Source organism: Micromonospora eburnea, assembly GCF_900090225.1.
GTDB classification, from domain to species: Bacteria; Actinomycetota; Actinomycetes; order Mycobacteriales; family Micromonosporaceae; genus Micromonospora; species Micromonospora eburnea.
In genome coordinates, this window is sequence record NZ_FMHY01000002.1 from 5,088,534 (window position 1) to 5,145,426 (window position 56,893).

At 72.2% G+C, this 56,893-nt stretch carries 53 protein-coding genes (2 of these 53 only partly in view); 20 read left to right on the forward strand and 33 right to left on the reverse strand.

What is annotated here, in order from left to right; all coding sequences use genetic code 11:
• On the reverse strand, positions 1 to 599 hold the 5' portion of the coding sequence (locus tag GA0070604_RS21865) for a hypothetical protein (protein WP_091121661.1). 49 nt of this gene lie to the left of the window's left edge; the window shows 599 of its 648 coding nt (coding positions 1-599); the start codon lies at positions 597 to 599; its stop codon lies beyond the left edge, outside the window.
• Between the two features lie 19 nt (positions 600 to 618).
• On the opposite strand from GA0070604_RS21865, the gene GA0070604_RS21870 reads away from it, so the two are divergent.
• Positions 619 to 804 (forward strand): hypothetical protein, encoded by a 186-nt coding sequence (locus GA0070604_RS21870; protein ID WP_091121664.1) that lies wholly within the window; start codon positions 619 to 621, stop codon positions 802 to 804.
• Positions 805 to 816: 12 nt separating this feature from the next.
• Here GA0070604_RS21870 and GA0070604_RS21875 read toward each other — a convergent pair whose 3' ends face one another.
• Positions 817 to 1,185, reverse strand: a complete 369-nt coding sequence (locus GA0070604_RS21875) for an ArsC/Spx/MgsR family protein (RefSeq protein WP_091121667.1) — start codon at positions 1,183 to 1,185, stop codon at positions 817 to 819.
• A gap of 541 nt (positions 1,186 to 1,726) precedes the next feature.
• Between GA0070604_RS21875 and GA0070604_RS21880 the strand changes: the two genes are divergently transcribed.
• On the forward strand, positions 1,727 to 2,362 hold the full coding sequence (locus tag GA0070604_RS21880; protein WP_091121670.1) for a C39 family peptidase: 636 nt from the start codon (positions 1,727 to 1,729) through the stop codon (positions 2,360 to 2,362).
• A gap of 71 nt (positions 2,363 to 2,433) precedes the next feature.
• Here GA0070604_RS21880 and GA0070604_RS21885 read toward each other — a convergent pair whose 3' ends face one another.
• A complete protein-coding gene (locus GA0070604_RS21885; RefSeq protein ID WP_091121671.1) occupies positions 2,434 to 3,090 on the reverse strand; it encodes a DedA family protein in 657 nt (218 codons plus the stop codon).
• 60 nt (positions 3,091 to 3,150) lie between these two features.
• Entirely contained in the window at positions 3,151 to 3,513 is a 363-nt protein-coding gene (locus tag GA0070604_RS21890) for a VOC family protein (RefSeq protein WP_091121675.1), read from the reverse strand.
• A gap of 161 nt (positions 3,514 to 3,674) precedes the next feature.
• Here GA0070604_RS21890 and GA0070604_RS21895 point away from each other — a divergent pair, with 161 nt between their 5' ends.
• Positions 3,675 to 6,530: an aconitate hydratase gene (locus tag GA0070604_RS21895; protein WP_091121679.1), complete on the forward strand. Its 2,856-nt coding sequence runs from the start codon at positions 3,675 to 3,677 to the stop codon at positions 6,528 to 6,530.
• Between the two features lie 101 nt (positions 6,531 to 6,631).
• On the opposite strand, the gene GA0070604_RS21900 is transcribed toward GA0070604_RS21895, so the two are convergent.
• The 7 genes from GA0070604_RS21900 to GA0070604_RS21930 all read right to left on the reverse strand — a co-directional run bounded on the left by GA0070604_RS21900 (position 6,632) and on the right by GA0070604_RS21930 (position 14,567).
• Entirely contained in the window at positions 6,632 to 7,237 is a 606-nt protein-coding gene (locus GA0070604_RS21900) for a GTP-binding protein (RefSeq protein ID WP_091121683.1), read from the reverse strand.
• On the reverse strand, positions 7,218 to 7,607 hold the full coding sequence (locus GA0070604_RS21905) for a DUF742 domain-containing protein (protein ID WP_091121686.1): 390 nt from the start codon (positions 7,605 to 7,607) through the stop codon (positions 7,218 to 7,220). The genes GA0070604_RS21900 and GA0070604_RS21905 overlap by 20 nt, the downstream gene beginning before the upstream one ends.
• A complete protein-coding gene (locus GA0070604_RS21910) occupies positions 7,604 to 8,029 on the reverse strand; it encodes a roadblock/LC7 domain-containing protein (protein WP_091121688.1) in 426 nt (141 codons plus the stop codon). The genes GA0070604_RS21905 and GA0070604_RS21910 overlap by 4 nt, the downstream gene beginning before the upstream one ends.
• Positions 8,030 to 8,096: 67 nt before the next feature.
• Positions 8,097 to 10,580, reverse strand: a complete 2,484-nt coding sequence (locus GA0070604_RS21915) for a sensor histidine kinase (RefSeq protein WP_091121691.1) — start codon at positions 10,578 to 10,580, stop codon at positions 8,097 to 8,099.
• Positions 10,581 to 10,717: 137 nt separating this feature from the next.
• Positions 10,718 to 12,244 carry a prenyltransferase/squalene oxidase repeat-containing protein gene (locus GA0070604_RS21920; RefSeq protein ID WP_377592215.1) on the reverse strand — a complete coding sequence of 509 codons (1,527 nt, stop codon included), beginning with the start codon at positions 12,242 to 12,244 and terminating at the stop codon, positions 10,718 to 10,720.
• Between the two features lie 92 nt (positions 12,245 to 12,336).
• Positions 12,337 to 13,230, reverse strand: coding sequence for a terpene synthase family protein (locus GA0070604_RS21925; RefSeq protein WP_091121695.1), 894 nt, complete (start codon positions 13,228 to 13,230; stop codon positions 12,337 to 12,339).
• Positions 13,227 to 14,567, reverse strand: coding sequence for a cytochrome P450 (locus GA0070604_RS21930; protein WP_208602330.1), 1,341 nt, complete (start codon positions 14,565 to 14,567; stop codon positions 13,227 to 13,229). The genes GA0070604_RS21925 and GA0070604_RS21930 overlap by 4 nt, the downstream gene beginning before the upstream one ends.
• A gap of 594 nt (positions 14,568 to 15,161) precedes the next feature.
• On the opposite strand from GA0070604_RS21930, the gene GA0070604_RS21935 reads away from it, so the two are divergent.
• Entirely contained in the window at positions 15,162 to 15,410 is a 249-nt protein-coding gene (locus tag GA0070604_RS21935) for a DUF2630 family protein (RefSeq protein WP_091121701.1), read from the forward strand.
• 59 nt (positions 15,411 to 15,469) lie between these two features.
• Here GA0070604_RS21935 and GA0070604_RS21940 read toward each other — a convergent pair whose 3' ends face one another.
• The 3 genes from GA0070604_RS21940 to GA0070604_RS21950 all read right to left on the reverse strand — a co-directional run bounded on the left by GA0070604_RS21940 (position 15,470) and on the right by GA0070604_RS21950 (position 18,103).
• The gene (locus GA0070604_RS21940; protein WP_091121705.1) at positions 15,470 to 16,405 is read right to left on the reverse strand and encodes a serine protein kinase RIO; all 936 of its coding nucleotides are present in this window, start codon (positions 16,403 to 16,405) and stop codon (positions 15,470 to 15,472) included.
• A gap of 156 nt (positions 16,406 to 16,561) precedes the next feature.
• Positions 16,562 to 17,206: an HAD family hydrolase gene (locus tag GA0070604_RS21945; protein ID WP_091121708.1), complete on the reverse strand. Its 645-nt coding sequence runs from the start codon at positions 17,204 to 17,206 to the stop codon at positions 16,562 to 16,564.
• 57 nt (positions 17,207 to 17,263) lie between these two features.
• Entirely contained in the window at positions 17,264 to 18,103 is an 840-nt protein-coding gene (locus GA0070604_RS21950; protein ID WP_091121711.1) for a carbon-nitrogen hydrolase family protein, read from the reverse strand.
• A gap of 105 nt (positions 18,104 to 18,208) precedes the next feature.
• On the opposite strand from GA0070604_RS21950, the gene GA0070604_RS21955 reads away from it, so the two are divergent.
• The 8 genes from GA0070604_RS21955 to ygiD all read left to right on the forward strand — a co-directional run bounded on the left by GA0070604_RS21955 (position 18,209) and on the right by ygiD (position 24,437).
• Positions 18,209 to 18,781: a TetR/AcrR family transcriptional regulator gene (locus GA0070604_RS21955; RefSeq protein WP_091121715.1), complete on the forward strand. Its 573-nt coding sequence runs from the start codon at positions 18,209 to 18,211 to the stop codon at positions 18,779 to 18,781.
• 96 nt (positions 18,782 to 18,877) lie between these two features.
• Positions 18,878 to 19,795 (forward strand): TIGR04222 domain-containing membrane protein, encoded by a 918-nt coding sequence (locus tag GA0070604_RS21960; RefSeq protein WP_091121720.1) that lies wholly within the window; start codon positions 18,878 to 18,880, stop codon positions 19,793 to 19,795.
• Entirely contained in the window at positions 19,792 to 20,628 is an 837-nt protein-coding gene (locus GA0070604_RS21965; protein WP_091127317.1) for an MbnB/TglH/ChrH family RiPP precursor modification enzyme, read from the forward strand. Before GA0070604_RS21960 ends, GA0070604_RS21965 begins: the two co-directional genes overlap by 4 nt.
• An 83-nt stretch (positions 20,629 to 20,711) precedes the next feature.
• A complete protein-coding gene (locus tag GA0070604_RS21970; RefSeq protein ID WP_091127318.1) occupies positions 20,712 to 21,146 on the forward strand; it encodes an SCO6045 C-terminal-like domain-containing protein in 435 nt (144 codons plus the stop codon).
• Between the two features lie 159 nt (positions 21,147 to 21,305).
• The gene (locus tag GA0070604_RS21975; RefSeq protein ID WP_091121724.1) at positions 21,306 to 22,067 is read left to right on the forward strand and encodes an SDR family oxidoreductase; all 762 of its coding nucleotides are present in this window, start codon (positions 21,306 to 21,308) and stop codon (positions 22,065 to 22,067) included.
• 10 nt (positions 22,068 to 22,077) lie between these two features.
• Positions 22,078 to 22,656 carry a G/U mismatch-specific DNA glycosylase gene (gene mug, locus GA0070604_RS21980; RefSeq protein WP_091121728.1) on the forward strand — a complete coding sequence of 193 codons (579 nt, stop codon included), beginning with the start codon at positions 22,078 to 22,080 and terminating at the stop codon, positions 22,654 to 22,656.
• A gap of 378 nt (positions 22,657 to 23,034) precedes the next feature.
• Positions 23,035 to 23,385, forward strand: coding sequence for a nuclear transport factor 2 family protein (locus tag GA0070604_RS21985; protein WP_091121731.1), 351 nt, complete (start codon positions 23,035 to 23,037; stop codon positions 23,383 to 23,385).
• A gap of 170 nt (positions 23,386 to 23,555) precedes the next feature.
• Complete coding sequence (gene ygiD / locus GA0070604_RS21990; RefSeq protein WP_244162042.1) at positions 23,556 to 24,437, forward strand: 4,5-DOPA-extradiol-dioxygenase; 882 nt, start codon at positions 23,556 to 23,558, stop codon at positions 24,435 to 24,437.
• Between the two features lie 6 nt (positions 24,438 to 24,443).
• On the opposite strand, the gene GA0070604_RS21995 is transcribed toward ygiD, so the two are convergent.
• From GA0070604_RS21995 to GA0070604_RS22010, 4 genes are all read right to left on the reverse strand, one after another.
• Positions 24,444 to 26,426, reverse strand: a complete 1,983-nt coding sequence (locus GA0070604_RS21995) for an ABC transporter ATP-binding protein (protein ID WP_091121735.1) — start codon at positions 26,424 to 26,426, stop codon at positions 24,444 to 24,446.
• Positions 26,427 to 26,544: 118 nt separating this feature from the next.
• Complete coding sequence (locus tag GA0070604_RS22000) at positions 26,545 to 27,312, reverse strand: enoyl-CoA hydratase/isomerase family protein (RefSeq protein WP_091121736.1); 768 nt, start codon at positions 27,310 to 27,312, stop codon at positions 26,545 to 26,547.
• A 46-nt stretch (positions 27,313 to 27,358) separates the two neighbouring features.
• Positions 27,359 to 27,586, reverse strand: a complete 228-nt coding sequence (locus tag GA0070604_RS22005; protein WP_007462679.1) for a helix-turn-helix domain-containing protein — start codon at positions 27,584 to 27,586, stop codon at positions 27,359 to 27,361.
• A gap of 290 nt (positions 27,587 to 27,876) precedes the next feature.
• Positions 27,877 to 29,484 carry an ABC-F family ATP-binding cassette domain-containing protein gene (locus tag GA0070604_RS22010; protein ID WP_091121741.1) on the reverse strand — a complete coding sequence of 536 codons (1,608 nt, stop codon included), beginning with the start codon at positions 29,482 to 29,484 and terminating at the stop codon, positions 27,877 to 27,879.
• A gap of 246 nt (positions 29,485 to 29,730) precedes the next feature.
• On the opposite strand from GA0070604_RS22010, the gene ypfJ reads away from it, so the two are divergent.
• On the forward strand, positions 29,731 to 30,636 hold the full coding sequence (gene ypfJ / locus GA0070604_RS22015; RefSeq protein WP_091127320.1) for a KPN_02809 family neutral zinc metallopeptidase: 906 nt from the start codon (positions 29,731 to 29,733) through the stop codon (positions 30,634 to 30,636).
• An 85-nt stretch (positions 30,637 to 30,721) separates the two neighbouring features.
• Here the strand turns inward: ypfJ and GA0070604_RS22020 are convergent, their stop codons facing one another.
• The 12 genes from GA0070604_RS22020 to GA0070604_RS22075 all read right to left on the reverse strand — a co-directional run bounded on the left by GA0070604_RS22020 (position 30,722) and on the right by GA0070604_RS22075 (position 44,184).
• Positions 30,722 to 31,387, reverse strand: coding sequence for an acVLRF1 family peptidyl-tRNA hydrolase (locus GA0070604_RS22020; RefSeq protein WP_091127321.1), 666 nt, complete (start codon positions 31,385 to 31,387; stop codon positions 30,722 to 30,724).
• 99 nt (positions 31,388 to 31,486) lie between these two features.
• Positions 31,487 to 35,179: a reprolysin-like metallopeptidase gene (locus GA0070604_RS22025; protein ID WP_244162043.1), complete on the reverse strand. Its 3,693-nt coding sequence runs from the start codon at positions 35,177 to 35,179 to the stop codon at positions 31,487 to 31,489.
• Positions 35,180 to 35,571: 392 nt separating this feature from the next.
• On the reverse strand, positions 35,572 to 36,195 hold the full coding sequence (locus GA0070604_RS22030; RefSeq protein ID WP_091121743.1) for a LysE family transporter: 624 nt from the start codon (positions 36,193 to 36,195) through the stop codon (positions 35,572 to 35,574).
• Between the two features lie 194 nt (positions 36,196 to 36,389).
• Positions 36,390 to 37,238: a DUF4262 domain-containing protein gene (locus GA0070604_RS22035; protein WP_091121746.1), complete on the reverse strand. Its 849-nt coding sequence runs from the start codon at positions 37,236 to 37,238 to the stop codon at positions 36,390 to 36,392.
• Positions 37,239 to 37,415: 177 nt separating this feature from the next.
• Positions 37,416 to 37,835 (reverse strand): metal-sulfur cluster assembly factor, encoded by a 420-nt coding sequence (locus tag GA0070604_RS22040; protein WP_091121749.1) that lies wholly within the window; start codon positions 37,833 to 37,835, stop codon positions 37,416 to 37,418.
• Positions 37,832 to 38,308 carry a Fe-S cluster assembly sulfur transfer protein SufU gene (gene sufU, locus GA0070604_RS22045; RefSeq protein WP_091121752.1) on the reverse strand — a complete coding sequence of 159 codons (477 nt, stop codon included), beginning with the start codon at positions 38,306 to 38,308 and terminating at the stop codon, positions 37,832 to 37,834. The genes GA0070604_RS22040 and sufU overlap by 4 nt, the downstream gene beginning before the upstream one ends.
• A complete protein-coding gene (locus GA0070604_RS22050; protein WP_091121756.1) occupies positions 38,308 to 39,630 on the reverse strand; it encodes a cysteine desulfurase in 1,323 nt (440 codons plus the stop codon). Before GA0070604_RS22050 ends, sufU begins: the two co-directional genes overlap by 1 nt.
• Before the next feature lie 23 nt (positions 39,631 to 39,653).
• Complete coding sequence (gene sufC / locus GA0070604_RS22055; protein ID WP_091121759.1) at positions 39,654 to 40,427, reverse strand: Fe-S cluster assembly ATPase SufC; 774 nt, start codon at positions 40,425 to 40,427, stop codon at positions 39,654 to 39,656.
• Positions 40,427 to 40,753, reverse strand: coding sequence for a non-heme iron oxygenase ferredoxin subunit (locus GA0070604_RS22060; protein ID WP_091121762.1), 327 nt, complete (start codon positions 40,751 to 40,753; stop codon positions 40,427 to 40,429). The genes sufC and GA0070604_RS22060 overlap by 1 nt, the downstream gene beginning before the upstream one ends.
• On the reverse strand, positions 40,753 to 41,895 hold the full coding sequence (sufD, locus tag GA0070604_RS22065; RefSeq protein WP_091121766.1) for a Fe-S cluster assembly protein SufD: 1,143 nt from the start codon (positions 41,893 to 41,895) through the stop codon (positions 40,753 to 40,755). Before sufD ends, GA0070604_RS22060 begins: the two co-directional genes overlap by 1 nt.
• 76 nt (positions 41,896 to 41,971) lie before the next feature.
• Positions 41,972 to 43,402 carry a Fe-S cluster assembly protein SufB gene (sufB, locus tag GA0070604_RS22070; RefSeq protein WP_091121769.1) on the reverse strand — a complete coding sequence of 477 codons (1,431 nt, stop codon included), beginning with the start codon at positions 43,400 to 43,402 and terminating at the stop codon, positions 41,972 to 41,974.
• Positions 43,399 to 44,184: a helix-turn-helix transcriptional regulator gene (locus tag GA0070604_RS22075; protein WP_377592128.1), complete on the reverse strand. Its 786-nt coding sequence runs from the start codon at positions 44,182 to 44,184 to the stop codon at positions 43,399 to 43,401. Before GA0070604_RS22075 ends, sufB begins: the two co-directional genes overlap by 4 nt.
• Positions 44,185 to 44,299: 115 nt before the next feature.
• On the opposite strand from GA0070604_RS22075, the gene GA0070604_RS22080 reads away from it, so the two are divergent.
• Positions 44,300 to 45,280 (forward strand): COX15/CtaA family protein, encoded by a 981-nt coding sequence (locus tag GA0070604_RS22080; protein ID WP_244162044.1) that lies wholly within the window; start codon positions 44,300 to 44,302, stop codon positions 45,278 to 45,280.
• 154 nt (positions 45,281 to 45,434) lie between these two features.
• Entirely contained in the window at positions 45,435 to 47,102 is a 1,668-nt protein-coding gene (locus GA0070604_RS22085) for a right-handed parallel beta-helix repeat-containing protein (RefSeq protein WP_091121773.1), read from the forward strand.
• Positions 47,103 to 47,138: 36 nt separating this feature from the next.
• On the opposite strand, the gene GA0070604_RS22090 is transcribed toward GA0070604_RS22085, so the two are convergent.
• From GA0070604_RS22090 to GA0070604_RS22100, 3 genes are all read right to left on the reverse strand, one after another.
• A complete protein-coding gene (locus tag GA0070604_RS22090) occupies positions 47,139 to 48,056 on the reverse strand; it encodes an ATP-grasp domain-containing protein (RefSeq protein WP_091121777.1) in 918 nt (305 codons plus the stop codon).
• Between the two features lie 6 nt (positions 48,057 to 48,062).
• The gene (locus GA0070604_RS22095; protein WP_091121781.1) at positions 48,063 to 48,395 is read right to left on the reverse strand and encodes a hypothetical protein; all 333 of its coding nucleotides are present in this window, start codon (positions 48,393 to 48,395) and stop codon (positions 48,063 to 48,065) included.
• Positions 48,396 to 48,646: 251 nt separating this feature from the next.
• Positions 48,647 to 49,606, reverse strand: coding sequence for a heme o synthase (locus GA0070604_RS22100; protein WP_091121784.1), 960 nt, complete (start codon positions 49,604 to 49,606; stop codon positions 48,647 to 48,649).
• A 263-nt stretch (positions 49,607 to 49,869) separates the two neighbouring features.
• On the opposite strand from GA0070604_RS22100, the gene tkt reads away from it, so the two are divergent.
• The 5 genes from tkt to GA0070604_RS22125 form a co-directional block, all read left to right on the forward strand.
• Entirely contained in the window at positions 49,870 to 52,008 is a 2,139-nt protein-coding gene (tkt, locus tag GA0070604_RS22105) for a transketolase (RefSeq protein WP_091121787.1), read from the forward strand.
• A gap of 16 nt (positions 52,009 to 52,024) precedes the next feature.
• Positions 52,025 to 53,203, forward strand: a complete 1,179-nt coding sequence (tal, locus tag GA0070604_RS22110; protein ID WP_091127325.1) for a transaldolase — start codon at positions 52,025 to 52,027, stop codon at positions 53,201 to 53,203.
• A gap of 89 nt (positions 53,204 to 53,292) precedes the next feature.
• Entirely contained in the window at positions 53,293 to 54,912 is a 1,620-nt protein-coding gene (locus tag GA0070604_RS22115; protein ID WP_091127326.1) for a glucose-6-phosphate isomerase, read from the forward strand.
• Between the two features lie 44 nt (positions 54,913 to 54,956).
• Positions 54,957 to 56,471, forward strand: coding sequence for a glucose-6-phosphate dehydrogenase (zwf, locus tag GA0070604_RS22120; protein WP_091121791.1), 1,515 nt, complete (start codon positions 54,957 to 54,959; stop codon positions 56,469 to 56,471).
• Positions 56,472 to 56,493: 22 nt separating this feature from the next.
• On the forward strand, positions 56,494 to 56,893 hold the beginning of the coding sequence (locus tag GA0070604_RS22125; protein WP_091121796.1) for a glucose-6-phosphate dehydrogenase assembly protein OpcA. It continues 617 nt past the right edge of the window; only the first 400 of its 1,017 coding nucleotides appear in the window; it begins with the start codon at positions 56,494 to 56,496; the stop codon falls past the right edge of the window.

The window sequence follows — 56,893 nt, forward strand, 5'->3', positions numbered from 1 at the left end:
CCGGCGAGTTCGAGATTGTCGCCGCTCCAGAACCGTCCCGGGTCGTACCAGTTGGGCCGGCGACCGGCCGGCAGCAGCCCCATGGCCTCATAGGTCACCGCCACCACCTCGGCGCAGTACGCGGTCTCCAGCGCCCCATCGCGCACCGGCACGGTGGACGGCTGCCGACGACGCAGGTTGGGCACCCGACCGCGCGCCCAGCGCCAGGCGAGTTGGGTGGTGGACGGGAACGGGGTGCCGTCGAGGCGCGCCACGGTCCGCAGCACCGCCTCCTCCATCGCGGTGTCGGCCGGCGGTTCGAGCTGGCGCAGCCAGGCCCGCTGGCCGTACCGGTTGGCCCAGACGCGGACCGCGTCCCGCAGGTCGTGCAGCTGCACGCCGCGCTGATGGGCGCCGGTCCACATGTCCGGCAGCGACCGGCCCAGCTCGGCGTGCCACATCAGCGGCGGCATGTCGTCGAGCACCACCGCCATGCCGACATGGTTGACCGGGCTGTTGGTGGTGAGCTGGATGGCGCGGTCGGGCACGCTGCGCCCGCGGAACACCCACACGTCTCCGGTCCGGGTCAGCTCCACGGCCTCGCCCAGGCTGATGCTCACAAAGGACTACCCTAAGCCGATGCGGCGACGGATGCGGTGGTGGAAGGTGCTCGGGCTGGCTGGCCTCGCCGGCGTCGCGGCGACCGGGGTGGTCGTGGCCCGGGCGGAGCGGCGCCGCCGGGCGTACACCCCGGAGGAGATCCGCGACCGCCTGCGCGAGCGGCACGCCCGCGCCGTCGGGCCCGGCGCCGGCGACCAGCCCTGACCGACCCGCGGCTCACCGGTCCGCGCGGCGCACCGCCTCGTCCAGGGCCTCCGGGGTACGACCGACCAGCGCGCCGCCGTCGTCCAACAGCAGGATCGGACGCTGGATCAGCTCCGGGTGCTCGACCATCGTGGTGATCCAGCGCGGCTCGGCCGCGTCGTCGCGCGGCCAGTCCGCCATGCCCAGGGCCACCGCGGCCGGTTCGCCGGTGCGGCAGATGTCCCAGGCCCTGGCCTCCAGCCGGCGCAGCACGTCGGTCAGCTCGGCCGCGCTCGGCGGCTCCGCCAGATACGCCCGCAGCCGGTAGGGCACCCGCGCCTCGTCCAGCGTCGCACGTGCGCCGGCGCACTTCGAGCAGGACGGGTTGTGCCAGATCTCCATTCGCACCATGGTGGCACACCGTCTCGGCCCTCTCCTGTGGACGGCGTCCGGTCCGTCACCGCCCCCGACCGGCAGTTCCCCAGGCTCTCTTCCGGCAGCGGGCTGCTGCCGACTTCCGCATCGATCAACTCCATGTGCGGCATGTGATGGTCTCCGGCCTCCGGAAGACCACCACATGCCGCATCCTGCGTGACCCCCAACGGACTGCGGCACCCCGCCCGCGCCGAATGTCCGGTCTGCGCGGGATGGGTGGTTCGCGGGGTGGGGTGTCCCGTGGTCGGGGCCACCCGTGGGCCGGAATCATCCGGGGGGTCGGGGCGTTGTACATGACTGACCGCGCCGCACCCCCCGCGCCGGTCACCCCGCCCGACGAAATCGGGCCGCCGGCCCGGCGGAATGACCCGCCACCGCCGGTCGTTACACCACCCGGGCCACCCGAGCAGGCCACGCCGCCGGACCCCCGAAGACTTCCCCCCCCCTGCGTGACACCCGCACCCCCCTGTCGCGGGCCTGTCGCGAACCCCAACGAAAGGCTTTTGTCATGCGTACCGACATCCTGCGCAAGACCACCCTGACCGTCGCCGGTATCGCCGCCACCACCGGTGGGATCGCCGGCCCCGCCATCGCCGCGCACGCCGCCGACAAGCCCGCCCCCAAGCCGGCCGCCGAGCGGGAACTCCACGTCCGCTACCAGGCCCAGCCCAACTTCTACTACTGCGGCCCCGCCGCCGCCCGTAACGCCCTCTCCGTCCAGGACAAGAACATCGACGTCGACACCATGGCCAAGGAGATGGGCACCACCGAGAACGGCACCAACAGCATCAACGACATCACCCCGGTCCTGAACAAGGAGACCGGCAAGACCGACGCCTACCACTCGGTCGAGATCCGTGACAGCAAGGCCGACGACAAGCAGACCGACAAGCTGCGCACCGACATCGTCCGCACCGTCGACGGCGGCCGCGCCGTGGTCGCCAACATCGCCGGCACCGCCACCGACACCGACGGCAACACCCACTCCTTCGAAGGCGGCCACTACATCAGCGTCGTCGGCTACCACGACAACGGCAAGACCGTCACCATCGCCGACTCCGCCAACCCGAACACCGCCTCCTACCGGATGAGCGTCGACAACCTCGCCGACTGGATCGCCACCCGCGGCTACAGCACCTCCTGACCCACCACACGAACCACGAAGGGCCGGCCCCACCACGGGGCCGGCCCTTCGTGATCTTCGGTGGCGCGGGTTCAGTGGTCGCTGCCGGCCCGCACCGGCTCGGCCTCGACGGGCGCCTCGGCCGAGGCCAGCCGGTGGGCCCGGCGGCGCAGCCACCAGGTGCTGCCGAGGCCGGCGAGAATCGCGACGACCAGCCCGGCCCAGGACAGGTCCTTGAGCCAGTGCTCAGCCGCCCGGCCCACGCTGAACAGCAGGTACGTGGTGCCGAAGGCCCAGACCAGGCCGCCGGCCGCGTTCGCCAGCAGGAACCGCCGGTACGGCACGTGCAGCGCGCCCGCCAGGGGCCCGGCCAGGATCCGCAGCAGCGCCACGAACCGGCCGAAGAAGACCGCCCAGACGCCGTACCGGGCGAAGCTCTCCTCGGCGCGGGCGATCTGCGCCGGGCCGAGGTGCCGGGGGAAGCGCCGGCCCAGCCGGGCGAGCAGCGGACGACCGCCGCGTCGGCCGACGGCGTACCCGATGGAGTCGCCGACGATGGCGCCGAACGCCGCGGCGGCGGCCACCCACTCCGGCTCGACCACGCCGCCGGCGGCGAGTAGCGCGGAACTGACCAGGACGATCTCGCCGGGCAGCGGAACTCCCATGCTCTCCACGCCGATCACCCCGGCGACGATCAGGTAGACCACGCCCGGGGGAAGCGCGGAGAGCCAGTGCTGTACGTCGAGCACCGCCCACCCCTTCCGGTCCGACCTCGAACCCTACCCGGCAACGGGCGATGCGGGGTCCGGTCAGGGGGTGGTTACCGGGGCGAGGAACTCCAGACGGTTGCCGTGCGGGTCGTGGGTGTGGAAGCGACGCATACCCGGAATCTCCTCGTCGCCCCAGATCACGGGATAGCCGGCAGCGGCGAGCCGGGTGGCGAGCGCGTCGAGGTCGGAGCGGAGCAGCGCCGGGTGCGCCTTGCGGGCCGGCCTGAAGTCGTCCTCGACCCCGAGGTGCAGTTCGGTGTCGTACCCGGTGAACCAGCAACCACCGCGGGCGGCGAGGGCCGGTGGCTTGGGCTTCTCGGTCATCCCGAGCAGGTCTAGGTAGAAGGAGCGGGATCGGTCCTCGGAGCCGCGTGGGCAGGCGAGCAGGACGTGATGGATCATGGTGGGCACCTCCTCGTCCCGAACCCTGGCACAAGGTTGCGCGAGATAGCAAGACGGACGTACGGTTTTGTAGACGGGAGAATCGGCGGTAAGTGTTGCCTAACCTGGGCGGCCCCCCGACCGGTGCGACAAACTGCTCAGGACTACTCACGGTCGCTGGTGTGAAGGAGTACGACGTGGCGAGCCTCGACACCTTCGGTGCGAAGACCCAGCTACGCGTCGGTGACGCGAGCTACGAGATTTTCAAGATCGACAAGGTGGAGGGCCACGACCGGCTGCCCTACAGCTTGAAGATCCTGCTGGAGAACCTGCTGCGGACCGAGGACGGCGCGAACATCACCGCCGACCACATCCAGCAGCTCGGCGCGTGGGACCCCACCGCCGACCCGAGCGTGGAGATCCAGTTCACCCCGGCCCGGGTGCTGATGCAGGACTTCACCGGTGTGCCCTGCGTCGTCGACCTGGCCACCATGCGCGAGGCGGTGCGCGAGCTCGGCGGCGACGCCACCAGGGTGAACCCGCTCGCCCCGGCCGAGCTGGTCATCGACCACTCCGTCATCGCCGACCTGTTCGGCCGCGAGGACGCCTTCCAGCGCAACGTCGAGCTGGAGTACGAGCGCAACAAGGAGCGCTACCAGTTCCTGCGCTGGGGCCAGACCGCGTTCAACGAGTTCAAGGTCGTCCCGCCGGGCACCGGCATCGTGCACCAGGTCAACATCGAGTACCTGGCCCGCACGATCATGGAGCGCAACGGCCAGGCGTACCCGGACACCGTGGTCGGCACCGACTCGCACACCACGATGGTCAACGGCCTGGGCGTGCTGGGCTGGGGCGTCGGCGGCATCGAGGCCGAGGCCGCGATGCTCGGCCAGCCGGTCAGCATGCTGATCCCGCGGGTCGTCGGCTTCAAGCTCTCCGGCGAGATGCCGGCCGGCACCACCGCCACCGACCTGGTGCTCACCATCACCGAGATGCTGCGCAAGCACGGCGTCGTCGGCAAGTTCGTCGAGTTCTACGGTCCCGGCGTGAGCGCGGTGCCGCTGGCCAACCGGGCCACCATCGGCAACATGTCCCCGGAGTACGGCTCCACTGTCGCGATCTTCCCGATCGACGCCGAGACCGTCCGCTACCTGGAGCTGACCGGCCGCGACCCGCAGCAGGTCGCGCTCGTCGAGGCGTACGCCAAGGAGCAGGGCCTCTGGCACGACCCGGCCCGCGAGCCGGAGTACTCCGAGCGTCTCGAACTCGACCTGAGCACGATCGAGCCGTCCCTGGCCGGCCCGAAGCGCCCGCAGGACCGGGTGCCGCTGGGCGCCGCCAAGACGCTCTTCCGTTCGGCGCTGACGGACTACGTGGCCGCCGACGAGACCGGCGGTGACCCGAGCCGCACGCCGGGCGTGCCGCAGCAGGAGAAGCCGTTCGGCGCCGAGGGCCCGGCCGACGAGGCCAGCGCCGAGTCCTTCCCGGCCAGCGACTCCCCGGCCAACGCCGTCAACGACCCGGCCGACGCCCCGCGCGACCTGGGGACCGCGGCGGTCGGCGCCGGCGGCCGGGCCACCAACCCGGTCCGGGTGACCGGCGCCGACGGCGTCGAGTACGACCTGGACCACGGTGCCGTGGTGATCGCCGCGATCACCTCCTGCACCAACACCTCGAACCCGCAGGTCATGATCGGCGCCGCGCTGCTGGCCCGAAACGCGGTGGAGAAGGGCCTGTCCCGCAAGCCGTGGGTGAAGACCACCCTGGCCCCGGGCTCCAAGGTCGTCATGGACTACTACGACCGGTCCGGCCTGACGCCCTACCTGGAGAAGCTCGGCTTCAACCTGGTCGGCTACGGCTGCACCACCTGCATCGGCAACTCGGGCCCGCTGCCCGAGGAGGTCTCCGCCGCGGTCAACGAGGGTGACCTCGCCGTCGTGTCGGTGCTGTCCGGCAACCGGAACTTCGAGGGCCGGATCAACCCCGACGTCAAGATGAACTACCTGGCGTCCCCGCCGCTGGTGGTCGCGTACGCGCTCGCCGGCACCATGGACATCGACCTGGCCAACGAGCCGATCGGCGAGGACAGCCAGGGCAACCCGGTGTTCCTGCGGGAGATCTGGCCGAACAGCGCCGAGATCCAGGACGTCATCGCCTCGGCGATCGGCGCCACCGGCTTCAGCTCCGCGTACGCCGACGTCTTCGCCGGTGACGAGCGCTGGCAGTCGCTGCCCACCCCGACCGGCGACACCTTCGCCTGGGACGCCGACTCCACCTACGTCCGCAAGCCCCCGTACTTCGAGGGCATGCAGCACGACCCGCAGCCGGTGCAGGACATCGCCGGCGCGCGGGTGCTGGCCAAGCTGGGCGACTCGGTGACCACCGACCACATCTCCCCGGCCGGCTCGATCAAGGCGGACTCCCCCGCCGGCAGGTACCTCGCCGAGCACGGCGTGCCGCGGCACGAGTTCAACTCGTACGGCTCGCGCCGGGGCAACCACGAGGTGATGATCCGGGGCACCTTCGCCAACATCCGGCTGCGCAACCAGCTCGTACCGGGTGTGGAGGGCGGCTTCACGGTCAACCACCTGACCGGCGAGCAGACCTCGATCTACGACGCCTCGATGGCCTACCAGGAGGCGGGCGTCCCGCTGGTCATCCTGGCCGGCAAGGAGTACGGCTCCGGCTCGTCCCGTGACTGGGCGGCCAAGGGCACCATGCTGCTCGGCGTCAAGGCCGTCATCGCCGAGTCGTACGAGCGGATCCACCGCTCGAACCTGATCGGCATGGGCGTGCTGCCGCTGCAGTTCCCGGTCGACACGACCGCCGAGTCGCTGGGGCTCACCGGCACGGAGACCTTCTCCATCGCCGGTGTCACCGCCCTGAACGACGGCGAGACCCCGCGTACGGTGAAGGTCACCACCGACACCGGCGTGGAGTTCGACGCCGTGGTCCGCATCGACACCCCCGGTGAGGCGGACTACTACCGGCACGGCGGCATCCTGCAGTACGTGCTGCGTCGCATGATCGCCGGCTGACGTCGCACACCGAAAGGACCCCTTCCCGCCTCGGCGGGAAGGGGTCCTTCGCGTTCACGGTGTCCGGAGGGCTCGCGTCACCGGCGAGCCGGCCGCCCGGCTCAGTCGGTGGCGCGGCGGCGCTGCTCGCGCACCTTCATGGCGTGCTCCAGCAGCGTGATCAGCACCTCCTTGGCGGACTCCCGCTGCCGCGCGTCGCAGAGCACCACCGGTACGCCCGGGTCGAGGTTGAGCGCCGTCTGCACCTCGTCGAGCTGGTACCGCTTGGCGCCCTCGAAGCAGTTCACCGCCACCACGAACGGTGTGCCGCGCTCCTCGAAGTAGTCGATCGACGGGAAGCAGTCGGCCAGCCGGCGGGTGTCGGCGAGCACCACCGCGCCGAGCGCACCGAGCGACAGCTCGTCCCAGACGAACCAGAAGCGGTCCTGGCCGGGCGTGCCGAACAGGTAGAGCACCAGGTCGTCGCTGATGGTGATGCGGCCGAAGTCCATCGCCACGGTGGTGGTCTTCTTGCCCTCCACCCCGGAGAGGTCGTCGATGCCGACCCCGGTCTCGGTCAGCACCTCCTCCGTCCGCAGTGGGCGGGTCTCGCTCACCGCGCCGACCAGCGTGGTCTTGCCGACGCCGAAACCGCCGGCGATCAGGATCTTGATCGCGGTGGGCAGGGGGGCCGCTCCCGCCGGCCGCTCAGAGCGCCCGTAGTCCATTGATTACCGCCTCGAAAACGCTGTCGTCGGGAAGGCCGGCGGGGGTTGCGCGCGGCTCACGAACCTGCACCAGGTGACGGGCCACCAGATCGCCGAGGAGGACTCGGACGGTGCCCACCGGCAGGTCCAGATGGGCGGCGATCTCGGCCACGGACTGCATCCGCTGGCAGAGGCCGACGATCGCCACGTGTTCCGGGCCCAGGCCGGACTCCGCGCCCACGTCCGCCCGAACCGCGGTGACCAGGGAGATCAGGTCGAAGGTGCCGGTGACCGGACGGGCCCGGCCGCCGGTCACCGCGTAGGGGCGCACCACCGGACCCGCATGGTCGTCCACCCACTCCTGCTCGGCCGACTCCGCCTGGCCGGTCATCGTGCCGGGTTCTCGCCGGTGGATGCCTCACGGGTCGGCGATGCGACGAACCGGCCCACCCGGGTCACCAGCATCGCCATCTCGTACGCGATCAGACCGACGTCGGCGTCCTCGGAGGCCAGCACGGCCAGGCAGGCGTTACGCCCGGCCGCGGTGACGAAGAGGAACGAGGACTGCATCTCGATGATGGTCTGCTGCACCTGACCACCGCCGAACCGCTTGCCCGCGCCCCGGGCCAGGCTCTGGATGCCCGCCGCCATCGCCGCCAGGTGCTCGCCGTCGTCCCGGCTCAGCCCCCGCGACGAGGCCATCAACAGGCCGTCGGTGGACAGCGCCACGGCGTGCTCCGCCTGCTTGACCCGGCCGACCAGGTCATCCAGCAACCACGTCAGATCCGCGCTCGAAGCCGTCTTCTGGGCCACTCGTCGTCCTCTTCTCCCCGGCTGGTGTCGCCGTACTCGTCTGGGATCCGCCGCCGCGGCGTCCCCCTCAGATCGCCTGCCCGTTCCCGGAGTCCGGCTCGTCGCCGGCCCCGTGCGCCCCGCCGAGCAGCCGTGCGGCATCGGTCCGGCCGCGTCGGGTGCCGCTCTGGTAGGAGCTCATCATCCGGCGCACCTGCTCCGGCGGGCGCACCGCTTCGTCGTCATGCTCGTCGTCCGGGGTGGACGGATCCTGCCGCAGCTCCGGCGCGAGGCTCGCCTGACGTACCCGGACCGGCAGGCCGACGTCGGTGCGCGCCGGCCGGTCACCCGCCGCGTCCAGGCCCGCCGCCGGTGCGTCCATCGTGGTCGGTGCCGCGGACCCGGCCGGCTCCTCGGCCACCGGTTGCCGCTTCCGGGTACGCGCCGGCAGCCCGGACGGGGTGAGCACGGGCGCCTCGGCGTCGACCGGCGCCGGCAGCGGCTCCGCCCGCTCCGGCAGGGCGCCCCCGGGCATCGGCGTGGTGGTCTCGACGACGGCCACCGGGCCGGTCGCCCGCTCGGCGGGGGGCGCGGACGACCCGCCCGCCGCTCCGCCGTGCCCCGCCGGCACGTCCCGCTCCGGCGCGATGCCGGTGCCCACCCGGAAACCGCCCGAGGTGCTGCCGTCCGGCCCACCCGCGGTCACCAGGTCGAGCGGGATCATCACCACTGCCGTCGTCCCGCCGTACGCGGACTCCTTGAGCTGCACCTTCACGCCGTGCCGCTCGGTGAGCCGGCTGACCACGTACAGGCCGAGGCGGGCGGCGTTGGCCAGGTTCAGCTCGGACCGGTCGACGATCCGGTGGTTCGCGGCGGCCAGTTCCTCCTCGCCCATGCCCAGACCACGGTCCTCGATCTCGATGGCGAAACCGTTCGCCACCATCTGACCGCGTACCTCGACGGTGGTGTGCGGGGGCGAAAAGGAGAGGCCGTTCTCGATCAGCTCGGCCAGCAGGTGGATGACGTCGCCGACGGCCCGGCCGGTCAGCGACACCGGCCCGATCGGCAGCACGTTCACCCGGGTGTAGTCCTCGACCTCGGCCACCGCGCCGCGGATGACGTCCACCATCGGCACGTTGCGCCGCCAGGACCGCCCGGGAGTGGAGCCGGAGAGGACGATCAGGTTCTCGGCGTTGCGCCGCATCCGGGTCGCCAGGTGGTCGACGCGGAACAGGTCCTCCAGTTCCTCGGCGTCGTGCTCCCGGCGTTCCATCGCGTCGAGCAGGGTGAGCTGGCGGTGGACCAGCGCCTGGGTACGCCGGGCCAGGCTGAGGAAGACCTCACGGACGTTGCGGCGCAGCTCGGCCTGCTCGACGGCGGTGCGGATGGCGGTCTCCTGCACGACGTTGAACGCCTTGCCGACCTGCCCGACCTCGTCGTCGCCGAACTCGAGCGGGGGTGCCTCCCGCGCGACGTCGACCTCGTCGCCTCGGCCGAGCCGTTCCACCACGCCGGGTAGTCGCTCGTTGGCCAGCCGGAACGCCGCCTCACGCAGCCGTTCGAGCTGCCGGACGAGCGCGCGGGCGGTGCTGATCGACACCACGACGGAGGCGATGACGGCGAGCAGGCCGAGGCCGGCCGCCAGCACCAACCGGACGATGACGCCGACGGCGACCGGGGTCGCCCGGGACACGATGTCCTTGCCACCGGCCAGGATGACCCCGCGCAGGTCCTCCATCGCCTGCTTGGCGACGGTCTGCCAGGCCGATGCCGGCACCGGCGGCCGGACGTCGCTGCCCTTGGCGGCCAGGACCCGGTCCTGCAGGGCGCGCAGTTGCTGGAAGGTGGCACCGTCGATCAGCTGCTGGTAACGGGCATGGTCGCTGGAGGCCAGGGAATCCGCCGTCCGGTCGGCCAGGTACCACTGCGCACCGACCAGCCGCGAGAAGGCCGTCTGCTCGGCCACCGTCATCCGGTTGGCCGCCAGGACACCCGACAACAGAGCGTCCTGCTGCGACAGCAGTTCCCGGGCGCGGTTGAGGTCGATCAGGGCGGTGGTGTCGCGGGCGATCTCGTTGTCGTCCAGCACGCCGAGCGCGTCGAAGACGTCGAAGATGGCGTCGACCGCCTCGTCGTACGCGGCGAGCGTCGTGGTCCGGTCGATCGTCTTGCGCCCCACCTCGGCCCGGACGGCACCGAGCTGTTCGACCTTTCGCCGGAGCTCGGCGATCCGCCGCACGAGGTGGTCGCTCGCCGGCAGCTCGGTACGCCAGTCCTGAGCGGACTTCCACAGGGCCACCGCGGTCTCGTCGGTGCGCCGCTGCTGTGCGACCAACTCCTCCAGCTGGCCCGGGTCGGACTGTCCGAGATATGACAGCGACAATCGGCGTTCTTCCTGCAGCTGCAGCAGCAGCGGGTCACTCGGCTCGAAAACCCGAGCGTTGAGCGTCTGGACGCCCAGCAGGTTGAAGCCTTCCCGAACGGTCACCCACGCCGCGAACGCCCACAGGGCGAACAGCGACATGAGCAGCGCGACGATCTTCGTACGGATATTCGTACCGCGGGAACCCATCACAACTTCCTGGCCGGGTGTTCGGTCACGTGCCCGAAAAACGAGTCGTCGGCGATCCGATCGACCCCGGCGCACGCTAGCAGCGTCCCGAACTTCACTCAAGCGATCCTGATCATGGGTGGTCGTCGGACCCCCCGTCAGACCCCCGTCGCCCCCTCACCACCCCACAGCGCCGCGCACACCGCCGAGCGTACTATCAACTCCGGTCGATAGAGGTCCTTGTCGTGCCAGAGCAACGGCCCGTCGTCATCCGTACCGTCCAGTTCGGACAGCCGGCGTCGGCCCCGGGCGATGGCCGCGGCGACCTCGGCATCGGCCGACATACCCGCCCCGACCAGGGTCAACACCGAGTACGCGGTCTCCTCCGCGGTGCCGGCCCACCGCCCCCACGAACCGTCCGACCGCTGGGCGGTGAGCAGCCAGTCGACCGCCCGCCCGACGGCGGCCCGGCCCGCGGCGTCCCGGGCGTGGTCACCGAGCGCGAGCGCCGCGCAGTAGGTCGCGTAGTAGGGCGAGGCGTGCCACCGGTCACACCACCGCCCGTCGGCCTCCTGCCGGGCGATCAGCCAGGCGGCCACCCGGTCCACGGTGGCCGCGAGGCGGGCGTCGGCCGCCGGCCCGCCGCGCGCGAGGTGGTGGCCGAGGGCGTCGAGCACGTGGGCGTTGGTGGTGATCGACGTGCCGTCCTCGCCCGGCCAGGTGCAGAAGTGGGCGCCGGTGTCGTAGGTCCAGAGGCTGGACGGGTCGACCGGTCGGCCGAGCCGGGCGAGGGCGTACAGCGTCACCGAGGTGGTGTCGGCGTCGGCGGGCAGCCCCGGCCCGGTGGCCGCGCCGGCCGGGCCCACGGCGGCCCGCAGCTCGGCCACCAGCTCGGCGGGCACCGCCATCGGCATCCCCACCCGGGCCAGGATGCTGAGCACCCAGGCGCGCTCGAAGACGGCGATCGGGCTGGCGCAGGGCACCGCACCGCCCCGGCCGACGGCTCGGAGGTAGGCCGCGGCCCGCCCGCCGGGCTCATCGGGGCCGCCGAGCCAGGCGGCGGTCGCGGCCGGTGAGGCACCGACCGCCCCGGGGCCGACCGGGGACACCCCGACCGCCCGGCGGGCCTGCCCGCCAACCACCTCCAGGGCGTGCGTCAGCTTCTCGGGGACCGGTCCGCCGTCGGCCAGCAGACCGCGTACCCGGTCCAGGCGGCCGGCGTCCAGGCCGGACGGAAGGGGCAGGCGGGGCCGGCCGCGCCACGCGGCGAGATCGGCCGAAGGAGACTTCGGCTCGGTCAACCGCCCGTCGATCGACTCGACCAACGACGGCACGATCAGGTCGGTGGCCGGCAGGTCGGGCAGTGCCGGCGCGGCCGGATCACCGAGCCACGCCGCCACGAAACGCAGGCCCCGCTCCGCCGCACCGGCCAGGTCGGCGGCCGTCGCCGGACCGTGGTCGCCGCGACCGAGCAGCGTCAGCAGGGCCTCGACGGCGCTCAGGCTCGGCACCACGGCGTACCCCTCCGGGCCGCCCCAGCCGCCGTCGGCCCGCTGCTGCGCGAGCAGCCAGCCGATCCGTACGTCGTGGCCGGCCAGCCACGGCGCGAGGGAGAGCAGGCGGCCGGTCTCGTAGACCGACGGCGAGGTCCGTCCGGACGGGTCACGTGCCATCGCCGCGATCAGGTCCCGGACCCGGTCGGCGACTCGGAGCCCGGCGCCGGGCGGCGCACCGGCCCGATCGCGGCGGGTGGGCGTCCGACCGCTGGTGGTCACGCTCACCGCACGCCCCAGAAGTCGGTGAGGCGGTAGAAACCACTGGTGAAGCCGAGCTGCCGGGACAGGTAGTCGGCCTCCCGCGGGCAACTGGGCCGCAGCTCGGCCAGCAGCTGCCGGCAGCGGTCGACCTGCGTCGCGACCTGCCGTTCGATCTCCGTACGGTCGTCGCCCACCAGCGTGATCGCGTTGAGGTCGCCCCACTCGCGGTCGCGCTGCCAGGTGCCCAGGTCGTTGATCAGCCGCAGGGCCCGCTGCACCTCGTCGCTGACCGCCACGAGCCGGGACAGTTGGCGGTGGGTCTCGGCGGATCCGGTGTGGATCCAGTGCGCGACGTTGACCACCGTGGCGGCGAGGTTGTCGGCGTTGTCGAGGTACTGGGCCAGGGTGGGCAGGGCCGCGGTCCCGTGCCTCGCGGCGTTCCGCCACTCCCACTCCCGGGTCATCGCGGCCAGGGTGCGGTCGATCTCCTCCCGCCACAGGCCACGGAGACCGGCGTACGCCGGCGCGGCGGCGAGGTCGTCCCGCAGCTCGGCGAGGAACCGGCCCAGCGGGTCTTCGGCCGGGGCGCCGCCGGCCACCGCCAGGCACGTCTTCGCGACGAGATCGACCTCCGACCGGGACGCCGCCTGATGGTCGACCTGCCAGTCGATCGCGAAGCCCCAGAGCACCGCGCGGTTGGTGAGAGCCAGTTCCTCGGCGGTGCACCACGGCGCGCTGAACGCCATGGCCAGCGCGATGCTGCTGAACAGCGCCGCGTCGAAGGGCCGGCTCGGGAAGAGGTCGGGGTGCGCCGCGGCCCGTCGTTGCAGGTCCCGCTGCCCCCGGGCGGCGAGCGCGCAGATCCGTCCGTGCTCGGCGGCCTCGACGAGCGGTCCGCCGTCTCCGCCGGTCATGCCCGCGCCGTCCCGGCCGAGGAGGCCAGCAGCGTCAGCTCGACCCGGTGGCGCGGCCGCAGCGCAGCGGCCAACCGCAGTCCGGGCACGCCCGGGCGGTGCAACCGGAAGCGATAGCGACTGAGCATCGTGGCGAGGATGAGCTGCGCCTCCAGATAGAACAGGTACATCCCGAGGCACTGGTGCGGGCCCCCGCCGAACGGGAAGTGGGCGTACCGGTGCCGGGCCCGGACCCGCTCCGGCCGGAACCGCTCGGGATCGAACTCGTCCGGCCGTTCCCAGAACTGCGCCATCCGCTGGGTGATCAGCGGGCTCGCCACCATGGTCGCCCCGGCCTCGATCGGTATGCCGTCGATGACGTCCGCGTCGACCGCGCGACGCGGGATGATCCAACCGATCGGGTAGAGCCGCAGCAGCTCGTCCAGGACCATCCTGGTGTAGGTCAGTTCGGGCAGGTGCTCACGGCGGACCGGTTCGTCACCCACCACTCTGTCGATCTCGGCGTAGAGTCGCTCGGCGACGTCGGGCCGCTGTTCCAGGTGGGGCCAGAACCAGGTGAGGACGTTGATGGTGGTCTCGGTGGTCGCCGCGAACATCGCCACCGTGTCGTTACGGACCTGCTGCTCGTCGAGCTGCCGGCCGTCCTCGGTCCGGGCCCGCCACAGCGTGGAGATGACGTCGTCGCCCTCGTCGGCGACCTCCCGGGTGGCCCGGACCACCGGCACCAGCACCTCATCGACGATGCGCTTCGCCCGGCGGAACGGTCGGTCGCCCGGCATCGGCAGCGACAGCGGGGCGAACGGCACGATGATCCGGGGAATCACCGCCGTGGCGATGACGTCCTGGGCGTCGACCACCCGCATCGCGTCCGGCACGGAGATCTTGTCGGCGAAGAGCACCCGCATGATCGCGCGGCAGACGATCCGCGCCTGCTCGGCACCGATGTCGACGCTGCGCCCGGCGCGCGACGGCTGGTCCAGCTCGTCGACCGCGTCGCGGATGGCCTCGGCCATCCCGTCGATCATCGTCTCCACCCGCTTGGCGGTGAACATCGGCTGGAGCATCCGGCGGCTCGCCGACCAGATCTGCCCCTCGCCGAGGATTCCCTCGCCGAACAGGCGCTTGACCGGGCGCCAGAACAGCCCGTCGCCCGCCCGCTCGTAGTTGTCCGCCCGGTCGCGCAGGATGTGCTGCACGTGCCGGGGGTGGGTGACCAGGTACGGCCGGAACGACCCGAGGTTGAGCCGGACGAGCGAGCCCTGCGTCCGGTTACCGACGTCGATCAGCGCGCGGGCCGGATCGCGGAGCATGCCGGGCAGGATCTGACGCAACGGCACGGTGCGGAGCTGACCGGCGGATCCGGCAGCGGCAGGTGGAGTGTCCACGTGATTGCGTTCCCCCCTGGGTCTACTGGGTGTCGCGAACCCGTCATGACCCGTGAGCTTGCCGCCGAGCATGCCAGCCGGGACGGCGGATCAGAAGACCAAAGAGGAATAGATCTCACACAACAACTTTCCCGGCGTCGACAATGGAGGACACGGACAGCCTGTCCGCGGGCCGGCTGTGCAGGCATCTCTCGCCGATCCCCCGGGCAACACCCATTCGATAGACCAGCATCTTCGCATCGCCGCCAACGCGGCTGGTCAACCCGCCCGCTCCAGCGGCACCCGCCCACCAACCCCGACCGTAGGGGTGGGCCCGCCGGGCCGGCAGCGGTGACGGCGACCCGGCAGGCGTACGGGCGTACGGACGCCCGCCCCCGTCCGGGTCTCCCGCCACCCGTCCGGTACGCGGACGGTGCGGCCACCGGCGCCGACCGTCGACGGGTACCGCGCCGGCGAGCGGGGCGACGGCCGGGGACCGGCGGCAGGCAGCGGGACCGGGGACGAGGAACGCGGGCGCGCGGCACCGCCCTGTGCCAAGCTTCGGACATGGACGACAAGACCATCCTGAACCGGATCACCGAACTGGTCGACGAGGAACACCGGCTGCGCGCGGCGGCACAGGAGCACGAGGCCGGCACCGACGACGCGGCCCGGGAGCGGCTGCGGGCGTTGGAAGAGTCCCTCGACCAGTGCTGGGACCTGCTGCGCCGCCGCCGGGCGGCCCGCCAGGCGCACGGCGACCCGGACGCCCAGGGTGAGCGTCCCCTGTCGGAGGTCGAGCGCTACCTACAGTGATCCCGGCGCCCCGCCTCGGCGTCCCGGGCGGGCGGTGACCCGCCCGGGACGTGACCCGCTCAGCGGATGCCCGCCTCGCGCAGCAGCAGCTCGGTCAGCTCGGCCGGGTCGGCTGTCCCGGCGGGCAGGCCCCGGGCGGCGAACCAGGTGCCGACCACCCGTACGTCCCGGGCCAGGAACTCCGGCCCCTGCGGGTTGGCCACCACGTCGACCACCTGCGGCAGATCGATCATGACCAGCCGCCCCCGGTGCACCAGCAGGTTGTACGGCGACAGGTCGCCGTGCGCGTACCCGGCCCGGGCCAGCACGACCAGGGCGTCGACCAGTTGCTCCCAGAGGTCGCGCAGCTCGGCGTCGTCGGGGCGGACCTGGGCCAGCCGGGGCGCGGCCTGCCCCGCCTCGGCGTCCCCGACGAACTCCAGCATCAGCTCGGTGCCGAGCAGTTGCACCGGGTACGGCACGGCGATCCGCCCGGAGGCCGCGCCGATCTCCCAGAGCCGGGCGAGGGCGGCGAACTCGGCGGCGGCCCACTGCCCGGCGATCATCTGCCGGCCGAACGCGGTCCGGCCGGCCATCGCCCGGTTCTCCCGGGACCGGCGGACCCGGCGCCCCTCCAGATAGCCGGCGTCGCGGTGGAAGAGCCGGTGCTGGGCGTCCCGGTAACGCTTGGCCGCCAGCAGGCAGGACCGGTCGGTGTCCGGCACGGCGCGGCGGACCAGGTGGACGTCCGCCTCCTTGCCGGTCTTCAGCACGCCGAGTTCGGTGTCCTTCGCGGCCAGCTCGGTGACCAGCCACGCCGGATGGGGTTCGGGCCCGTGTACGGCCTCGTCCCAGGAGGACCACCGGTCCTCGGGCTCGGGCTCGGGCTCGTCGTCGGGTTGGGCGAGGACCGGCTCAGCGGGCCGGCCGCGCTTCAGGAAATAGGGTTCGTCGTCGTCGAAGCGGCTCTTGCCGCGGCCACGGCGCTGCGGCGCCGGGAAGTCGTGTTCGCGCACGGGTGGGTTGATCCTTCGATCGAGGCTGGTGGAGGCAGGCGGTACGACCCTGCGATGACGGCCATGACCGACCTCCTCTCCTCGACCGGGCTCCGCCCGGCTGCGCCCGTCGCGCGGCCCCCATGCTGGTCGCTGGGCACCCGCGGGTCAACCCAATTAACCGGCCAGCACCGCGGCGACCGCGGCGATCAACCCGTCGGCGCTGCGGGTCGGCGCGAACCGGGTGTCCGGCCAGCGACGGCCCCGGTGCAGCCAGACGCTGGGCAGCCCGAGCGCGCTCGCCCCGCCGATGTCCGCCTCCGGGCTGTCCCCGATCACCCAGGCGCCGCGCAGGGGCATCCGGGCCCGCCGCGCGGCGAGCGCGAAGATCCTCGGGTTGGGCTTGCTGACCCCGACCTCCTCGGAGATCACCCAGTCGGCGATGTACCGGTCCAGGCCGGTACGGCGGATCTTCGCGTCCTGCTGGCGTACCACGCCGTTGGTGACCACCACCGGCACCCAACCGGCGTCGTCGGCGATCCGCAGCGCGCAGGCGATCAACGGATCCAGCCGGGTGTGCGCCACCACCCCGTCGTGCAGCTCCTCCACCAGGTCGATGGCGGGGATGCCCAGCCCGTACCGGTCCCGGATGGCGTCCGCGACGTCCCACCGGTCGGTGAGCCCGTCCGCGTCGACGGACAGCAGCCAGTCGATGTCGGTGGGTGGCGCGCCGATGTCGTCCAGGAAGCGTTCACCCCAGGCACGGAAGGGCCCATCCCGGTCGAGCAGCGTGTTGTCCAGATCGAGCAGGAGCAACGGCACTCGGGAACCTTACGGGACCCGGGCGGGCCACCGACAGGGTTGCGGGCTCGGATTCCGTCAGGCGGTGATCGCCGTACGGGGCAGGCCCTGGTCGGGCAGGCGGTCGGCGAGCATGGTGTGCGCCGCCCGGGTGGCCGCGAGCGCGGCCGGGTCGAGCGTCGCCACCAGCACGTCCGTCCCGGTGTCCGCGCCCCGGACCAGCGGCCGGCCCTCCGGGTCGTACACCGCGGCGCCGCCGTTGAAGCGCCACGGGTCGGCACCGTCGACGGCGTTGGCGAAGACGACGTACATGGTGTTGTCCAGGGCTCGGGCGGCGTAGTAGACGTCCCGCCGGTGCTCCGAGCCGGCCAGGTATCCGCTCGGGCAGAGGTAGCCGTGCGCGCCGTCGTCGGCGGCGGCCCGCCCGTGCTCGGGGAAGCAGCCGTCGTAGCAGATCCCGAGGCCGAAGCGCCAGTCGTCGACCAGCAGGGTGGCGCCCCGCCGGCCGGGCTCGAACAGCTCGCGTTCGCCGCTCCAGAGCTGCTGCTTGTCGTACGCCGCCCGTACGCCGCCGGCCGGATCGACCACCAGTGAGGAGATGGTGCGCCGCCCGTCGGGGTGGCGGACGGCCGCGCCCACCACCACCGTGGTCCCGCCGTCCCGGGCGGCCCGCCGCAGCGGGTCGAGGCGCGAGTCGTCCACCCGGCCGTGCTCGTCGGCGGCCACGTCGGTGCCGGCCGGGTCGGCCGCGAGGGTCGGCGGGTGGTACGCGGGCAGGAACAGCTCCGGCAGCACGACGACCCGGGCGCCGGCCTGGCCGACGAGGCGGGCGGCGGTGGCGGCGTTCCCGGCGACGTCGCCGGGAACCGGCTCGGCCTGCACGGTGGCCACGGTCAATGGGTGGGCGGGCGCGGTCATGGGCCGATGGTAGCCGGGTCACACCGTTACGCTGATCATGCGAACGCGCATCTCAAGCCGTACGTACGGTTTGCATCCACGGGAAGCGCCTGGGACGATCGGTACGTGCCCAGAGTAAGCCAGGACCAGCTCGACGCGCGCCGGCAGGAGATCCTCTCCGCGGCACGGGCGTGTTTCGCCCGGCACGGCTACGAGGGCGCCACCGTCCGGCGCCTGGAGGAGGCCACCGGGCTCTCCCGCGGCGCCATCTTCCATCACTTCCGCGACAAGGACTCCCTCTTCCTCGCCGTCGCCGAGGACGACGCGGCGGCCATGGTGGAGACCGTCGCCCGCAACGGCCTGGTCCAGGTGATGCGGGATCTGCTCGCCCGGTCCCTCTCCCCGGACACCACCGGCTGGCTCGGCAGCCAACTGGAGGTGTCCCGGCGGCTGCGCACCGACCCGGCGTTCGCCAAGCGCTGGGCGGAACGCTCGGCGGCCATCGCCGAGGCCACCCGCGAGCGGCTGCTCCGTCAGCGGGAGGCCGGAGTGCTCCGCGACGACGTGTCGATCGACGTGCTGGCCCAGTTCCTCGAGCTGGCGTACGACGGGCTGGTGCTGCACCTGGCGATGGGACGCCCGGCCGGCGACCTGGGCCGGGTGCTCGACCTGGTCGAGGAGGCGGTCCGCCGGCACTGACCGCCCGGTCTCGGTCCGGTAACTCGACCGACCGGCCGGATCACGGCTGGCGGCCCTGCTCCACAATGGCGGCACCCCTCGCGACAGGAGCCGACCATGACCGTTCTCGCCGCACCGGGCGACACCTGGGGCATCCCCGGCCCGGTCTTCCTGCGCTGGTATCTCCTCGCCGCGGCCGTGCTGGTGGTGGGCACCGTGCTGCACCGGTTCCGCGCGCTGGCCGGCACGCCGGTCTCCGGGGCCGGGCAACTCGGGCCGCAGCAGGTCGCGTACCTCAACGGCGGCGACCAACTCACCGTCTGGACCGCCCTCGGCGGGCTACGCCACGCCGGCGTCGTCGGCGTACGTCCCGATCGGCGGCTCACCACCGCCAAAGCGCTGCCGGCCGGGGCCACCCCGCTCGACCAGGCCGTCGTCAACGCGGCCACCCGAGGCGTACGCTCCGGCGAGCTACGCCGCGACGAGTGGGTGACCCGCGCCCTCGACCAGCTCCGCGACGACCTCCAGCGGCGTGGCCTGGCGCTCGGGCCCGACCAGCGGTCCGCCCTGCGACGCGGGCCGATGCTGATCGCCGCCCTGCTGGCGCTCGGCGCGATCCGAGCCGTCGTCGGCCTGTCCAACGGCCGGCCCGCCGGCTACCTCCTGCTCAGCCTGATCCCGCTCGTCGTCGCCTTCGCGCTGCTCATCCGGGTGCCCTGGCGGACCCGCGCCGCCGGCCAGGCCCTGCGTGACCTCCGCCGCGAGCACACCTGGCTGCAACCCTCCGCCACGCCGGCCTACGCCACGTACGGTCCGTCCAGCGCGGCGATGGGGGTGGCCCTGTTCGGCACCGCCACCATCTGGGCCATGGATCCCGGCTTCGCCGCACAGGCCGAGATCCAGCGCCGGGCGGCCGCCGCGAGCGGGGGCACCTCCGGCAGCTCCGGCAGCTCGTGCAGTTCGGGCAGCTCGTGCGGTGGCGGCAGTTCGTGCGGCGGGGGTGGCGGCTGCGGCGGAGGCGGGTGCGGCGGATGACCGGCCCGACCGGCCCGACCGGCCCGTACGGGGTCGGCATCGGCTGGCGGCCCGAGATCGCCGGTTTCGTGGCCGACCTGCCCGGGCTGCGCTTCGTCGAGGTCGTGGCCGAGGCGGTCGCCCCGGCCGGGCCGCTCCCGGACAGCCTCGCCGCGCTGCGCGGGCGCGGCGTCACCGTCGTACCCCACGGGGTTCGGCTCTCCCTCGGCGGCGCGGAACCCGTCGACCCGGCCCGGCTGGCCCACCTGGCCGGGGTGGCCGCCGCGGTCGACGCGCCACTGGTCAGCGAGCACATCGCGTTCGTGCGGGCCGGCGGCCTGGAGGCCGGTCACCTGCTGCCGCTGCCACGCAGCCGGGAGGCGGTCGCCGCGGTGGTGGCGAACGTCCGGCGGGCCCAGGCGGAGCTGCCGGTGCCGCTCGCGCTGGAGCCGATCGCCGCGCTCTTCGACTGGCCCGACGACGAGCTGGACGAGGCCGCCTTCCTCACCGAGATCCTCGACGCCACCGGGGCGCTACTGCTGCTCGACATCGCCAACGTGCACGCCAACGCCCGCAACCGGGGCGGCGACGCCCGCGCGTTGCTGGACCGGCTGCCGCTGGACCGGATCGCCTACGTGCACGTGGCCGGCGGCGCCGAGCGGGGCGGCTTCTACCACGACACGCACACCGACCCGATTCCCGCCGAGGTGCTCGACCTGGTCCGCGAGCTGTGCGCCCGCCGCCGTCCCCCGGCGCTGCTGCTGGAACGCGACGGCCACTACCCACCCGCCGCCGAACTGCGCGGCGAACTGGACGCGCTCGCCGCCGCCTCCGGACACCCGGTGATCACGTGAGTCGCGGAGCCGCCGGCACCGGCCCCGGGCGCGCCACCGCGCCGGACTCGTCCGCCGCTCCCCCGGCCGGCCCGGGTGGTGGCCTGGCCGCGCGGCAGGCGGCGCTCGTCGCGGCGCTGGTCGCCGGTGGGCCGCTGCCGGCCGGGTTCGCCCCCGCGCCGGTCGAGGCGGCCCGTCGGGCGCTCCTGCGCAAGCGCGCGGGAGACGTGGCCCGGCACTGGCCGCTGCTCGCCGCCGGGCTCGGCGCGGCCTGGCCGGCCACGTTCGCCGAATGGGCGGCGAGCCGGCCGACCAACGGATCGCTGCGCGACGGCTGGGACCTGGCCCGGGAACTGGGCGACCGGGGCACGCTGCCACCACTGGGCGCGGAGGAGCTGGCCGCCCGGGAGGCCGCCGCCCGCTACGACAGCCGCACCCCGCCCCGCCCCCGCCGGCTGCCGGCCGTCGGCCGGGCCGGCGGCGCCATCGCGGTGCAGCTCGCCGGTCGGGTACGCCTGCTCCGCCCGGCCCGCCGCTGAGGATTCCGGTTGGCGGCGAGAACTGCGGAGCGCTGGCTGCTCGTGCGATCGTGCGGAGACCCGGGTTGGTTGCCGGGGGAGGCCGGTCGCGTCGAGGCCGGCCTCCGCTGAAGCCGAGGCGAGTGGCAGGCAGGTCCGACGTACGGCAGGATCGGCCCCATGGATCTCGGACTCGCCGATCGGGTGTACGTGCTGACCGGCGCCTCCCGTGGCCTCGGCCTCGCCACCGCCGAAGCCCTCGTCGCCGATGGCGCCCGGGTGGTGATCTCGGCGCGCGTACCCGGGCAGGTGGCTGCCGCCGTCGAGGCGCTGGGCGGGCCGGAGCGGGCGATCGGGCTGACCGCCGACCTGACCGACCCGGGCACGCCGCAACGGCTGGTCGCCGCGGCCCGCGAGCGGTTCGGCCGGCTCGACGGGGCGCTGATCTCGGTGGGCGGGCCGCCCCGGGGCACCGCCGCCCAGGTCACCGACGAGCAGTGGCGGGAATCCTTCGAGACGGTCTTCCTGGGCAGCGTCCGGGCCACCCGTACGCTGGCCGCCGCGCTCACCGACGGCGGCGCGATCGGGCTGGTCCTCTCCACCTCGGCGCGCGGGCCGGTGCCCGGCCTCGGCATCTCCAACGGCCTGCGCCCCGGCCTCGCCGGGGTGGCCAAGGACATCGCCGACGAGTACGGCCCACGTGGCGTACGGGTGTTCGGCCTGCTGCCCGGCCGCATCATGACCGACCGGAACCGGGAGCTCTTCGCCGCCACCGGCGACCCGGAGCGGGCCCGGGCCGAGGCGGAGGCGTCGATCCCGCTGCGCCGGGTCGGCGAGCCGGCCGAGTTCGGCCGGGTGGCCGCCTTCCTACTCTCCCCCGCCGCCGCCTACATCACCGGAGTCACCGTGCCGGTCGACGGCGGCGCGCTGCGCGGCCTGTGACGGCGAGCCGGTGAGCGCAGCGGGCCCGGCACCGGCGCGGCGCTATCCCCGCCCGACGAAGGAACAGCTCGCCGCCGCGGCCGACAAGCTGCTGCCAGACCTGATCGCGCCCGGCCTGGACGTGCTCTTCGTCGGGATCAACCCCGGGCTGTGGTCCGCGGCGACCGGCTGGCACTTCGCCCGGCCGGGCAATCGGTTCTGGCCCGCGCTGCACCGGGGTGGCTTCACCTCACGCCAACTGCACCCCAGCGAGCAGGACGAGCTGCCCGCCCTCGGGCTGGGTATCACCAACCTGGTGGCCCGGGCCACCGCCCGCGCCGACGAACTGGCCGCGGCGGAGCTGGTGGCCGGCGCGGCGGAGCTGGCCGACAAGGTCGAGCGGTACCGGCCACGCTGGGTGGCGGTGGTCGGGGTGACCGCGTACCGGATCGGCTTCGCCCGGCCGAAGGCCGGCTTCGGCCCGCAGCCTGAGCCGCTCCGTGGTGCCCGGCTCTGGGTGCTGCCCAACCCGAGCGGCCTGAACGCGCACTTCACCCCGGAAACGCTCGGCGCCGCCTTCGCCGAGCTGCGGGCGGCGGTGAGCGGTTAGTCGCCCGGCCTGTCGCTCCCGGTCGGCGTCGAGCACGGCCTCCGCTACGGACACCGGACCGCAAGGGCCACATCTTCGCGGCCGGCGCTGAGGCGGACCCCAGAGGGTGTAGCGTCGGCTTGTCGTCCCGGCGCCAACTGCGGTCGGAATGCGCGTCTTGCCTAGGAGCGACACGTGCAGGAGCGCTCTGACGGCGACCGACAATCGTATGGTCGGGCACCCACTCGTACCGCCTTGGGTGAACCCGGGCTCAGCGCACACCTTCGTCGGCAGAGCGCCCACCACGGGTGTTGCCTGGATCCGATGCTGTTACGAGATGCTGCGGGCGCTGCCACGGCGCGGGTTGCCGAAGATCCATTCTTGGATAGGGAGTGACTCATGCAAGAAGAAGACAGGGTCAAGGCCAACCTCAAGAGCATGGATGATCTTGATTTCGTTGGTTGGAACAGTGCCGACTGGAACGGCGTGTTCGCCCACCACCACACCGACGACGTATCGGTGGACTGGAAGGGGCAAGCCCCGACTCGCGGGATCGAGCAGCACATCGACGCCATGAAGGCGTACGTCGACTCAGTGGGGGGCACCCCGCCCCAGATCACGTCCCACCCGATCGCGTTTGGATCCGGGGACTGGACCTGCGTCGTGGGCGAGTTCGAAGGCGGAGGCCGTATGGTCACCGTCGCCAAGTGGCGCGATGGCGAGATCGCCGAGGAGTACATCTGGGCCTAGTAGGGCCTTTCCGGCTCGGTGACCGGTTTTGGGTCTGGCGGCGACACCGTCAGATCCCCGGTGCGGCCGGACCGCCGACGGTCGACTCGCCCGAGTGGCGGTCATGCCACCCGGCGAGCAAGTCACGCCGAGCCGTCCCCGGCACGGCGATCCCCGAAAGGCGCGACGACGTGCACGCAGACGACCTCCCCGGCCGGGACACGCTCATGCCCGCCGCCTTCATCGGTCACGGCAATCCCATGAACGCCCTTGAGGTCAACCGCTACACCACCGCGTGGAGGGCCTTCGGCTCCACGGTGCCTCGTCCCCGCGCGATCCTGGTCATCAGTGCGCACTGGTACATCAATGCCACCGCCGTCACGGCCATGCCCCGGCCGCGCACCATCCACGACTTCTACGGCTTTCCGCCGGCGCTGTTCGAGGTGCAGTACCCCGCCCCCGGCCTGCCCGAATTGGCAGCGGAGGTCAGCGACGCCGTCCACCCGACCTGGGTCGGTGCCGACGTGGACAGCTGGGGAATCGACCACGGCACCTGGTCGGTCCTGACGCACGCCTTCCCCGACGCCTCGGTTCCCGTGGTGCAGCTCAGTATCAACGCGGACAAGTCGCTGGACTACCACCTGGATCTCGGCGCCAGACTCGCGCCACTGCGCCGGAGCGGCGTGCTCATCGTGGCCAGCGGCAACGTCGTGCACAACCTCGGGGGAATGGACTGGAAGCTGGCCGACGACGGCTACGACTGGGCCCAGCGCTTCGACGAGGACGCCAAGACCCTGATGCTGACCAACCCCACCGACTTCGCGACGCTCGTCGGCCACCGCGACTTCCGGCACGCGGTGCCGACACCTGACCATTTCATCCCCGCGCTGTACCTCGCCGGCCTCGCCGCAGCCGACGACGCTTCCGGGACCGAGATCCTCGTCGACGGCTACGCCTACGGGTCACTGTCGATGACGGCCTACACCCTCGGTCTGTCCTGCCCGAACGCCGCCGGCGAGGGGGGCACGCCACGACCGCCCGCCGAGGTCCCGCCCGACGGCTCCAACATCTAGCCGCGTCTAGTTGGCGGTGGCGGGCGGCAGCGTCTCCTGCGCCACGTACGTGCCCAGGGGCACGGTGGTGACCACCGGCTGCGGCTGGTCCGGGTCGGCGTACGGGGCCGGCGAGTCGGCCACCGCGAACTGGGTGCGGTACAGCTCGGCGTAGAGGCCGCCGACGGCGACCAGTTCCTCGTGCCGGCCACGCTCGACGATCCGCCCCTGGTCGAGGACGAGGATCTGGTCGGCGTCCCGGACTGTGGAGAGCCGGTGTGCGATCACCAGCGCGGTACGCCCGGTCAGCGCCACGGACAGTGCCCGCTGCACGGCCGCCTCGCTCTCCGAGTCCAGGTGCGCGGTGGCCTCGTCGAGGATCACGATCGACGGGGCCTTGAGCAGCAGCCGGGCGATGGCGATGCGCTGCTTCTCGCCCCCGGAGAAGCGGTAGCCGCGCTCGCCGACCGTGGTGTCCAGCCCGTCGGGCAGGGACCGGACCAGATCGGCGACCTGCGCGCCGGCCAGGGCGGCCCAGATCTCGTCATCGGTGGCGTCCGGCTTGGCGTAGCGCAGGTTCTCCCGGATGGTCTCGTGGAACAGGTGGGAGTCCTGGGTGACCACGCCGATCTCGTCGCGCAGCGAGGCCAGGGTGGCGTCCCGCACGTCGACGCCGCCGACCAGCACCTGCCCGTCGCTGACGTCGTAGATCCGGGAGATCAGCATGGACAGCGTCGACTTGCCGGCGCCGGACGGGCCGACCAGGGCCACCATCTGCCCGGGCTCGACACCGAACGAGACGCCCTTGAGCACCGGCTCGTTCACCGTACGGTCGAGCGCGGCGACCTCCTCCAGTGAGGCCAGCGACACCTCGGCGGCGCTCGGGTAGCGGAACCGCACGTCGCGGAACTCGACCCGGCCGCTGCCCCGGGGCACCGGCACCGCGTCGGGCTTCTCCTCGATGCCCGGACGCAGGTCGAGCACCTCGAAGACCCGGTCGAAGGAGACCAGCGCGCTCATCACGTCGACCCGGACGTTGGACAGCGCGGTGAGCGGGCCGTACAGGCGGGTGAGCAGCAGCGCGAGCTTGACCACGGTGCCCGCGCTGACCGCGCCGGTGACAGCGAGCCACCCGCCCAGGCCGTACGTCAGGGCCTGGGCGAGGGAGGCGACCAGCAGCATCGCCACGAAGAAGGTCCGCGAGTACATGGCGGACTGGATGCCGATGTCGCGGACCCGCTCGGCGCGGCGGGCGAACCGGCGGGCCTCCACCTCGGGCGAGCCGAAGAGCTTGACCAGCAGGGCGCCGGCGACGCCGAACCGCTCGGTCATCGTCGCGTTCATCTTCGCGTCGAGGTTGTACGACTCGCGGGTGATCTCGGCGAGCCGCCGGCCGACCCGGCGGGCCGGGATGATGAAGATCGGCAGCAGCACCAGCGCCAGCACGGTGATCTGCCAGGAGAGGATGAGCATCGCGCCGGCGGTGAGCACCAGCTGGATGACGTTGCTGACCACCCCGGACAGGGTGGAGGTGAACGCCCGCTGGGCGCCGAGCACGTCGTTGTTGAGCCGGCTGACCAGGGCGCCGGTCTGGGTCCGGGTGAAGAACTGCAGCGGCATCCGTTGGACGTGGTCGTAGACCCGGGTCCGCAGGTCGAGGATGATGCCCTCCCCGATCCGGGCCGAATACCACCGCTGGGCGAGCGAGAAGAGCGCGTCGGCGACGGCCAGCACGGCGATGACCAGGGCCAGCCGGACCACTGTCGAGCCGGCGTCGGACCCACCGCTGGCGATCGCGTCGATGACGTCACCGGCGAGCAGCGGGGTGGCCACCCCGATCACCGCGGCGATCACCACGGTGAGCAGGAAGATGATGATGTCGCGCCGGTAGGGCCGGGCGAAGGCGATGATCCGCTTGGCGGTGCCGCGCTTGAGCTGGTGGGTGGCGACCTCGTCCTGGTTGCGCATCGACCGGAGCATGCTCCAGCCGCCCATACCGCCACCGGCCATGTGGTTGGACAAGCGTAACCTCCGGGTCGTCGGGCAGCCCTGGACCGTCGGGTCGATTCTCCCGACGACTACGACAACCTCGCGAGTAACCCGGATCTTCCCGAACGGTCCTTACTAACTATTCTCCGTACCCGGCCAGATCGCGCAGCCGCCGGGTCTGCGCCTCGCGCTCGGCCCGCTGCTGCTCCGCATGGGTACGCCCGGCCGCGCCCGCGAGCAACGCCTTGATCTCCACGATCGCGTCGCGGCTGTTGGCGAGCAGGCCGGCGGTCAGGTCCCGCACCGCCGCGTCCAGTTCCGCGTTCGGCACCACGAGCGTGGCCAGCCCGATCCGGTCCGCCTCGGCGGCGTCCATCCGGCGACCGGTGGCACAGATCTCCAGCGCGCGGGAATATCCGACCAACTCGACGAGACGCTTGGTCCCGGCGAGGTCGGGAACCAGGCCGAGAGTCACCTCGGCCATGGAGAGCCTGGCGTCCTCGGCGAGCACCCGTAGGTCACAGGCGAGGGCGAGCTGGAAACCGGCACCGATCGCGTGCCCCTGGACAGCGGCCACGGAGATCACGTCCGGGCGGTGCAGCCAGGTGAAGGCGCCCTGGTAGTCGGCGATCCGGTCGGCGCACTCCTGCTCGGGCAGGGTGGCGAGCTCGGCGAACGAGCCCGGACCGGAGGCACCGGCCACGGACAGGTCGAGGCCCGCGGAGAAGGCCCGCCCCTCGCCGCGCACCACGACGATCCGGACATCACCGGGCAGGTCGCGGGAGAAATCGCTCATCGCGCGCCACATCGCGGGGGTCTGCGCGTTGAGCACGTCGGGCCGGCACAACGTCACTGTCGCGACCGGCCCGTCGTAGTCGAGTCGCACTCCGGTCGTTGCGGCGGTCACCAGACCATCCGGAATACGGCGCTGATGGACGACACTGGCCGGATAGTCACGCCTTCTTGCGGCGCCGGGCACCGCCGCGCTGCCGCAGCTGCACCCCGGACTCGGTGAGCACCCGGTGAATGAACCCGTAGGACCGGCCCGTCGAGGCCGCGAGCGCACGGATGCTCTCACCCGAGGTATACCGCTTTACCAGGTCCTTGGCGAGCGTCTGACGCTCGGCTCCGACGATCCGGCGACCCTTCTCAGTGCTGGTGGCTGTGCCGGTGGCTGCCATGCTGATTCCTCACGTCCCAGACTGTGCGGTTCGGATACGGTCCCACCTATTAGACCGTCTCGAACGATCATGCGCCAGATATCAACTCTTCGCCAACCGACACGCTATGCAATGTCAGCTTCCCGATAGAGTGATCCTTCTGACCGGCCACCCCCCACCAACCAGGTGGATCATGCCGCCCCGCCCAACCGGCCGTCCAGTCCACCCACCACCCGCTCCCCCGCCGGATCAATCATGAGGTTGTCACCACGACACCGGCAACAACCTCATGATCAAGGCAGGCCGGCGGGTCAGGCGAGTTCGACGAGTTCGAGGAGGTCGTCGCTCCAGGCGTCCTCGTCGCCGTCAGGGAGCAGGATGGCGCGGTCGGGCTTGAGCGCCGTCACCGCGCCCGGGTCGTGGGTGACCAGCACGATCGCCCCCGGATAGCGGGCGATCGCGTCGAGCACCTGCTCCCGGCTGACCGGGTCGAGGTTGTTCGTCGGCTCGTCCAGCAGCAACACGTTCGCCCCCGAGCAGACCAGCGTGGCCAGGGCCAGCCGGGTCTTCTCGCCACCGGAGAGCACCCCGGCCGGCTTGTCGACGTCCTCCCCGGAGAACAGGAACGCGCCGAGGATCTTGCGTAGGTCGGTGTCGGTCTGCTCCGGCGCGGCGCTGCGCATGTGCTCCAGGATGGTCCGGTCCACGTCCAGGGTCTCGTGCTCCTGGGCGTAGTAGCCGAGCCGCAGGCCGTGCCCGGGGCGCACCTCGCCGGTGTCCGGCTCCAGCAGGCCACCGAGCATCCGCAGCAGGGTGGTCTTGCCGGCGCCGTTGAGGCCGAGGATCGCCACCCGGGAGCCCCGGTCCACCGCCACGCTGACGTCGGTGAAGATCTCCAGCGACCCGTACGACTTGGACAGGCCGGTGGCGGTGAGTGGGGTCTTGCCGCACGCCGCCGGGTTGGGGAAGCGCACCTTCGCCACCTTGTCGGCGACGCGTACCTCCTCCAGACCGGAAAGCAGCTTCTCGGCCCGGCGGGCCATGTTCTGCGCGGCGACCGTCTTGGTGGCCTTGGCCCGCATCTTGTCCGCCTGCGCCATCAGCGCGCCGGCCTTCTTCTCGGCGTTGGCCCGCTCCCGGCGGCGACGCCGCTCGTCGGTCTCCCGCGCCTCCAGGTACGCCTTCCAGCCCAGGTTGTAGACGTCGACCACGGAGCGGGTGGCGTCGAGGAACCAGACCTTGTTGACCACCGCCTCCAGCAGCGAGGCGTCGTGGGAGATCACGATCAGGCCGCCCTTGTGGTTGGCGAGGAACCCGCGCAGCCAGGTGATCGAGTCGGCGTCCAGGTGGTTGGTCGGCTCGTCGAGCAGCAGGATGCCGCCGCCGTTCTCACCGGCGTCGCGGAACAGGATCCGGGCCAGCTCGATCCGCCGGCGCTGACCGCCGGAGAGGGTGCCGATGGTCTGGGCCAGGGCCCGGTCGGGCAGCCCGAGGTTGGCGCAGATCCGGGCCGCCTCGGCCTCGGCAGCGTATCCGCCGAGGGCGGCGAACTGGTCCTCCAGCGCCCCGTAGCGGCGGACCAGGCGCTCGTCGTCGCCCCCCTCGGCGAGCTTGGCCTCCAGCTCCTTCATCTGGGCCATCAGCACGTCCAGGCCGCGGGCGGAGAGCACCCGGTCCCGCCCGGTGACGTCAAGATCGCCGGTACGCGGGTCCTGCGGCAGGTAGCCGATGGCGCTGCGCCGGTCGATCTGCCCGGCGTACGGCTGCCCCTCCCCGGCGAGCACCTTGAGCGTGGTGGTCTTGCCGGCGCCGTTGCGGCCGACCAGGCCGATCCGGTCACCCGGCTGCACCCGCAGCGTGGTGTCGGACAGCAGGATCCGGGAACCGGCGCGCAGTTCCAGGCCGGTGGCAGTGATCATTCGAGGTACTCGCTCTCGGGGTCCGGAAGGGCTGACTCAGGGCACGCGGAAGCGCCGGCGGGTCATCAGTTCCCGTCGGCGCGGGGCGGTTCAGCCTTCGCAGCGCAGCACGGGGCAAGTGTAACGCGCGGGGCCTACCACTCACTCCCGATTACCGGGCAAGATCATCGGGTACCGGAGACGCCGTCCGGACCCGATCCGGTATCGCAGCCACCACACACAGACAAATCGGTGATCGAGGTCAACATGGAGCTGAACGAGAACGCGGAGATCGACACCAGCGAGGTGGACGATCGGCGAGGGGCCGGCGGAGGCGGCGGACTGGGCATCCCGATCCCGCTCGGCGGCGGCCGGGGCGGGATCGTGGGCATCGTCATCGCCGTCCTCGTCGCGCTGGCCGGCGGCGGTTACGGCCTCAACGCCCTCAGCGGCGGCGGCTCCGACCAGGGCGACAACACCGCGCTGGAGCAGAAGTGCGCGGCCCAGGACGCGCTCCAGCAGCTCGACTGCCGCAACACCCTCTACATCAACTCGATCCAGGCGTACTGGCGTACCGCCATGCCCGAGGTCTTCGGCGAGCGGTACCGGTCCGCCAAGACCGTCTTCTTCAGCCAGGCCGTACGCACCGGCTGCGGCGCGGCCGACTCCGGCGTCGGGCCGTTCTACTGCCCGGCCGACCACCAGGTCTACATCGACCTCACCTTCTACCGGCTCCTCGCCGACCAGCTCGGCGCGAAGGGTGAGTTCGCCCAGCCGTACGTGCTGGCCCACGAGTACGGGCACCACGTGCAGAGCCTGCTCGGCACCGAGGCGCAGATGCGCCGCCTACAGCAGCGTGACCCGGCCAACACCAACGCGCTCTCGGTGCGGCTGGAACTACAGGCCGACTGCTACGCCGGCGCCTGGGCGCGCAACGCCACCGGCACCTCGGACAAGCGGGGAAACAAGGTCTTCAAGAGCATCACCAAACAGGACATCCAGCAGGCGATCGACGCCGCCGAGAAGATCGGCGACGACGCGATCTCCAGGCGCGCCGGCCGGCCGGTGAACCCGAACGAGTTCACCCACGGCACCTCCCAGCAGCGCATGCAATGGTTCACCCAGGGCTACTCCACCGGCGACCCGAAGTCCTGCAACACCTTCAACCGGTAGTCGACCCTCTCTTGATCGACTCCGGGTGCGGCAGAGTGTGGTCAAATCCGATGACGAGACCACACTTTGCCGCACATCGAGTCGATCACGCGCCTCGGTGGCCAGGATCGGGATCGCGGACCAGGATCCGCACCGCGCGGGCGGCGGCCACCGCGGCGACCAGCACCGCGTGCCGGGGCTCGGGCACATCGAGCAGCCGGTCGGCGCGCAGCGCGGCGAGCGGGGCCAGCCGCCGGTCGGCCAGCACACCGTCCACCGCCCGGCGGTCGCCGCCGCAGACCAGCGCGGCCAGCGTCGCCGCCTCCGGCAGCAGCAGGCGTACGGCCAGCTCCGTCGCCTCGCCCAACACCGCCTTCGCCTGGTTGTCCCGGCGCCGGGCGAACCGCTGCTGCGACCAGCCACCCGCGGCGGTGCGTCCCTGCACGTAGCGGGTGTCCACCTTGGAGAAGGCCAGGTCCACGCCGTCGGCCATCCCGACCGCCACCCCGCCCTTACGCACCAGCAGCAGGCCGAGCCGCCGCGGCGCGCCGGCGGCGGCCACGAACCCGGGTACGTCGGCGCTCGCCGGGGCGCCGGGCGGGGCGTGCAGCTCGGCCGTCGCCCCGTCCGGGGCGGCGAGCAGCAGGGCGTACCCCTCGGCGGTGGTGGCGGGCGGGCCGTGCCGGTCGGCGAAGCCCTCGACCCAGCGGGCGACGCGGGCCGGGTCGACCTCGACCCACCGGCCGCCTCCGGCTGCGGGTCGGCTGGTCATGGCACGACGGTACGGCACCGGGAACCGCCGTGGCTCGGCGGGAAACGGAACGCGGGAGGACACCGCGACCGGCGTCCTCCCGCGCTATCTATCCGCTGGTCAGTGGACGGTGAGGTTGCCCGCCGTCAGGTTGACCTCGGCGGTGCCGTTGCCCGTCCAGTCGGACGAGAAGAGCAGGGCCCCGCCGTTCCACAGGGTGATGCCGACGGTGTCGTCCCGCCCGGGCGCGCCCCGGTCGGTCACCGTCACGGCCAGGGTCAGGCCGCTGGCCACCACCTTGCCGTTGCTGTCGTACAGGCTGGCCTGGTAGCGCACCTGCGCGACCTTGCCGGCCGAGGTGATCCCCAGCCCGTCGACCACGCCGCCCTTGATCGTGTAGGACTTGCCGCCGGAGCGGAACACGATCTCGGCCTGGCCCGACGCGGCCTTCTTGGCCGTGGCGGGCTTCGCGGTCAGGTCCACCGCGACCTTCGACGCCGCGTCGGCCGGGTACGCCCCCGCCGAGCGGGCGACGGTGATCGCGCCGTCACCGGTGAGGAACCCGCCGTCGGAGACGGCAACCGTCACCTGCGTGGTGGTGCTGCCCGTGTAGTGGCCGCCGACCGTCGCGGTGACGGTGTGCGTACCCGCCGGCAGGGTGACCTCGCACGCCGCGGAGGCGCTCGTGGTCGCCGCGCCGAGCAGCTCCAGGGTGCCGGTGCAGAGCGTCACGCCACCCTCGGTGAAGGTGACCGTGGCGTTGCGGACATCACCCGCGGTGCTGTCCGTCGCCGCAGGCAGCACCGAGCCGTCCTGGACGACGGCCCGCAGCAGCGCCGTGCCCGCGGCACCGCTGGTCGCGGTGCTCACCAGCGTGTCACCGGCCCAGGTCGCCGCCGCGTCCTCGGCGGTGACCGTGATGGTGAACGAGGTGCTGCCGGCCAGCCCACTGCCGTCGGAGACCGTCACGGTGACCGGGTAGTCGCCCGGAGCCGCCGTGGTGGTGCCGGCGACGGTCCAGCTACGCGTACCGGGCAGGGTGTCGGTGCCGGAGGTCACCGACGCCGCCAGCGACAGGCCCGTGGGCAGGCCGGTGGCGGACGCGGTCAGCGCGGCACCGGCGGTGTCGCCGTCGGTCGCCGTGACGGTGACGGTCGGCGAGAGGGCGTCGCTGTACTGGACGCTGACCCCGCCGGCCGGGGCGTCGTTGGTGACCACGGGGGCGGACCGGATGGTGAGGTCGGCGTCGTTGACGTCGAAGAAAACGTTACCGACGGCCTCGATCTTGATCCGGGCCTGCTTGGTCGCCACGTTGGGCAGGGTCACCGTGGCGCTGCCGTTGTTCGGGGTGCTCTCGGCCAGCACGTACGGGAAGGTCTGCCCGCCGTCGGCGGACAGCGAGATCCGCACCTGGCCGACGTTCACCGGCGCCACGTCGGTGCCGGCCACGTCCCAGGTGACCGTCTGGCTCGAACCACCGTCGAGGACGGCGGCGGAGTCCTGCGAGGTGACCAGGAACGGCCCGGCGTTCGGGGCCAGCACCAGCGCGACGTCGGCGCTACCGACGCCGCCGCCACCCAGCCGCCCGTCCCGGGCGGTCAGCTTGAAGTGCAGGGTCCGGTCGTTGGTGAAGCCGACCCAGTCCTTCGTGGGCAGGAACTCCGAGTAGCAGTCGACGATCTCCGCCGGCACGTTCGAGGCACCACCGGTGGGCGGCGGAGCCGGAGCGGCCGGGCAGGCGCCCGTCTTGGCGTTCGTGTTGCCCACCAGGATCTGCTTCATGTCCGGGAAGACCCGGGTCGAGTCGGTGGTCACCGCGTTCTGGCCGGGCGAGTGGTACTTCAGGGTGTCCTCCGGCGACACGTTCGCCGCCTCGCCGAACACCCGGAACAGCGGGCCGGCGGTCTTGGTGTTGCTCATCAGCGCGGCACCTGCCGAGGCGCCCCGGTCGTTCTGCTCCCACATGTACGTGAGCGTGTCGCCGTCGGCGTCGGTGGCGCTGCCGGTCAGCGCGAACGGGGTACGCACCGGAATGGTGACGGTGCCCGGCACGGTGACCACCGGCGCGTGGTTGGCGGTCTCCTCGACCAGGATGCCGCCGTTGTCGATGGCGCCACCCTTGGCCGTCTCACCGACGAAACCGGAGGCTCCCGCGAAGTTGGTGAGCGCGAGCGAGGCGACGTTGGTGTTGGCCAGCGTGCCGCCGAAGGTCACCTGGAAGCCGGTGTCGTTCAGCGTGCCGCTGCCGCCGAAGGCGGCCACGGTGACGGTCGCGCCGGCCGGCCAGCCGGCGATCCCCTCGATGGCGGCCTTGATGCCGGCGGTGGTGTAGTTGGCGCCCCGCACGATCGGCGCCGAGTCGTTGCCGTTGTAGCGGACCTGGAACGAGTCACCGTTGGTGTCGAAGTCGTACAGCGAGACGGTCTGCACCTCGCTGATCGCCGCACGGTTCGACGTGACGTACGTGGTGATCTCGGTGTAGCTGCGGTGCGACCAGTACGGGTCGGTGTGCGGCTGGAGGTTGTCCTGCTGGCAGATGCCGGCGTACGCCATGATCGAGGAGCCGCTGCCCGGCTCGTACGAGTTGGCCGCGCTCCGGTTGCCGCCCGAGCAGTTGTACTGGGTGCCGTTGAAGGTGTGGTTGCCGGCGAACTGGTGGCCCATCTCGTGTGCCACGTAGTCCACGGCGTAGAAGTCACCGATCGGTTGGGGCAGACCGGTGCAGCCCTGCGCCTTGTTGTTGCCGCCGATCACGCCGAGGCTGGCGACGCCGCCGCCGTTGACGCCGAGGCCGATGTGGCCCACGTCGTAGTTGCTGGCGCCGACGAGCTGGCCGAGCACGATCCGGTTACGGCTCAGCGTGCTGCTGCCGCAGGAGCTGATCTGCGCCGTGGTGAAGCACGCCGCCGCGCCACACGGGCCGTTCGGCTCGGTGGCCAGCGCCGGGGTGTTCAGGTTGGTCTTGTCGGTGTCGTTGATCAGCACGAGCCGGATCGCGGTCTCGTCCTCGTAGATCTGGGTGACCCGGTTCATCAGGGTGACCTTGGCGGCGGTGACGTTCTCCGCACCGAAGAAGTTGGCGTAGGAGGGGTCGGTCACCAGCGCCACCCGGTAGGTGCGCAGCTTCACGAGCGGCCCGGCCGGGGCGTCGGCCTGGGCGGCCGCGATCTCGTCCGCCAGGGCGTGCGCCTCGCTCGCCACGTCCTCGCGCTCGACGAACTCGCCGTGCGGGTTCTCCAGGTCACGGGCGAAGTAGCTCGCGTAGAGGCTCTGGTCGAGGTGGTAGTACGGGTCGACGTACCAGTTCCCGGCCGCCGAGCGGACCGAGGCGTGGAAGCCGAGCGGAGTGAGGTCCGCCCGGATGGTCGCGGTCGGGTCGTCCAGGCCCGTGCCGGCGTACGTGGTGATCTCGGGGTGCTTGGCGGCCAGGCCGGCCTCCATCACGGGCGAGTTCACCAGCTCGAAGCGCTGGAACGTCCCGTCGGGCGCGGGCAGCGACACGATTTGCCGCTGCTGGCGTACCGCCTTGCCGCGCTCCCGCGGAGCCTTGTCGAGGGTGCCCTTCAGGCTGCCGCGGTCGAGGGTGAACGCGGCCATCCGCTTGGCCTTGACCGTGGCCTTCTTACCGGCCTTGGTCGGTGCCGGCTTGCCGTCCACCTTGTGCCACGGGCCGTTGGAGGATGGGGCCGCGCTGGCCGCCGCGGGTGCCGCCAGCGCCGGCAGCGCCGCCGCTACCAGCGCGGTGGCGAGTAGAGTCGCGATCCGTCCACGCCGTGGCCGACCGTCTCGTGCACGGTGCCACGGTAGACGCATCAGGGTGATCCTCAAGATGTCTCCCTGCTCGGTGAGGAGTGGTGGAGCCGTCGCACCGTCCCGGGTCGGCGGGGGCGCGCATGGCTGATCCACAGATTGGTCAAGGACCCTAAACGGACGACGGATTCCCGACATCAGCCGAACAGGCGAGGCCCTCCTGACAGGACGTCGAACGGCGCACGTCAGCCAGGCGATCATCAGTCGACATCGACGGCGGCGTACACGGAGGCGGCCGCCCCGACGGCGGAACATCGGTGGTCGAAGATGCGATCAGGACCATGCGTTCGACGGATGGACCTGCCGATTCGACCGATGCCGCCGTAACACCGATGAAGATCAATCGTCATGAGACTGTCATACTTCATATCGTCTGCGGTGGACGGACCGGCGGCTCACCCCAGCAACACGGCGACGGCGAGCACGGCGATGATCGCGCTGGACGCCAGTGCGGTGACCAGACGACCCCGGGGGCCGGTGAGTGCCCGGCCGACCAGCGTCCCGCCCCCGGCGATCAGCAGCTGCCAACTGGCCGAGGCGAGGAAGGCCCCGAGCACGAACAGCCCGGCGGCCAGCACGTCGGTGCCCCCCGCATCGCCCCGGCCCAGGACGAGCGCCGCGAAGTAGACGACCGTGGCCGGATTGAGCAGGGTCAGGGCGAGAATCGCGAAGTAGGCCCGGACCGGGGTGTCCAGCCCGCGCCGCACCACCGGCCGACCGGTCGTGGCCGGCGGGCGCAGCGCCCGCCACGCGCCGTGCCCGGCGAGCCCGAGCAGCACCGCCGCCGCGACCAACCGCAACGGGTCCGCGAACGGGGCGAGCAGGCCGGCCACCACCGCGCCACCGAGGGCGGCCACCGTGGCGTACGCACCGTCGGCGGTGGCGACCCCGAGCGCCGCTGCCGCGCCGACGCGGAAGGACGTACGCGCGCTGAGTCCGAGAATGAGCACCGCGATCGCGCCGACGGGCACGGCGACGCCGTAGCCGGCCACCAGACCGGCGAGGAACGCCCCGCTCACGACGGCAGCGGGATCGCCTCCGACCGGGGGCCGCGCTGCTGTCGGCCGGCACGAGGAGCCGGCGGGACAGGCAGCGTTCGCATCGTCGTGATCGGCACGCGGACATCATCGACCCCCGCCGCGCGCCGGTCCACCGCATTTCGGCCCGGCCCTGCGGGCCGCCGTCGACGTGTCCCGCAAGGTCTCGATCGATGCTATATCGGCCTGGCGCGCTTCCACGATCGCGCGCTGTTGCGGCGGTCGGGGCGCGACAGCGACGATCGGCTCCAGTTCTGGCCTTCGCCTGATACCGCGACCTGGCCGTCGGCGAGGTCGGCGCAGCCAACGAGGTGCGGGTGTCGCCGTACCAGCTCACCGAGGAACGCCAGGCAGAGGTCATCGGCGCGGTACCCGCGCTCGTCGAGCACGTCGTAGCAGCCCTCCTCCAGCACCACGCGAGCGATGGGGCGGGCGCCGGCAGCCAACCCGCGGGTGGTCAACGCCCACGAGTCCGGGCCCACGGGAAAAGGGAATCCTGGTTCCAGCTCACCGACCAGGCGCCAGCCGCCGGCCGGGTGTTCCTGGACGGGCAGCCAGGAGAAGGCCTGGCGGTTGCGGCTGCTCGCCGTGGCCCCTTCCGCCCATGGCCACCGGCCCTCACGGTCCGGCCACACCAGCTGTTGGAACGGCACCGCAGCGCCTCGATAGAAGCGGTACGCCGTGCCGAAGAGCGCGTCGTGCCAGGAGTCGTGTACCGGTCGAAGCTGGGTGGGGAAGTCCTCGATCACCCCGTGGAACGGCTCGTTCTCGCCGGGCCAGCCATGCTCGCGGCCGTGATCCACGTATTCGTTGAGCCAGAGCTGCATGCCCTGGCCTTCCAGCCCGAACATCGCCACCTCAGGGCGGCGGAACGTGTGCCACAGCCCGATGGTGTACGCGAAGTCCAATCCCCCGGCCACCCACAGCACCGACCAGCCGCTCTTGCGAACTCTCGCGACGGTGGCGCCGTCCCGGCCTGGGGCGCTCCCGCTACAGATCAGGCACACGCAGTCCTCAATCACCACCGGCCGACCTTAGCGACCCGCGGTCGCGCTATTTCCTGGATGTAGTGGCCTGGCCGTCGCCTTGAGGCCACTACATCCAGGATCGAGCGCGACCTTGGGATGGGGTGCGGGGGTGGAGACGGGTCGAGCGCGGCACCCCGAAAGGGGTACCGCGCTCGACGGGTGACCGGGCGTGGGTCAGACGTTGAAGCCGAGGGAGCGGAGCTGGTCCCGCCCCTCGTCGGTGATCTTGTCGGGGCCCCACGGCGGCAGCCACACCCAGTTGATCCGGATGTCGTTGACCAGCCCGCCGCCCGGGCCGGTGGTCAGCGCCTGCCGGGCCTGGTCCTCGATCACGTCGGTGAGCGGGCAGGCCGCCGAGGTCAGCGTCATGTCCAGGGTGGCCACGTTCTCGTCGTCGACGTGGACGCCGTACACCAGACCCAGGTCGACCACGTTGATGCCCAGCTCGGGGTCGACGACGTCCTTCATCGCCTCCTCGATGTCGGCGATGGCGGCCTTGCCGCCGGCCGGTGTGGCCCCGCCGACGGCCGGCGTCGCCGCGCCCTCGGTCGCCACCGCGCCGGCCTCCGGCCTGGTGGTGTCCTCGCTGCTCATGCCTTCACCTCCGTCGGGCTCACGCCCACCCCGGCGCGTGCCGCGGCGTCCTTGAACGCCATCCACGACAGCAGCGCGCACTTCACCCGGGCCGGGTAGCGCGCGACACCCGCGAACGCCACCCCGTCACCGAGCACGTCCTCGTCCGGCGTGACCTGACCACGCCCGGACATCAACTCGACGAACGCCTCGTGCACCACGGTGGCGTCGTCCGCGGACCGGCCGCGCAGCAGCTCGTGCAGCACGCTGGCCGACGCCTGGCTGATCGAGCAGCCCATCCCGTCGTACGAGATGTCGGTGAACACCGTGCCGTCGGTGGCCACCCGCACGGTGATCTCGTCGCCGCAGGTCGGGTTGACGTGGTGCGCCTCGCCGACCCGGGCGTCCGGGTCCGCCGCCTCCCGCAGGCCACGGCCGTGCGGGTGCTTGTAGTGGTCCAGGATGATCTCCTGGTAGAGCTGGTCGAGCTGCATCAGTCGAACACCTTCCGCACCTGCTCGAGACCGGCCACCAGCGCGTCGATCTCCTCCGTGGTGGTGTACAGGTAGAACGACGCCCGGGTCATGGCCGGCACGCCGAACCGGCTGCACACCGGCTTCGCGCAGTGGTGCCCCACCCGCACCTGCACGCCGAGCGAGTCGAGCACCTGGCCGACGTCGTGCGGGTGCACGTCGCCGAGCGCGAAGGAGATCGTCCCGCCCCGGCCGACCGGCACGGTCGGGCCGAAGATGCGCAGCCCCGGCACGGTGGCGAGGGCGTCCAGCGCGTACGCCGTCAGCTCCTTCTCGTGCCACTGGATCGCGCGCATCCCGATCCCGCTGAGGTAGTCCACCGCCGCGCCGAGCGCCACGGCCTCGGCGATCGGCGGGGTGCCCGCCTCGAACCGGGCCGGCGGCGCGGCGAACGTCGACCGGGCCATGGTCACCGTCTCGATCATCGAGCCGCCACCGAGCACCGGCGGCATCGCGGCGAGCAGCTCCGCCCGGCCCCACAGCACGCCGATGCCGGTCGGCCCGCACATCTTGTGCCCGGTGAAGACGATGAAGTCGGCGTCGCAGTCGACCACGTCCATCGGCATGTGCGGCACCGACTGCGAGCAGTCGAGCAGCAGCAGGGCGCCCACCTCGCGGACCCGCGCGGTGATCCGCGCGGTGGCGTTGACCGTGCCGAGGATGTTGGAGGTGTGCACCAGCGAGACGATCTTCGTCCGCTCGGTGACCAGCTCCGCCAGCCCGGACTCGTCCAGCCGGCCCTGATCGGTGACCGGGAACCAGCGCAGGGTGGCGCCGGTCCGCTCCGCCAGGAGCTGCCACGGGACGATGTTCGAGTGGTGCTCCATCTCGGAGATCACGATCTCGTCGCCCGGGCCGATCCGGAAGCGCTCGTCCGTCCCCTGGGACGGAGAGGCGCCGGGCCGCAACGAGGCGTTGGAGAACGCGTACGCCACGATGTTGATCGCCTCGGTGGAGTTCTTGGTGAACACCACCTCGTCCACGCTCGGGGCGTTGATGAACGCGGCGATCTTCGCCCGGGCCCCCTCGTACGCCTCGGTCGCCTCGGTGCCCAGGGTGTGCACCGAGCGCGACACGTTGGCGTTGTGCCGCGCGTAGTGCTCGGCGAGCACGTCGAGCACCTGCCGCGGCTTGTGCGAGGTGTTGGCGCTGTCGAGATAGACCAGCCGGTGCCCGTTGATCTCCCGGTCCAGGATCGGGAAATCGGCGCGCACCGTGGCCACGTCGAAACGTGGCACGTCGTCGTACTGCGGCATCCCCTGCGGGATGGCGATGGTGGTCATCTCTGCGGCCCCCGTCCGTGCTGTCAGGCCCGCGCCGAACCGGCCCCGGCCACGTACCGCTCGTAGCCCTCTTCCTCGAGCTTGTCGGCCAGCTCCGGGCCGCCCTGCTCGACGATCCGGCCAGCCACGAAGACGTGCACGAAGTCCGGCTTGATGTAACGCAGGATCCGGGTGTAGTGGGTGATCAGCAGCAGGCCGGTGTCGCCGGTGTCGCGAACCCGGTTCACGCCCTCGCTGACCACGCGCAGCGCGTCCACGTCGAGGCCGGAGTCGGTCTCGTCGAGGATGGCCATCTTCGGCTTGAGCAGCTCCAGCTGCACGATCTCGTGCCGCTTCTTCTCGCCGCCGGAGAAGCCCTCGTTGACGTTGCGCTGGGCGAACGCGGGGTCCATCTGGAGCTTCTGCATGGCGCCGCGCAGCTCGCCGGCCCAGGTGCGCAGCTTCGGCGCCTCGCCGTCGATCGCGGTCTTGGCGGTACGCAGGAAGTTGGCGACGGAGACGCCGGGCACCTCGACCGGGTACTGCATGGCCAGGAAGAGGCCGGCGCGGGCCCGCTCGTCGACGGACATGGCCAGCACGTCCTCGCCGTCGAGGGTCACCGAACCGCCGGTGATCTCGTACTTGGGGTGACCGGCGATCGAGTACGCCAGGGTCGACTTGCCGGAGCCGTTCGGGCCCATGATCGCGTGGGTCTCGCCCGACTTCACGGTGAGGTCGACACCGGCCAGGATCGGCTTGAGCTCACCCTCGGGCAGCTTGACCGACACCTTCAGGTCGCGGATCTCCAGGGTGCTCATTATCGGGTCACTCCATTACTCGGCGTCAGACTGACGTAGATCTCGCCGTCGCGGACTTCGACGGGATAGACGGGAACGGGTTCGGTCGCGGGCAGCCCGGTCGGCTCACCGGTACGCAGGTCGAAACGGGAACCGTGCAGCCAGCATTCCAGCGTGCAGCCCTCGACCTCGCCCTCGGAGAGCGGCACGGCGGCGTGCGAGCACTCGTCGTACACGGCGTAGAAGTTGTCATCCTCGCCGTGCACGATCGCGAGCTGGGTGCCGTCGATGTCGGCGCTGATCGCGGTGCCCTTCGGCACGTCCTCGGTCGCGCAGATTCTGATCATCAGGCGCCGGCCCTGGTGAGCCGGGCCTCGATCGCGTCGCCGAGCCGTTCGCGCAGCTCCTCGACCGGGATCTTGTTGAGCAGCTCGGCGAAGAAGCCGCGGACCACCAGCCGGCGGGCCTCGGCCTCCGGGATACCCCGGGCCATCAGGTAGAAGAGCTGCTCGTCGTCGAAGCGGCCGGTCGCGCTGGCGTGGCCGGCACCGGCGATCTCGCCGGTCTCGATCTCCAGATTGGGTACGGAGTCCGCCCGGGCGCCGTCGGTGAGCAGCAGGTTCCGGTTGATCTCGTACGTGTCGGTGCCGGTCGCCTCGGCCCGGATCAGCACGTCACCGACCCAGACGGTGCGCGCGCTGTCGCCCTGCAGGGCACCCCGGTAGCCGACGTAGCTGCGGCAGTCCGGCACGGTGTGGTCGACCAGCTGCCGGTGCTCCAGGTGCTGGCCGGAGTCGGCGAAGTAGAGGCCGTACAGTTCGGCCTCGCCGCCCCGGCCGCCGTACTCCACCGAGGTGTGCTGCCGGACCAGGTCGCCACCGAGGCTCACCTGCACGTGGATCACCTTGGCGTCGCGGCCCAGCCGCACCTTGAGGTGCTGCGCCTGCACGGCGTCGTCGGCCCAGTCGGCGACGGTGACCAGGGTCAGCTTCGCGCCGTCGGCCACCGCCACCTCGACGTTGTCGGCGAGGGTGGCCGAACCGGCGTGCTCCAGCACCAGGGTCACCTCGGCGAACCGGCCCACCTCGACGAAGGTGTGGCCGAAGGCGAGCGCGTCCGCGCCCTCGCCGACCACCCGCAGGCGCACCGGGGCGGTGACCACCGCGTCGCGCGCGACCTGCACCAGCAGCGCCTGCCCGACCCCGCCGTACGCCAGCGCGCTGACCCGGTCGAACGGGGTGAGCACGCTGCCCAGCCGCGGGTCGTCCTTGCCGATCCGGCCGACGGTGACGCCCTCGGGCAGGTCGGCGTACTCGTGCCGGACCGTGCCCGTCGCGGCCGGCACCTCACCGACCAGGCCGCGGAGACGCTTGAGCGGGGTGAAGCGCCATTCCTCCTCCAGGCCCGTCAGGGCCGGGAAGTCGGCGACGTCGTACGAGCGGAGCGCCTGCGACTTGGTCGCGGGCGGCGCGGAAGCCTGGGTAGTCATCTCTTCCTTGGTCTGTTCTGCGATTGATCGGAGGGTCGGTCGAGCTGGTCGCGACGGGTCCGGGCCGCGCCGGGGATCAGCCGACGGCGCCTTCCATCTGGAGCTCGATCAGGCGGTTGAGCTCCAGGGCGTACTCCATCGGGAGCTCCTTGGCGATCGGCTCGATGAAGCCGCGCACGATCATCGCCATCGCCTCGTCCTCGCTCAGGCCCCGGCTCATCAGGTAGAAGAGCTGGTCCTCGCTGACCTTGGAGACGGTCGCCTCGTGGCCCATCGACACGTCGTCCTCGCGGATGTCGACGTACGGGTAGGTGTCCGAGCGGGAGATGGTGTCGACCAGCAGCGCGTCGCACTTGACCGTGCTCTTGCTGCTGTTGGCGCCCTCCAGCACCTGCACCAGGCCGCGGTACGAGGTGCGGCCGCCGCCCCGGGCGATCGACTTCGACACGATCGTCGACGAGGTGTGCGGCGCGGCGTGCACCATCTTGGCGCCGGCGTCCTGGTGCTGGCCCTCACCGGCCATGGCCACCGAGAGCACCTCGCCCTTGGCGTGCTCGCCGGTCATGTAGACCGCCGGGTACTTCATGGTGACCTTGGAGCCGATGTTGCCGTCGATCCACTCCATGGTCGCGCCCTCGTGGCACACGGCGCGCTTGGTGACCAGGTTGTAGACGTTGTTCGACCAGTTCTGGATGGTCGTGTAGCGGCACCGGGCGTTCTTCTTGACGATGATCTCCACCACGGCGCTGTGCAGCGAGTCCGAGGAGTAGATGGGCGCGGTGCAGCCCTCGACGTAGTGCACGTACGCGCCCTCGTCGACGATGATCAGCGTCCGCTCGAACTGGCCCATGTTCTCCGTGTTGATCCGGAAGTAGGCCTGCAGCGGGATCTCCACGTGCACGCCCTTCGGCACGTAGATGAACGAGCCACCGGACCAGACGGAGGTGTTCAGCGCGGCGAACTTGTTGTCGCCGACCGGGATAACCGTGCCGAAGTACTCCTTGAACAGGTCCTCGTGCTCCTTGAGCGCGGTGTCCGTGTCCAGGAAGACGACGCCCTGCTCCTCAAGGTCCTCACGGATCTTGTGGTAGACGACCTCGGACTCGTACTGCGCCGCGACACCGGCGATCAGCCGCTGCTTCTCCGCCTCGGGGATGCCCAGCTTGTCGTAGGTGTTCTTGATGTCCTCGGGCAGGTCCTCCCAGCTGGTGGCCTGCTTCTCGGTGGACCGGACGAAGTACTTGATGTTGTCGAAGTCGATCCCGGTCAGGTCGGCGCCCCAGGCCGGCATCGGCTTGCGGCCGAACAGCCGCAGGCCCTTCAGGCGCAGGTCGAGCATCCAGGCCGGCTCGTTCTTCTTGGCCGAGATGTCCCGTACCACCGCCTCGTTGAGGCCGCGCTGGGCGGAGGCACCGGCGACGTCGGGGTCGGCCCAGCCGTACTCGTAGCGACCGAGGGCGGCGAGCTGCTCCTCCTGGGTCAGGGGCTGGACGATCTGCTCGGTCATCTATCTGTCCTCACAGTGGTGACGGTGTTACCGGACGGAGAGCCCGCCGGGCTCTTATGCGGCTGGGCCGGAATGTGCGTGGTGCACACCCCGTCGCCGTGGGCGATGGTGGCCAGGCGCTGCACGTGGGTGCCGACCAGACGGGAGATCACCTCGGTCTCGGCCTCGCACAGCTGGGGGAACTCGGCGGCCACGTGCGCCACCGGGCAGTGGTGCTGGCAGAGCTGGCCGCCGGAGGCGATCGTCGACGCGTTGGCAGCGTAACCCTCGGCGGTCAACGCCCCGGCGAGCGCCTCCGCCCGCGCGAGCGGGTCGTCGCCGGCGTCCTCCATGGCGGCCCGGCAGCGCTCCTCCAGCGTGCTCACCTGGTCGGCGGCGAAGGCCTCGACCGCGTCCACGCCCCCGCTGCGGGCGATCCAGCGCAGCGCGGCGGTGGCGATGTTGTCGTAGTGGTGGGTCCCGCAGCGCAGCCGCGCCGCCTCGGTCAGCACGAAGACCTTGGCCGGGCGGCCCCGGCCCCGGCTGCCCCGTACGACCTGCTCGCGGGCGACCACGTCGCCGTCGGCGAGCATCGCGTCGAGGTGCCGGCGGATCGCCGCGGGGCTGAGCCCGAGCGCCGAGCCGAGCTGGACGGCGGTGGTCGCGCCCCGCTCCAGCAACAGCTGGGTGACCCGGTCCCGGGTGGAGAGGTCGGCGGACCCGGGCTGCGACAACGCCGGCTCGCCACGCCGCGGCCTGGCGCCGTCGGCCTGGCGTCCGGAGAGCCCCGCCGCCTTTTTCACAACGGCAACGTTACGTAATTCGGCGGAGGGCCGCAAACCGGGTCCCGGTGATTCCCGACACCGGGGTGGCGGAGTCACCCGATCGTGTTCCACTACGGTGCGTAGGATTCGCTCCGTGAAGCCTTCCGTCCGGTTCCCGGTCCCCGCCGTGGTGCAGCGCTACCTCGACCGCGTCCCGGTCTCCGCCACGCTGCTGCGCCGCCTCGCGTACGCCTCGATCATCGCGAACGTGGCGATCGTGGTGACCGGCGGGGGGGTCCGGCTCACCCGCTCCGGCCTCGGCTGCCCCACCTGGCCCCGGTGCACCGACGCCTCGTACGTCGCCACCCAGGAGATGGGCGTGAACGGAGCGATCGAGTTCGGCAACCGGCTGCTCACCTTCGTGGTCGGGGCCATCGCGCTCGCCGTGGTGCTGGCCGTGCTGGCGCGGCCCCACCGGCGCGGGCTGCTGCCGCTCGCGGTCGGTGTGCTGCTCGGCATCCCCGCCCAGGCGGTGGTCGGCGGGATCACCGTACTGACCAACCTCAACCCGTGGGTGGTCGGGCTGCACTTCCTCGCCTCGATGGCGGTGATCGCCGCCGCGTACGCCCTCTGGCGGCGCATCGTGGAGCCGGACGGCCCGGCGACGCCCACCGTGCCGCCCGCGCTGCGTACCCTCGCCAGGCTCACCACGCTGGCGAGCGCGGCGGTGCTGCTGGTCGGCACCTGGGTGACCGGCAGCGGCCCGCACGCCGGCGACCAGGGCGCGGCCCGCAACGGCCTCGACCCGGAGTCGATCTCCCAGGTGCACGCCGACGGCGTCTTCCTGTTGATCGGCCTCTCGGTGGCGCTGGTCTTCGCGTTCCGCGCGGTCGGCGCCGAACGGGCGGCCCGGGCCGCCGCCGTGCTGGTCGCGGTCGAGCTGGGCCAGGGCCTGATCGGCTTCGTCCAGTACTTCACCCACCTGCCCGTGGTGCTGGTCGCCGCGCACATGCTCGGCTCCTGCCTGGTGCTGCTGGCCACCCTGGCGATGCTCTGGTCGACCCGGGAGCGCCACCCGGTCGCGCCGACGGCCCGCCCGGTCCCCGCCGCCGAACACCTCCCCGCCCCCGCCTGAACCACCCCCTCTCCCCCGCTGTCGCCGCATCGATCATGAAGCTGTCGGGCGCGACACGGGGCTGGCGGGGGCGAACTGAGGGGGCGGGTTAGCCGGCGCGGGGAAGTGGGAATGCGGTCCGCCGACGGACCGTCCGCGCCGAGGGGAGTTCCGGGTGTCGCGCAAGGGCCTGTCCACGACCGTCCCGCAGCGGCTCGCCCCGGTCGCCGGCGCGCCGCTGTGGTGCGACGCGCGCGACTTCGGGCTCACCGGCGACGGGGTGACCAACGACCAGCCGGCGCTGGCGGCGTTGGTGGACCGGCTGGGCGAGGGGTACGCCGCCGACGGGCGGGCCCGGGTGATCTACTGCCCGCCCGGCATCTACTCGATCCGGGATGCCAGCACCGTGTGGCGCAGCGGTGTCTCGTTGATCGGCGCCGGTTCCGCGGCGACCCGCTTCCTGCTCAGCAACGAGGGAAACCGCGGCGACCCGGTGCCACTGGCGTTCTGGACCTCGGTGCAGCACGGCGCCGACCGGGACCGGCACATCGCCGACTGCACGTTCGCCGACTTCGAGATCGACGGCTCGGGCGTCGGCATGGCCGAGTACAACTACCTCGCCAAGGGCCTCGGCCTGCAGTACGTGGTGCGCGGCGTGTTCCGCAACCTCTACATCCACCACACCGGGGCGACCGGGCTCGGCTGCGACTTCCTGCAGGACAGCCTGATCGACGGGGTGGTCGTGGTGGGCTGCGGCCGGCTCGACAACGGCGAGCAGATGGGTGGCGCGGGCATCGGCGTCGGCATCGGCGGCTGGGGCGACGTGGAGCGGCTCACCATCGCCAACTGCACCACGGTCGGCAACGGCACCAACGGGATCTTCCTGGAGCTACAGAAGGACCACTGGCCGCCCCCGCGCGGCTTCCGCATCATCGGCTGCCACAGCCAGGCCAACCGGTTCGGCATCTCAGACTGGGGAGCCGACGGCCTGGTGGTGTCCGCCTGCACCCTCACCAACAACCTGGAGGCCGGGTTCGACGTCTCCGCCAACGGCACCGCGGGCGTGGCCGGCCGGGGCGGCCTGCTGACCGGGTGCGACATCGACCGCAACGTCGGCGACGGGATCAGCATGGGCAACACCCCCGGCGCGTACGCGGTGCGGGGCAACCGGATCACCCGCAACGGCGGATACGGCTATCACGAGCACGACCTGGGCAGCGGCTACCGGGGACCGGCGGCCGACGTGGTGGTCGAGAGCAACGACATCCGGGACAACGCCCTGGACGGCATCCGGATCGACCGGCCGATGATCGACGCGACGCTGCTCGGCAACCGGATCCGCGACAACGGGCGGCGCTCCGCCCCGGCGCACCGCGGCGGCGGCGACGCCGTGCGCTACGGGCCCCGCACCGTGATCGACGGCGCGGCGGACTGGCCCTGGGACGGGCACCGGGGCAAGACGATCCGGGTCGACTCGCGGGTGGCCGTGGTGGCGGCCAACACCGCCACGGAGCTGTCCCTCGCCGAGGTGCGCCCGGACGGCGCGACCGGCTGGAACGAGGCGAGCCCGCCACCCGGCGCCCCGTACGAGCTGCCGGCCGGTCCGGCGGTCCGCGCCGGGATCGCCGTCAACGCCCGGTTCGAGTCGGCCACGGTGCGGGGCAACCGGATCTGGAACCGCGACGAGGAGACCCAGACGTACGGGTTCTGGGTCACCGCCGCGGGCAGCTGCGTCTCCTGCCGGATCGAGGACAACGACTTCGCCGGCACCGAGGCCGCCGTCCGGTTGGAGACGCCCCTGGTCGGCGGGCGCTGGGACCACAACCACGAGGACGTGGAGTGAGGCCGGCGCCGCCTCGGCCGGGCCGGGCCCGCCGGGTCAGGACCGGCGGGCCAGGTGGGCCGCGATCGCCGCGGCGAGGCGGTCGGGGGCGCTGTCGGCGTACCCGATGAACAGGCTCGGCTCGGTGAGCTCCAGCTCGACCAGGACCGGTGCCCCGTCCGGGCCGGGAATCAGGTCGACCCGGGCGTAGAGCAGCCGGTCCGGGCCGCCCGGGACGGCGGCCAGGGCCAGTTGCGCCACCGCGAGCTGGTCGGGGAGCGCCGTCCGGCGGTCGATCCGCTCGGCCCGGTAGAGCTCGGCCACGCCCAGGTCGGGGCCGGTCAGCATCGGCCCCTTACGGATGGCGTGGCTGAACGCCAGGCCGCCCGGCCCGGCGAGGAAGAGCAGCGCGGTCTCCCCGGCGGTGTCCACCGCGCTCAGGTACGGCTGGACCATGGCGACCCGGGCGGCGGCGGTGAGTCGCCGCACGTGCGACGCGGCCAGCTCCCGGTGCTCCGGGTCGGCCAGGTCGTACCGGCCGGTGTCCTGGCTGCCGGCGCTGACCGCCGGCTTGATCACGTATTCGCCGGAGTCGGCGGGCAGCGCCCAGGTCTCCCCCGGCTCGATCCAGGCGGTCGCCACGGTGGGCACGCCGGCGGCGGAGAGCTCGGCGAGGTACCGCTTGTCGGTGTTCCAGCCGACCACGTCGACGGGGTTGGCCAACCGCGGCACGGCCTGCGCCCAGGCGACGAACTCGTCGCGGCGCAGCGGGTAGTCCCAGGGTGAGCGGAGGACGACCAGGTCGTACCCGGACCAGTCCACGGCCGGGTCGTCCCAGATCGCCGCCTCGGCGGCGACGCCGCGGGCGGCCAGCGGGGCGAGCACGAGCCGGTCGTCCGGGTCGAGGTCGGGCAGGGCGGAACAGGTGACGAGGGCGACCCGGGGTTCCCCCCGGGTCGGCTGGTGGTGGGCCAACTTACGTCAACGGGCCATCGTGCGCCGGGCCATCGACCGCCAGAGGTCGTTGCTGGGCCGCATCTGGTCCATCAGCTCACGCTCCCAGCCGTTCTCGATGGTGACCCCGGCCATGGCGCACGCCTGCCGCGCGACGTCGGTGCCGTCGGCGAACTGGTCGGCCCACGCGCCGTCGGAACCCACGAGGACGATCCGCGCGCCGCGCTTGCCGACGTACTCGATGACCGCCTTCGCGCCGCCGTGCCCGGCGGCGAACGACTTGATGCCGGCTACCAGGCCGTCGGGGGCCTGGTCGACCGTCTGTTCAGCCGTCAGCGTCGTATCGGAACCATCTGCCATGACGCGAAGCCTAAGCAGACATGCACCCACATGTGCGAGAACGATGAACTAATTGTGATACCAATTACCCGCCGGTTTAAGGAAGAGCACAGGAAGTTTGACCAGACATGTCCTACTAAGTCACCTCGAAACGGACAGGCGAGATCGTCACATTCTGTCCGAGTTGAGCCAACCTCGCTCAGCCCGAAAAAGATTCAGGTGAGCGGCGTGACCTGCGGCAATCCATCCACCCCGGTCTCTGCCGGGCCGGATCAGAGCAGGGCGTCGAGCGCGACGGCCGCGAAGAGGATGGTCAGGTAGGTGGTCGACCAGTGGAACAGCCGCATCGGCTTGACCGCCTCGCCACGCGTCGCGCGCCGGCAGAGCTTGTGCGCCTCGACCACGAAGATGCCGCCGACGACCAGCGCGGTCACCCCGTAGATCGGGCTCATCCCCAGCGGCCAGACGGCCAGCGAGGAGATCAGGGTCAGCCACGAGAAGGCGAGGATCTCCGCGTTCACCCGACGGACCGAGGCGACCACCGGCAGCATCGGGACGCCGGCCCGGGCGTAGTCGGCCTTGTACTTGATCGCCAGCGCGTAGAAGTGCGGCATCTGCCAGAAGAAGACCACCGCGAAGAGCGCCCACGCGGCGGGGGCCAGCGAGCCGGTGACCGCGGCCCAGCCGATCAGCACCGGCGCCGACCCGCAGATGCCGCCCCAGAACGTGTTCGCCGCCGTGGTCCGCTTCAACCACAGCGTGTAGACCAGGTCGTAGTACACGATCGCGGCCAGGGTCAGCCCCGTCGCCAGCCAGTTGGTGAACACGGCCATCAGCGCCAGCGAGACCGCCGCCAACACCAGACCGAAGATCAGCGCGCTGCGCGGCGACACGGTGTGCGCCGGCAGCGGCCGGCGCTTGGTGCGCCGCATCAACTGGTCGATGTCCCGGTCGATGTAGCAGTTGAGCACGCTGGCCGCACCGGCGGCGAGCGAGCCACCGACCAGCACCACAGCCACCAGCCAGAGCGAGGGCATGCCGCCGTCGGCGAGCATCATCGCCGGCACCGTGGTGACCAGCAGCAGCTCGACGATCCGCGGCTTGGTGAGGGCCACGTACGCGGACACCACCGCCCGGACGCCCCGCTGGCCGTTCACCGCCTCCTCGGGCACCGGGCGCACCGGCGGCTGTCCGCCAGAGTTGCTGACGGGGCGCTCGGTGATCATGCTCACGGATTGCCACCTTCCGGCATCGGCAGGGGGGTCGGGTCGGTCCGGACCCGTCCGGGTCCACACACCGACCCACAGACTACGCGTCGTCGTTTTCGCTGCCCCCGAGACCCGACAACGGTGCGGGCCGTCACAGTCCGCGGTGACCGACCGATCCGGTCGGACCGCACTGAACAGCATGCAAGAGATCCCCGGGCGCACGTTTAGGACCGCTCGATAGGGTCATCGGTGAGGGTTCCGCCCATCTGCCGAGGAGCACAACACAAGTGGCTGCCAACCGACCCGAGCTTCCCGCTCTCAACTGGTCCGACCTCGACCGCAGGGCCGTCGACACGGTTCGCGTGCTGGCCATGGACGCCGTGGAGAAATCCGGCAATGGCCACCCGGGTACGGCGATGAGCCTCGCCCCGGCCGCGTACCTGCTCTTCAACCGGGTCATGCGGCACAACCCGGCCGACCCGGGCTGGGCCGGCCGGGACCGGTTCGTCCTCTCCGCCGGGCACTCCAGCCTGACCCTGTACATCCAGCTCTTCCTCGCCGGCTACCCGCTGTCGCTGGACGACCTGAAGGCGCTGCGCCAGTGGGGCTCGCTCACCCCCGGCCACCCGGAGCACGGGCACACCCCGGGCGTGGAGACCACCACCGGTCCGCTCGGCCAGGGCCTCGGCAACGCGGTCGGCATGGCCATGGCGGCCCGCCGCGAGCGCGGCCTGTTCGACCCGGCGGCGGAGGCCGGCGAGTCCCCCTTCGACCACGACATCTGGTGCATCGCCTCGGACGGCGACATCGAGGAGGGCATCAGCCACGAGGCCAGCGCCCTCGCCGGCCACCAGCAGCTCGGCAACCTCTGCGTGATCTACGACGACAACGAGATCTCGATCGAGGACGACACCCGCATCGCCATGAGCGAGGACGTCGCCGCCCGCTACGAGGCGTACGGCTGGCACGTGCAGACCGTCGACTGGCGCCGCGGCAACGCCGACCAGGGCGACTACCACGAGGACGTCGAGGCGCTCTACCAGGCGCTGGTGGCCGCCCGGGCGGAGACCGGCCGCCCCTCCCTCATCGCGCTGCGCACCATCATCGGCTGGCCCGCGCCGAACAAGAAGAACACCGGCAAGATCCACGGCTCGGCGCTCGGCACCGACGAGGTGAAGGCCACCAAGGAGATCCTCGGCTTCGACCCGCAGCGGACCTTCGAGGTCGACGAGGAGGTCCTCAAGCACACCCGCCAGGTGCTGGAGCGCGGCACCGCGGCCCAGGCGGCGTGGACCGCCACGTTCGACACGTGGGCGCAGGCCAACCCGGAGCGCAAGGCGCTCTGGTACCGGGTGGCCGTCCGGGCGCTCCCCGAGGGCTGGGCCGACGCGCTGCCGACCTTCCCGGCCGACGCCAAGGGCATCGCCACCCGGGCCGCCTCCGGCAAGGTGCTGGAGGCCCTCGCCCCGGTGCTGCCGGAGCTCTGGGGCGGCTCCGCCGACCTGGCGGAGAGCAACAACACCACCATGAAGGGCGAGCCGTCGTTCATCCCGGCCAGCCACGCCACCAAGGAGTTCCCCGGCCACGAGTACGGCCGCACCCTGCACTTCGGCATCCGTGAGCACGCCATGGGCGCGATCCTCAACGGCATCGCCCTGCACGGTGGCACCCGCCCGTACGGCGGCACGTTCCTGGTGTTCAGCGACTACATGCGCCCCTCGGTGCGGCTCGCCGCGCTGATGAAGCTGCCGGTGGTCTACGTCTGGACGCACGACTCGATCGGCCTCGGCGAGGACGGCCCGACCCACCAGCCGGTGGAGCACCTGACCGCGCTGCGCGCCATCCCCGGCCTGGACGTGGTCCGCCCGGCCGACGCCAACGAGACCGTGTGGGCGTGGCGGCAGGCCCTGGAGCACACCGACCGGCCGACCGCGCTGGCGCTCAGCCGGCAGGCGCTGCCGACCCTGGACCGCACCGACCTGGCCGGCGCCGAGGGCACCGCCAAGGGCGGCTACGTGCTGGCCGAGGCGTCCACCGGCAGCCCGCAGGTGATCATCGTCGGCACCGGCTCCGAGGTGCAGCTCTGCCTCACCGCCCGGGAGCGGCTGGAGGCCGACGGCACCCCCACCCGGGTCGTCTCCATGCCCTGCCAGGAGTGGTTCCTCGCCCAGGACGAGGCGTACCGGGAGTCGGTGCTGCCGCGCGGGGTAAAGGCACGGGTGAGCGTGGAGGCGGGCATCGCCATGTCCTGGCGCGGGATCGTCGGGGACAGCGGCGAGAGCGTGAGCCTGGAGCACTACGGGGCGAGCGCCCCGCACACCGTGCTCTTCGAGCAGTTCGGGTTCACCCCCGACCGGATCGTGGCCGCCGCGCACGCGGCACTGACCCGGGTGGGCGACATCACCGGTTTCACGACCGGCAACTGAGGGGAGCGTGGACGGCATGACCGACAGGCTGGGTGAGCTGAGCGCCGCGGGGGTGGCGGTCTGGCTCGACGACCTTTCCCGGGTACGACTGAGCTCCGGCGGGCTGGACCAGCTACGCCGCGAGAAGCACCTGGTCGGGGTCACCTCCAACCCGACCATCTTCGCCAAGGCGCTGAGCGCCGCCGACGAGTACGACTGGCAGCTGAAGGACCTGGCCATCCGTGGGGTGGACGTCGAAGAGGCGGTCCGCATGCTTACCACGTACGACGTGCGGTGGGCCTGCGACGTGATGCGCCCGGCGTACGACGCCGGCGCGGGAGTCGACGGCCGGGTCTCCATCGAGGTGGACCCGCGACTGGCCCACGAGACGGAGAAGACCGTCGCCGAGGCCGGCGCGCTGTGGTGGCTGATCGACCGGCCCAACCTCTTCATCAAGATCCCCGCCACCGAGGCGGGGCTGCCGGCGATCACCGCCACCCTGGCCCAGGGGATCAGCGTCAACGTCACCCTGATCTTCGGTCTGGACCGCTACTCGCAGGTCATGGAGGCGTTCCTCGCCGGCCTGGAGCAGGCGAAGGCGAACGGCCACGACCTGGCCAAGATCGGCTCGGTGGCGTCGTTCTTCGTCTCCCGCGTCGACAGCGAGGTCGACAAGCGGCTTGAGAAGATCGGTTCCGCCGAGGCGAAGGCGCTGCGCGGCAAGGCCGCCATCGCCAACGCCCGGCTCGCGTACGAGCGTTACTGCGAGGTCTTCGCCTCCGACCGGTGGCAGGCCCTCGCCGACGCCGGCGCCCACCCGCAGCGTCCGCTCTGGGCCTCCACCTCGACCAAGAACCCCGACTACCGCGACGTCATGTACGTCGAGGAGCTGATCGCCCCCGGCACGGTGAACACCATGCCGGAGGCGACCATCCACGCCTTCGCCGACCACGGCGAGGTGCGGGCCGACACCATCACCGGCTGCTTCGACGACGCCCGCAAGGTCTTCGCCGACCTCCAGGCGGTCGGCGTGGACATGGCCGACGTGATCGCCGTCCTCGAACGGGAGGGCGTGGAGAAGTTCGAGGTCAGCTGGGTGGAGCTGCTCGACGGGGTGCGGAAGTCCCTCACCGAGGCGGCCCGGGGCGCCGGGATGCCGGGGCAGGCCGCCAAGGGCAACGCGCGGGCCGCCGAGCAGGCCGGGGGCAACGCGTGACGGACGGCGTCGGAAGCGTCCCGGGGCACCGCCCCGGGACGCCCCGCGCCGCGGTCGCCCACCCGGATCCGGGTGGCGCCGTCAGCGACCTGTCGGCCGGCCCGGCGGACGCCGCCGCCGGGCTGGCCGTACGCGGCGCGGACGCGGTCGACCGGTCCGCGTCCGCGTCGATCCGCGACGCCCTGCTCGCCCGGGACGTGCCCGCCCGGCTCGCCGCCAAGGACCCCACCCTCTGGGGGCCGGGGGCCGAGACCGGGGCGAAGGCACGCCTCGGCTGGGTGGACACCCACCGGCGCAGTCGGGAACTGCTCCCCCAGCTCGCCGAGCTGACCGAGGAGCTGGCCGACCTGGAGCACGTGGTGCTCGCCGGGGCGGGCGGCTCAGCACTCGCCCCGGAGGCGATCGCCCGTACCCTCGGGCGGCCGCTGACCGTGCTGGACACCGCCGATCCCGGGCAGGTACGGGCGGCCCTCGCCGACCGGCTGGACCGGACCGTGGTGGTGCTCTCCGGCGGGTCCGCGACGGTGGAGACGGACAGCCACCGGCGGGCGTACTGGCACGCGTTCCTCGACGCCGGGATGACCGAGGCCGAGGCCGCCCGGCACTTCGTGGTGGTCACCGACCCGGGTTCGCCGCTGGAGGCGGTCGCGGCCGAGATGGGCGTGGTCACCATCTTCGCCGACCCGGACGTAAGCGGCCGCTACTCGGCCCTCACCGCGTTCGGCCTGGCCCCCTCGGCGCTGGCCGGCGTCGCGGTGGCCGACCTGCTGGACGACGCCGACGCGCTGGCCGATTCGCTGGGCCGCGACCGGGACAATCCGGGCCTGGCCCTCGGGGTGGCGCTCGGCGCGGCGGCCACCACCGGCCGGGGCACGGTCGCCCTGGTGCCCGACGGCACCGGCATCGACGGGCTGGGCGACTGGGCCGAGCAGTTGCTCGCCGAGTCGACCGGCGGGGCCGGCGTGGGGATCCTGCCCGTCGCGGTGGAGTCGCCGGACGCCCCCGGCGCCACCGGCCCGGGCCTGCTCACCGTGAGCTACGGCGGCGCCCTCGGCCCGGCCGTGGCGCCGCCCGCCGCCGCCGACGTGGCGGTCAACGGTCCCCTCGGCGCCCAGTTCCTCGCCTGGGAGTACGCCAGCGCGATCGCCGCGGCGGTCCTGGGCGTCGACCCGTTCGACCAGCCCGACGGCGCCGGGAGCGAGGAGCAGGCCGCCCGGATCCTCGCCACCGGCCCGGCGGCGGAGACGCCGTCGTTCACCGAGGGCGCGATCGAGGTGTACGCGCCGGCCGGCGCCCCCGCCGACCTGGCCGGTACGCTGCGCTGGCTGCTCGACGGGCTCACCGACGACGGCTACCTGGCGGCGACGGCGTACCTCGACCGACAGGCCGACGCGGCGGTGGCCGGGCTGCGCCCGCTGCTGGCGCGGGCCACCGGACGACCGGTCACCTTCGGCTGGGGGCCACGGGGCCGGCACTCGACCGGGCAGCACCACCGGGGCGGCAGCCACCTTCAGGTGACCGGCGCGGTCACCGACGATCTGCCGGTGCCCGGTCGCCCGTACACCTTCGGGGAGTTGCAGGCGGCCCAGGCGGCGGGCGACCGGCAGGCCCTGGCCGGCCGGGGGCGGCCCGTGCTACGCCTGCACCTGACCGAGCGGGCGGCGGGCGTCGCCCAGCTGCTGGATGCTGCCGGACGGACACGGACGTGACGATGATTGACGTTGACGTGACATCAGCGGAGCGAGGAGGAAGCATGAACCCGCTGCGCGACCCTCAGGACCGGCGGCTGCCACGGATCCCGGAGCCGTGCGCTCTGGTGATCTTCGGGGTGACCGGTGACCTGGCCCGCAAGAAACTCCTGCCGGCGGTCTACGACCTGGCGAACCGGGGGCTGCTGCCGCCCGGTTTCGTGGTCCTGGGCTTCGCCCGGCGCGACTGGGGCGACGGCGACTTCGAGTCGCTGGCCTACGAGGCGGCGAAGAAGGGCGCCCGTACCCCGTGGCGGGAGGAGGTCTGGGCGCGGCTGGCCGGCCACATCAAGTTCGTCGGCGGCTCGTTCGACGACGACGCCGCGTTCGACCAGCTCGCCGCCGCCCTCGACGAGCTACGCGACACCCAGGGCATCCCCGGCAACGCCGCCTTCTACTTCTCCATCCCCCCGGCGGCCTTCCCGGTGGTGCTCAAGCAGCTCGCCCGCACGGGCATGGCCGACAACGCCAAGTCCGGCGGCTGGCGCCGGGTGGTGGTGGAGAAGCCGTTCGGCCACGACCTGCCCTCGGCCAAGTCGCTCAACGACCTGGTCGACGACGTGTTCACCCGCAAGGACGTCTTCCGGATCGACCACTACCTGGGCAAGGAGACCGTCCAGAACATCCTCGCCCTGCGGTTCGCCAACAACCTGTTCGAGCCGCTGTGGAACACGAAGTACGTCGACTCGGTGCAGATCACCATGGCCGAGGACGTCGGCATCGGCACCCGCGCCGGGTTCTACGACTCGGCCGGCGCCGCCCGGGACGTGCTCCAGAACCACCTGCTGCAACTGCTCGCCCTGGTGGCGATGGAGGAGCCGACCAGCTTCGACGCCGACGAGATCCGCGCCGAGAAGCTGAAGGTGCTCAAGGCCATCACGGTGCCCGACGACATCGCCCGGGACACCGTCCGGGGCCAGTACCTGCCCGGCTGGGTCGGCGGCGAGCGTGCCCTCGGCTACCTGGAGGAGAAGGGCGTCCCGGAGGACTCCACCACCGAGACGTACGTCGCCGTCAAGCTCGGCATCCAGAACCGGCGCTGGGCGGGGGTGCCGTTCTACATCCGGGCCGGCAAGCGGCTGCCGCGGCGGGTCACCGAGGTGGCGATCATCTTCAAGACGGCGCCGCACCTGCCGTTCGACCCGGCCGACGTGGAGTCGCTCGGCAACAATCAGCTCGTCATCCGGGTCCAGCCCGACGAGGGTGTGGTGCTGAAGTTCGGCTCCAAGGTGCCGGGCACCGCCATGGAGGTCCGCGACATCGCGATGGACTTCCAGTACGGCGAGGCGTTCACCGAGTCCAGCCCCGAGGCGTACGAGCGGCTGGTGCTGGACGTGCTGATCGGCGACCGGACGCTGTTCCCGGACGCCGCCGAGGTGGAGCAGAGCTGGCAGGTGGTGGACCCCCTGGAGCGCGCCTGGGCGGGCCAGAAGCCGGAGCCGTACCGGGCCGGCGAGTGGGGGCCGCGGGCCGCCGACGACATGCTGGCCCGCGACGGCCGGTCCTGGCGACGGGCATGACCGAGCAGACCTGGAGGATCCGTTGATCGGGCTGTGGGACACCACCGGCAACGAGGTGGTCAAGGCGCTCGCCGCCGAACGGCGTAGCGCGGGTGGGGTGGCCAGCGGCATGGCGCTCACCCTGATCGTCGTGGTGGACGAGAAGCGGGTACGGGAGGCGGAGGCGGCGGCCACCATAGCCGCCGCGGCCCACCCGTGCCGGCTGCTGGTGGTGGTCCGCTCCGACGTCGAGCGGGACCGCAACCGCCTGGACGCGGAGATCGTCGTCGGCGGCCGGCTCGGCCCGTGCGAGGCGGTGGTGACCCGGATGTACGGCCGCCTCGCGCTGCACGCCGAGTCGGTGGTGATGCCGCTGCTGGTGCCGGACGTGCCGGTGGTGACCTGGTGGCACGGCGAGCCGCCGGAGGAGATCGCGACCGACT

Bases quoted from the DNA above. Each gene is read 5' to 3' on its own strand.
- GA0070604_RS21870 (WP_091121664.1), top strand. From the start codon at position 619: ATGCGGCGACGGATGCGGTGGTGGAAGGTGCTCGGGCTGGCTGGCCTC.
- GA0070604_RS21875 (WP_091121667.1), bottom strand. From the start codon at position 1,185: ATGGAGATCTGGCACAACCCGTCCTGCTCGAAGTGCGCCGGCGCACGT.
- GA0070604_RS21880 (WP_091121670.1), top strand. From the start codon at position 1,727: ATGCGTACCGACATCCTGCGCAAGACCACCCTGACCGTCGCCGGTATC.
- GA0070604_RS21890 (WP_091121675.1), bottom strand. From the start codon at position 3,513: ATGATCCATCACGTCCTGCTCGCCTGCCCACGCGGCTCCGAGGACCGA.
- GA0070604_RS21900 (WP_091121683.1), bottom strand. From the start codon at position 7,237: ATGGACTACGGGCGCTCTGAGCGGCCGGCGGGAGCGGCCCCCCTGCCC.
- GA0070604_RS21905 (WP_091121686.1), bottom strand. From the start codon at position 7,607: ATGACCGGCCAGGCGGAGTCGGCCGAGCAGGAGTGGGTGGACGACCAT.
- GA0070604_RS21915 (WP_091121691.1), bottom strand. From the start codon at position 10,580: ATGGGTTCCCGCGGTACGAATATCCGTACGAAGATCGTCGCGCTGCTC.
- GA0070604_RS21925 (WP_091121695.1), bottom strand. From the start codon at position 13,230: ATGACCGGCGGAGACGGCGGACCGCTCGTCGAGGCCGCCGAGCACGGA.
- GA0070604_RS21935 (WP_091121701.1), top strand. From the start codon at position 15,162: ATGGACGACAAGACCATCCTGAACCGGATCACCGAACTGGTCGACGAG.
- GA0070604_RS21950 (WP_091121711.1), bottom strand. From the start codon at position 18,103: ATGACCGCGCCCGCCCACCCATTGACCGTGGCCACCGTGCAGGCCGAG.
- GA0070604_RS21960 (WP_091121720.1), top strand. From the start codon at position 18,878: ATGACCGTTCTCGCCGCACCGGGCGACACCTGGGGCATCCCCGGCCCG.
- GA0070604_RS21965 (WP_091127317.1), top strand. From the start codon at position 19,792: ATGACCGGCCCGACCGGCCCGACCGGCCCGTACGGGGTCGGCATCGGC.
- GA0070604_RS21975 (WP_091121724.1), top strand. From the start codon at position 21,306: ATGGATCTCGGACTCGCCGATCGGGTGTACGTGCTGACCGGCGCCTCC.
- GA0070604_RS21985 (WP_091121731.1), top strand. From the start codon at position 23,035: ATGCAAGAAGAAGACAGGGTCAAGGCCAACCTCAAGAGCATGGATGAT.
- GA0070604_RS21995 (WP_091121735.1), bottom strand. From the start codon at position 26,426: ATGGCCGGTGGCGGTATGGGCGGCTGGAGCATGCTCCGGTCGATGCGC.
- GA0070604_RS22005 (WP_007462679.1), bottom strand. From the start codon at position 27,586: ATGGCAGCCACCGGCACAGCCACCAGCACTGAGAAGGGTCGCCGGATC.
- GA0070604_RS22010 (WP_091121741.1), bottom strand. From the start codon at position 29,484: ATGATCACTGCCACCGGCCTGGAACTGCGCGCCGGTTCCCGGATCCTG.
- ypfJ (WP_091127320.1), top strand. From the start codon at position 29,731: ATGGAGCTGAACGAGAACGCGGAGATCGACACCAGCGAGGTGGACGAT.
- GA0070604_RS22020 (WP_091127321.1), bottom strand. From the start codon at position 31,387: ATGACCAGCCGACCCGCAGCCGGAGGCGGCCGGTGGGTCGAGGTCGAC.
- GA0070604_RS22025 (WP_244162043.1), bottom strand. From the start codon at position 35,179: ATGCGTCTACCGTGGCACCGTGCACGAGACGGTCGGCCACGGCGTGGA.
- GA0070604_RS22040 (WP_091121749.1), bottom strand. From the start codon at position 37,835: ATGAGCAGCGAGGACACCACCAGGCCGGAGGCCGGCGCGGTGGCGACC.
- sufU (WP_091121752.1), bottom strand. From the start codon at position 38,308: ATGCAGCTCGACCAGCTCTACCAGGAGATCATCCTGGACCACTACAAG.
- GA0070604_RS22050 (WP_091121756.1), bottom strand. From the start codon at position 39,630: ATGACCACCATCGCCATCCCGCAGGGGATGCCGCAGTACGACGACGTG.
- sufC (WP_091121759.1), bottom strand. From the start codon at position 40,427: ATGAGCACCCTGGAGATCCGCGACCTGAAGGTGTCGGTCAAGCTGCCC.
- GA0070604_RS22060 (WP_091121762.1), bottom strand. From the start codon at position 40,753: ATGATCAGAATCTGCGCGACCGAGGACGTGCCGAAGGGCACCGCGATC.
- sufD (WP_091121766.1), bottom strand. From the start codon at position 41,895: ATGACTACCCAGGCTTCCGCGCCGCCCGCGACCAAGTCGCAGGCGCTC.
- sufB (WP_091121769.1), bottom strand. From the start codon at position 43,402: ATGACCGAGCAGATCGTCCAGCCCCTGACCCAGGAGGAGCAGCTCGCC.
- GA0070604_RS22095 (WP_091121781.1), bottom strand. From the start codon at position 48,395: ATGGCAGATGGTTCCGATACGACGCTGACGGCTGAACAGACGGTCGAC.
- tal (WP_091127325.1), top strand. From the start codon at position 52,025: ATGACCGACAGGCTGGGTGAGCTGAGCGCCGCGGGGGTGGCGGTCTGG.
- zwf (WP_091121791.1), top strand. From the start codon at position 54,957: ATGAACCCGCTGCGCGACCCTCAGGACCGGCGGCTGCCACGGATCCCG.